Genomic DNA, 57671 nt, shown 5'->3' with positions numbered 1-57671 from the left:
ATGTAGAGTCAAATTTGGAGATTAATAATAGTAATAAAAAGTATTTACCAAATGAAAATCAAGCTATAACAAACTTTACAATTGAACAAAAGATAGAAGTAGTTAGGAAAGCTGAATTTGGAGATTTATATAAATTTAACAAAAAAGCAAAAAATTTTGAAAACTCATTAATTGGAGAATTATACAAAAAACATAATTATTTTGAAGATAAGGAATTGACTGAGGATGCTAAAAAAACGGCTCTAAATATCTTTGAATATATGTTTTACTTAAATAATTCTGTGCTAACAGATATTATAAAAAAAGATATTATTGAAATTTATAATAATTCAGATAATAAAAAAGAAGAAATTGAACTAAGTATTAATAAGGGAATTGGTTTTATTGATAAAAACAATAATTATATATTTTCATTGATTGAACCAAAACTTAATGGTGAAAATGATATTCAAGAGAATAACCTTCTTAAAGAAAGAGCTAGTTTTTACATTAAAAAATTTGACTCAAAAACTTTATTTAAAACCAGTTATAACATTAATGGTTATCAGATTTTAAGTAATAATATTACTCATAGAGACTGATTTATAAATTATTTTAGTTTGTTAGGAAACTTATCAAATTTTAAGGTAAGGTCAACTAATGAGGCAGTAAAATGAGACTCCAGTGGAAAAAAATTTAGGTATATTTCAGCATTTTATAATACTCTTAAAAAAGATAGTGATAGTTATAATGTTCATTTTTATAATGATGATATATTTAATTTATATAAAAAAACTTATAGAGAAGACAGTTTTACATCAAATTCATTTGTAGTTTCCAATGGATATGCAAAATATAATAAAATGGAACTGGGTAAAAGTTATGATATAAATCTTAAAAATAATAAGGGATCATATGTAATGGATGGTATTGGTGTGGATTCATTAAATGTTTATCCAACGATATATGAAGAGGATTTATTAACAGACCAAAAAAATGAAGCAATTTTTTATATAAGTAACTCGGCATTTGAGCAAGAGTTTAATAAAGATGCAGGAGAAACTAGTTATCAAGATGTTAGTCGTACATATTTAACTTATGAAAATTCTGATAAAAAAAACATGGATAATGATATAAAATTGTTTCAAACTTATTTTGCGGATAATGTTTTAAATTTAGGAAAAATTACTGAGAAAATAGAAAATAAAGATTATTCTGAAAATTTATCAAGATCTAATATCGAATCATACAATGATACAACATTAGTAAATATGAGAAGTAGTTTATTTCCAGGTGTTGTTAAAGCATTTTATTCATTAGCAATAGTTTTCTGTATTATTTTTGCAAGTGCTTTGGCTTTTGTTGTATACAATATATTTAAAAGGGTTTTGGCTTCACAAAGAAGTCAAATAGGTAATTTAAAAGCTTTGGGAGTTTCAAACTCAAAAATAATAATTAACTATATTTTATATATGACTTTTCCTATTTTAATACTTGTTCCAATTGGATGATTTATTAGTTTATTCTTACAAGGTTCTTTAATTGGAATTTTTGAGAGATACTTTAATATTCCATCTGTATTCTTAATTGATTGGAAGTTATTACTAGTTGAGCTATTTTCTTTTTTAGGAATTGTAAGTTTAATGGTATTTTTTACAAGTTATTTTACTGTAAAACAATCCCCCCTTATCTTATTAGCACCAAGCAAAAGTCATAAACCCAATATATTTTTATCAAAAAGTTTTTCAAAAATAAAGGGAATTAGTTTTACTTCAAAATTAAGATTGGTAATATTGTCAACTGCTATAAAAGATTTAGTAGTTTTCTTTACAATATTATTATTCTCAAGCTCAGTAATAACTTTAGCTTCTGTGGCACCAAATACTATGAAAAATATGTCAAATGAGTTTTACAAAAGCATTAAATACAATAATGATTTTACTTATTCAAAAATAGTTGTAAATAATCCTATAACAAGATACTCATTCTATCAAATGGATGAAGATAACAAAAGTAAAAGTAATTTAGAGGCATCTTTATTTAATACTTTCATAAAGGTTAAAGAAGAGGATTATAGAACATTATTGGAAGTTGATATTTGAAAGGGGGATAATGGCCTAGCATTTAAGAAAAACTTTGAGGATATATTATTTAATAATTTATTGCCTTTTAAAGGAGCAGTTTTATCAACAGGTGTAATGGATGAACTAGTAAAAATAGAGTCAGAGATTATTAAAAATGATAAAATTGTAGAGAAAAATTTTAATAATATTTCTTGTCAAGTAATTCCTACATTATTTGGTCAAGCTCCTATTAGTGATATTAATGATTATAATGATTGTATAAAAAGTGTTTCTAATAATATTCTTCCTTCTACTATAAAAGAACTTTGAGATAAAGACGATAAAGAGTTTAAAAATTTCTCATTTAATTTTTCTACTATCTCAGTTGATAAAGAATTAGATCAAATGTATACAAGAGTTGAATCAACTATTGATAATAATAATCAAGCAAAATACACAGTTTATGGTTTGGATTTAATAGAGGAAAGCTCAAAAAATTTATTAATAAAAAATGAAAATAAAATTAAATATAATAGCTCTTTAGACTATATTCCAGTTTTAATTAATAAAAAGGGAGAGTTAGAGGGATTAAAAGTTGGTAATGAGTTTAATTTAAAAACTTCACAAAATTTATTAGCAACTGTAGGTGAAAATAGCTCAATAAACGAATTAGACTCTAGTTTATGAAAATTCAAAGATAAAAATCTCTTTGAAATGGATTTAGATAAGTTCACTTATGCTATCAACCATGACTTTTATTTTAAAAATGGTAGTATTTATGAGCCTTATTACAATATGGCAGATATTCAATTGTCACTTCCAAAAAAATTGCTTAATCAGGAATTGTTTGATGAAGTTAATGATGAGTATCAACAATATTCAAATAAGGATTTAAACTCAATTTATAGAGAAGATTCGGATAATTATATTGTTAATCCTTTTGATATCTATAAATATGAAGATGGTGTTCCAACTGAAATAGGGATAGAAACCTTGTTAGGGGGAACAAATAGCTGATTAAATATTGCACTAAAAAAAGGTTTATTAGTAAATAAAATTGTGGACTCTGCACCAAGAAAAGCAAAAGTTGTAGGAGTAGAGGAATTGTATGATGGAAATAAATTGTACATGGATCAATTATATGCCAATGAGCTAATGGGTGTAAAAGAAGGTTTTGATACTAGAAGAGAGTTTGAGAATGGTTCTTCAGTAAATATTTGAAGTAATGCTAAAATGAGTTCAAATATACAAAATGCTGATCAAATGCAAAGAATTTTATTATCACCATTTAATGCAAATAATGCAACTGATGGATTTGCAAAATACATGGACCAATCAATTGGTTATACAGACTATATTCAAATGAAAAAAATGGCTATGAGTAATCTTATTACTTCAGTAATATCTATCTCTGTTATATTTGTTTCATTATCATTAATAACAGCTATTATTATAATTTATCTAATTACTGAAATGTTTATAGGAAGATATAAGCGATTTATGAGCTATATGCGAATTCAAGGATATTCAATGAGAGAAATTAACTCTATTATTATGTGAATATTCTTACCTATAGCTGCAATTGGTGTGGCATTGGGAATAACAATTATTTGACTTTTAATAAGTTATTTAGTCCCTCAAATACTGCTTTCACTTGATATTGCAGTGCCAATGATAATGGGTTGAACAATTATGCCTATTGTCTTTATTGTAGGATTAGCAATATTCTTATTAGGTTATACAGTAATTATGTTATCTATTAGAAGAGTTAAATTAGCTTCTTTAATAGGAAATGAGTAGACATTAAAAATCGACTTTGGTCGATTTTTCTCATTTTAAAAGTTAATAAAATGAAAAATTAATCTAAATTGCTATTATTTAATTAATTTGTAGTGTAACCTTTTTTCGGACACATTTTAAAAATACTTTATATATTGATATAAAATATTTGTGAACGAAGAGAGGTTTTATTTTGACTAAGTATTCAATCGATCAAAAAATTGAATTAGTATTAAATTTTTATAAATCAAATTTGTTATTATCACAATATTCAAAAGCAGTAGGAATTGATAAATCAAGATTAAAAAACTGAATAAAAACCTATGATGAAAATGGAAGAAGTGGCTTCAAAAAGTCCTTTAAAGCAAATAATGAGGAGATTATAAATTTAAAAAAAGGGCTTAAAAAATCAAAAAGAGAAAGTGAAGATTTAAAATTAAGAGATGAAATGTTTAAAGAATTAAGAGAATTGATTGATAGAAAGAAGTAAATAAGTGAGAGTTAAACACATTTAAATCAAAAGTAGTTTATAACTTTACAATTAAAAACCCAAATATTGCAATTAGAAGACTTTGTAGACTAATTGATCTAGCAAAAAGTACTTACTATGATTGAATATCAAAAGGTAAACCAAAAATTAAGGCTATTAATTGAGATTTGGTTTTGAGAATTAATGATGTTTATAAAAATGAAGTTAAAATCTATGGATCTAGAAGATTATTGAAGTATTTAAATTTAAATTGTAGTCATAAAAAAGTTCTGCGAATAATGAAGTTTCTAAAGTTAAAACCTAATAACTATAAAATACAAAAGAATAAATCAGTTACTCCAGAAAAAATTGGTAAGTATCCTAGATTATTTAAATATCAAACAGATTCGAAAAATTATGGAGATATTTTCTCTGTAGATATTACAGAGAAAATAATAGCAGGATGCAAACTATATACTTGCGCTTTTTATCATGTAAACACTAAAAAAGTTTATGGTTTGGTAACTAAAAATATTAAAGGTATGAAATTAGTATTAGAGTCATTTTTTAATATGATTAATGAGTTTGGAACATTTAAACCAAACTCAATTATTCACTCTGATAACGGTTCAGAATTTAAATCTTATCAATATCGTTTAGCTACAATGTGATTTGATTTTGGTTTAAGTATGTCTAGAATAGGCAGATCAACGGACAATGGATATATTGAAGGTTTTTGAAGCACTCTTAAAAGAGAAGCAATCAAGGAAGGTTATAAATACAATGTTGTAAATGAATATATTTATAATTTGAAAATGTATCAATATTTTTATAATACTAATAGAGTTAGTTATAAAATATAGGTGTCCGAAAAAAAGGAACAGTACAATTATTTAATTAATTTAATCTTTTTTAATTTTCTTATTGCTTTTCCATTAATGTTGTGTGATAATTGGAAAGCATGTATATTTTATGTTCATTTAGACAACACACTGGAAAGGGTTGTCAATGTTGAAGGAGGACCTAATGGCTCAACAAAAAATAAAAATAAAATTAAAAGGTTACGACCACGCTATTGTTGATCAATCAATTGCAAAAATTATTGAAGCAGCTGAATCAACTGGAGCTAAAGTTCGTGGACCAATTCCATTACCAACAGAAAAGCAAATTATAACAATATTAAGAGCTACTCATAAATATAAAGATAGTAGAGAGCAGTTCGAAATGAGAACACATAAAAGAATACTTGAGATAGTTGAACCAACACCAAAAACAATGGACTCATTAACAAGAGTTCAATTACCAACTGGTGTTAACATCGAAATTAAATTATAGTAGACGATCAAGATATACATGAACATCATAAAAAAAACAGGAGGAAATATCATGAAAGGAATCTTAGGACGTAAGTTAGAGATGACTCAAATCTTTAGTGAAAATGGTAAATTAATTCCGGTCACTGTTATTGCAGTAGAACAAAACACAGTTTTACAAGTAAAATCAGTAGAAAAAGACGGATACCAAGCATTAAAATTGGGAACAATCGATAAAAGAGCTAACTTATTTAATAAACCAGATATGGGTCAATTTAAAAAAGTTAACTCAGAACCTAAGCGCTTCGTAAAAGAAATCAGAGATATGGAAGGATACGAAACTGGTGCAGTAATTAATGCAGCCGACGTATTCAACGCTGGTGAATTTGTGGACGTTACAGGTATATCAAAAGGTAAAGGATTTGCAGGAGCAATTAAAAGACATAATTATTCAAGAGGACCAATGGGTCACGGGTCAGGATATCACAGAGGTATCGGGTCAATGGGAGCAATTATTAACAGAATCTTCAAATCTAAAAAAATGGCAGGTCACATGGGACATGAACAAGTGACAATCCAAAACTTAGAAGTAGTAAAAATTGATGCTGAAAAAAATTTAGTTTTAGTTAAAGGATCTGTTCCGGGTCCAAGAAAAGGCTTTGTTGTAATTAAACAAAACGTTAAAGGTAGAAAAGCGCAAGAGGCTGTTTCATTGTTATCAAGAAACACTGCTACTAAAGCTGTAGTTGAACCAACTCCAGCTCCTGTAGTTGAAGAAACAGCTCCTGCAGCTGAATAATTAGGGGGAAAGAATTAACATGAAAGCAAAAGTTTTAGATGTTAAGGGAACATCTCTTAAAGAAATTACATTAAACGATAAAGTTTGAGGTGTAGAGCCTCATCAACAAGCTATTTTTGATACAGTTGTTTCACAACAAGCTGCATTAAGACAAGGAACAAGAAAAACAAAAACTAGAGCAGAAGTACGTGGTGGAGGTAGAAAACCTTGAAGACAAAAAGGTACAGGACGTGCCCGTCAAGGATCAATTAGATCTCCACAATGAAGAGGTGGGGGAATTGTATTTGGTCCTACACCAAACATTAACTACAAAAAAGCTGTAAATAAAAAAGTTAGACAATTAGCAATTAGAAGTGCTTTAAGTATTAAAGCTAAAGAATTAAATTTAGTAATTTTAGATAAATTTGCATTCTCAAAACCTTCAACAAAAGAAATGCTAAGTGTTATGAAAAATATTAAAATTGAAGATCAAAAGACATTAATAGTAACTAAAGAACACGAAGAAATAGTTGTTAAATCAGCAGGTAACATTCCAGGAGTTAAAACATTAGACTTCCAAAAAATGAATATATTTGATTTATTAAATGCAACTAAATTGGTTGTTACTGAAGAAACTGTTAATAAAATCGAGGAGGTGTATGCATAATGCATTTAACACAAGTTATTAAAAAACCTTTGTTAACTGAAAAGACTTATTTAGGTCAACAAAATGGTGCGTACACATTCATTGTTGATAAAAAAGCTAACAAAACTCTAATTAAAAAAACATTCGAAGAAATATTTAAAGTCAAAGTTAAAGATGTAAGAACTATGAACTATGACGGAAAAGAAAAAAGAATGGGTAAATATGTTGGAACAAAAGCATCTTTTAAAAAAGCTGTAATAGTATTAAAAGATGGAGAAACATTAGATATCTTATCAGACTTATAAAATTAAGAAATTAATTATTAAGAGATGGAAAAGATTAGGCGAAAACAGGAGGATATATTATGCCAATCAAAAAATATAAGCCTACGACCAACGGTCGTAGAAACATGACTAGCTTAGATTATAGTATCCTTACAACTTCAAAGCCGGAAGGTTCATTAGTTTCAAAACTAAATGAAAAGGCTGGAAGAAATAATCACGGTCAAATAACTACTCGCCATAAAGGTGGAGGACATAAAAGAAAATATCGTATCATCGATTTCAAACGTAATAAATTAGATATTGCTGGAAAAATCGCAACTATTGAATATGATCCAAACAGAAATTCATTTATTTGTTTAGTAAATTATATCGATGGGGAAAAAAGATACATCTTATTTGCAAAAGGAATGCAAGTAGGACAAGAAGTAATTTCTAGTGAAAATGCAGATATCAAAACTGGTAATGCAGCACCACTAAAAAATATTCCTGAAGGAACATTAATTCACAATGTTGAATTAAGACCAGGAAAAGGTGGACAAATCGCACGTAGTGCAGGAAGTTCAGTACAAATTTTAGGTAAAGATGAAGAAGGTAAATACATCACTTTACGTTTAGGTTCAGGAGAAGTTAGAAAAGTACTTGCCGAATGTTATGCAACAATTGGTGAAGTAGGAAATGAAGAATATAATTTAGTAAACTGAGGAAAAGCTGGAAGAAATCGTTGAAGGGGAATTAGACCAACTGTTCGTGGTTCTGTTATGAACCCAATCGATCACCCTCACGGAGGGGGAGAAGGTCGTGCTCCAATTGGACGTAAAGCTCCATTAACACCATGAGGTAAAAAAGCTCTTGGTGTAAAAACACGTGATAAAAAGAAAGCTTCTACTAAATTAATAGTAAGAAGAAGAAATGATAACAAATAGGAGGATTATGAAATGTCAAGATCATTAAAAAAAGGTCCCTTTGCAGATGACTATTTAATTAAAAAAGTTGAAGCAATAGGTGAAAAAAAAGAAATTATTAAAACTTGATCACGTCGTTCAACAATCTTTCCAAGCTTTGTTGGTCACACATTTGGAGTTTACAACGGAAAAGAATTTATCACAGTTTATGTTACAGAAGATATGGTAGGTCACAAATTAGGAGAATTTTCACCAACACGTAAGTTTGGTGGTCATGGTGATGATAAGAAAAAGAAAAAATAATCATTAGGAAATAGGAGTTTCAAAATATGGAAGCAAAAGCAAAATTAACAATGATTAGAATCTCACCAAGAAAAGTTAGACTAGTAGCGGACACTATCAGAAGTAAAAAAATATCAGAAGCTGTAGCAATTCTTCAAAACCAAGACAAAAGATCTTCAGAACCAGTATTAAAATTATTAAACTCAGCTGTAGCAAATGCTGTTAACAATAACGGTATGGAAGCTGATCAATTATTTGTTAAAACAATCTTCGTAAATGAAGGACCAACATTAAAACGTTTTAGACCAAGAGCTCACGGAAGAGCTTATGAAATTTTGAAAAGAACTAGCCATATTACAATAGTGGTTAGCGACGAAAGATAGAAGGGAATTATAGAGTATGGGACAAAAAGTATCTCCAAATGTTTTACGAATAGGTATTATTAGAGGTTGAGATAACCGCTGATATGCTGAAAAAGGTGAATATGTTAAGTGATTGCATCAAGATATCAAAATTAGAAAAGCTGTTGAAAAACAATTAAAAAACGCTGCTGTTTCAAAAATTGAAATCGAAAGAACTAAAAAAGAAATCACTCTAGTAATTCGTTCTGCACGTCCAGCTATTGTTCTTGGACAAGAAGGTAAAAATGTTGAAAATATCGTTTTAACAGTTAGAAAAACAATAAAAGATAGAAAAGCTGATGTAAAGGTTAAAGTAATTGAAATAAAAAATCCAGATGTTGATGCAAAATTGGTTGCACAATTTATTGGAGAACAAATTACAAATCGTGCATCATTTAGAACTGTACAAAAATTAGCTATTAGAAAAGCTTTAAAAGCTGGAGCTAAAGGAATTAAAACTGCAGTTTCTGGAAGACTTGGAGGAGTTGAAATGGCTCGTACTGAAGGTTACCTTGAAGGTTCAGTACCATTATCAACTTTAAGAAGTGATATTGATTATGCTCTATATGAAGCAAGAACTACATATGGACAAATCGGGGTTAAGGTTTGAATTAACCACGGGGAAATTATAGGAAAACAAAACCAAAGCAATTCGAAAGCGATTGAGGACAAAAAACCTCAAAGAACACCAAGGGAGGTTAAATAGTTATGTTAATGCCCAAAAGAGTTAAATTCCGTCGTCCTCACAGAGTGAGTTACGAAGGAAAAGCAAAAGGTGGAAAATTTATCGCATTTGGTGAGTACGGATTGATGTCATTAGATGGTAATTGAATTACTTCAAGACAGATAGAAGCGGCTCGTATTGCTATGACACGTTATATGAAACGTTTTGGTAAAGTTTGAATTAGAATATTCCCTCATATGGCAATAACTAAAAAGCCATTAGAAGTACGTATGGGTTCAGGGAAAGGATCTCCTGAAGAATGAGTAGCAGTTGTTAAAACTGGCCAATTCATGTTTGAAGTTGGTGGAGTTTCAGAAGAAGTTGCTCGTGAAGCCTTACGTTTAGCAATGCATAAATTACCAGTGCGTTGCAAAATCGTTAAGAGAGGTGATGAATAATGTCTAAAGCAGTAGACTTCATGATAGAATTAAGAACAAAATCAGTGGAAGATTTAATCAAACTTGGTGAAGATCGCCGTGCTGAATTATTCGCTCTTAAATTTCAAGCTGCTGTAGGTAGTTTAGAACAAACTCACAGAATCCCTTCACTTAGAAAAGACATTGCAAGAATTGAAATGTTATTAGGTGAAAGAAGATCAGCTGGAGAAGAAATAAATAAAACTATTAAAGCAGATTATTCAAAAGCAGTTGTTGAAGCTGAAAAAGCTGGTAAAGAAGTGCGTAAAAAACATAAGGACATGATTGAAAAACTTCAACAAGAGCAATTTGGAACTGGAGAACAAGTTTCAGAGGATGCAATTATGACAGCAATGCAAAATGCAACTGAGGAACCAAAAGAACCAATTGAAATAGAAGTTAAAGAAGAAAAACCAGCTCCTGCTCCTAAAAAGGAAGTAGTTGTTGAACCTAAACCAGCTCCTACTCCTAAAAAGGAAGTAGTTGTTGAACCTAAACCAGCTCCTGCTCCTAAAAAAGAAGTAGTTGTTGAACCTAAACCAGCTCCTGCTCCTAAAAAAGAAGTAGTTGTTGAACCTAAACCAGCTCCTGCTCCTAAAAAAGAAGTAGTTGTTGAACCTAAACCAGCTCCTGCTCCTAAAAAAGAAGTGGTTGCTAAACCTAAACCAGCTCCTACTCCTAAAAAGGAAGTAGTTGCTAAACCTAAACCAGCTCCTGCTCCTAAAAAAGAAGTAGTTGCTAAACCTAAACCAGCTCCTGCTCCTAAAAAGGAAGTAGTTGCTAAACCTAAACCAGCTCCTGCTCCTAAAAAGGAAGTGGTTGCTAAACCTAAACCAGCTCCTGCTCCTAAAAAAGAAGTAGTTGCTAAACCTAAACCAGCTCCTGCTCCTAAAAAGGAAGTGGTTGCTAAACCTAAACCTAAACCAGCTCCTGCTCCTAAAAAGGAAGTGGTTGCTAAACCTAAACCAGCTAGTACAAAAGTAAGTAGCAAAGTTGTTCCAGCTGGAGAAGCAAAAGCAACTGGAAAAGGAAAAGCATCATTAAAAGATGTGAATATTAAATCAGCTAAGGTTGGGGTAATTAAAGGTGATCGTATTGAAGGTATTGACTTGAAACTTTCAAAAAAACCAGCTAATGCTAAAACATATACATTTGGATCAAATGTAGTAGAAGCAAGAAGACAAATTGAAGAAGCTAATAAAAAATTAGCTGAAAGAAAAGCAGCTAAGCAACAAGCAGCAAGATCATTAATTAAAGGAGCTAAATAACCATGGAAAGAAATTTAAGAAAAACTTATACTGGTAGAGTAGTTTCAGACAAAATGGATAAAACTATTACCGTATTAGTTGAAACATATAAAAACCACCCAATTTACAAGAAGCGTGTTAAGTATTCAAAAAAATACAAAGCGCACGATGAAAATTCGAGTGCTCAAATGGGAGACAGAGTTGAAATTATGGAAACTCGCCCAATGAGTAAAACTAAAAACTTTAGACTTGTTAGAGTTGTTGAAAAAGCAATTATTTAATTTAAGAGGTACGACAGAATGATACAAAATGAATCAAGATTAAAAGTCGCTGATAACTCAGGTGCTAAAGAAATATTAGTTATTCGTAATTTAGGTGGAAGTGTTAGAAAATTCACAAATATTGGTGATATTGTTGTTGCAACTGTTAAATCAGCAGCTCCTGGTGGAACTGTTAAAAAAGGTCAAGTTATTAAAGCTGTTATTGTTAGAACTGTAAGAGGTTTAAGAAGAGCTGATGGTACATACATTAAGTTTTCTGAAAATGCTGCAGTAATCATCAAAGATGATAAAACACCAAGAGGTACTCGTATCTTTGGTCCAATCGCACGTGAAGTAAAGGATGCTGGATTTGCAAAAATTGCCTCTCTAGCTCCCGAAGTGCTATAGAAGGAGAACTTTTATGAATAAATCAAAAATCTTAAGAGGAGATGTTGTAAAAGTTATCGCCGGAAATCACAAAGGAAAAATTGGACCAGTAGTTAAAGTATCAAAGGATAAAAAAAGAGTTTACGTTGAAGGAATTGTTGCAATAAAACATGCTAAACCTTCACAAACAGATCAAGAAGGTGGAATGAAAGAAATACCTGCATCAGTAGATATTTCAAATGTTTCATTGGTTGATCCAAAAAATAAAAATGGCTTTACAAAAATTGGATACAAAATTGCAGATGGAAAAAAAGTTAGAATTGCTAAAAAATCTGGCGTAGAAGTTAAATAGGGAAGGGATAAGTTAATATGGCAAAAGCAAATGTTAATAGATTAGAACAAAAATATAAAGAAAAAATCGTCCCAGAATTATTTAAAGAAAAGCAATACAAATCAATCATGCAAGTTCCAAAAATAGCAAAAGTCGTTATCAACATGGGTATTGGAGATGCTGTACAAGACACTAAGAAATTAGATGATGCAGTAATCGAATTACAACAAATTACAGGACAAAAACCTCTTGTAACTAAGGCTAAAAAATCTTTAGCTGTATTCAAATTGCGTGAAGGTATGCCAATTGGAGCAAAAGTTACTTTAAGAGGAAAAAGAATGTATGAATTTTTAGATAAATTAATTTCAGTTGCGTTACCACGTGTGCGTGACTTTAGAGGGGTACCAAAAACTAGTTTTGATAAACAAGGAAACTACACAATGGGTATCAAAGAACAAATCATCTTTCCCGAAATAGACTATGATAAAGTTAAAAAAGTTCGTGGAATGGATATCACAATAGTTACAACAGCAAACCAAAAGGACGATGCATTCTCATTATTACAAAAAATAGGAATGCCCTTCGTTAAGTAATTGAGGAGAATAGGATAAAATGGCAAAAAAATCATTAAAAGTAAAACAAGCAAAAGTCCAAAAATTCAAAGTTAGAGAATACACACGTTGTGGGAATTGTGGTAGACCACATTCAGTTTTGAAAAAATTTAATCTATGCCGTGTATGCTTCAGAGATTTAGCATACAAAGGTCAAATCCCTGGTATTAAGAAAGCTTCATGATAGTGAAAGGAAAAAGAAATTATGACAACAGATGTAATCGCAGATATGCTTACTAGAATTAGAAATGCAAACCAACGTTTTCACAAAGACGTTCTAATTCCAGGAAGCAAAGTAAAATTAGAAATAGCAAACATTCTTAAAAAAGAAGGTTTCATCGAAGACTTCAAAGTTGCAGATGACTTTAAGAAAGACATTACTATAAGCTTAAAATACAAGGGAAAAATTAGAGTTATTAAAGGATTAAAAAGAATTTCAAAACCAGGATTAAGAGTTTACTCAAATTCTCATGACTTACCTCAAGTATTAAACGGTTTGGGTATTGCAATAGTTTCAACTTCAAACGGAATAATGACAGATAAGGAAGCTCGTCACCAAAACATTGGTGGAGAGGTTCTAGCATTTGTTTGATAAGGAGAGGAATTAATATATGTCACGTATAGGAAACAGAGTATTAAGTATTCCCGCCGGAGTAGAGGTTAAAGTTGAAACAAATAACGTTGTAACTATAAAAGGATCAAAAGGTGAATTAATTCAAACTTTCAGCCCTTTAATTGAAATTAAAGTTGAAGGTAGTGAATTACAAACTCTTAGAAAAAACGAACAAAAACACACAAAACAATTACATGGAACTACAAACTCATTAATTAAAGGAATGTTAACTGGAGTTAGTGAAGGATTTGTAAAAGAGCTTGAAATTGTTGGGGTTGGTTATCGTGCAGCATTAGCTGGCAATAAAATCAACTTATCATTAGGGTTTTCACACCCTGTAGAATACGAAGTTCCAAAAGGAATTTTAGTAGAAATCCCAAAACCAACAGAAATTAAAATATCAGGAATTGATAAACAATTAGTTGGAGAAGTAGCAGCAAATATTAGAGCATATAGAAGACCAGAACCTTATAAAGGTAAGGGTGTTAAATACAAAGATGAAAAAATCATTAGAAAAGAAGGTAAAGCAGCTGGTAAGTAGGCTGTTGCTAAGGAGAAGTAAATATGAAATACACTAAAGCAGAAGCTAGAAAAAGAAGACACTATCGAGTAAGAAATAAAGTGTCTGGAACTAGTGCTAAACCAAGATTAAATGTATTTAAATCAAACTCATACTTCTATGCTCAAATAATTGATGATGCAAGTGGTGTTACATTAGTATCATCATCTTCAATAAAAATGGGATTTAAAAACGGACGTAACGTTGATGCAGCTAAAGCTGTGGGAAAAGATATTGCTGAAAAAGCAAAAAGTAAAAAAATAACTAATGTAGTATTTGATAGAGGTGGATATTTATTCCATGGTAAAGTAAAAGCTTTTGCAGAATCTGCAAAAGAAAATGGTATGAAATTCTAGAAGGAGATTAAGAAAAAATGACAGAAGAAACAAAAGTTGTTAAAACTGAATCAACTCCAAAAGTAGATTCAAGCAACCAAGACAAAAGAGAAACTAGACCAAACAATAACAATAACAATAGACCTAACGGACAAAGAAGAGATCCAAAATTCAACAGAAACAGAGAAGACAACCCTTATGAAGAAAGAGTTGTTACTATCAACCGTGTTACAAAAGTTACAAAAGGTGGACGTAGATTCAGATTTGCAGCAGTTGTAGTTATTGGTGATAAAAAAGGTAGAGTTGGGTTAGGAACAGGAAAAGCTAACGAAGTACCAGATGCAATTAAGAAAGCTATTAAAGAAGCAAGAAAATCTTTAATTAGAATTCCATTAGCAGGTTCTACAGTACCTCATGATGTTATGGGACATTATGGTGCTGGAAAAGTTATGATTAAGCCTGCAAGAAAAGGTACAGGAGTTATTGCTGGTGGTCCAGTTCGTGCTGTTGTTGAATTAGCTGGAATTTCAGATATCTATACAAAATCATTGGGATCAAATACACCTATCAATATGATAAGAGCTACATTAGAAGGTTTACAACAAATGCAAACACCAGAACAAATTGCAAGATTACGTGGAACTCAAGTTGAAGTTAAAAAAGAAACTAAAGAAGCTACAATAGCTTAAGAAGGAGTAATTATTTATGAAATTACATGAATTAAAATCTACACCAGGAAGTAAAAAAGACTCAACACGTGTTGGTCGTGGTATGGCTTCTGGTAAAGGTAAAACATCAACTAGAGGACATAAAGGTCAAAATTCACGTTCTGGTGGAGGGGTAAGACCTGGATTTGAAGGGGGACAAACTCCTTTATTCAGAAGATTACCTAAAATAGGTTTTACAAGCTTAAACAGAAAAGAGTTTGTATTAATTAATTTAGATAAATTAGAAACATTAGGGTTAACTGAAGTAAATCACAAAACTTTAATGGAGAAAAAAATTATTAAAAATGAAAAAACATTAGTAAAAGTACTAGGAAATGGTAAAATTACTAAGTCAATAAAAGTTAAAGTAAATAAAGTATCAAAAAGCGCTGAAGAGTTAATCAAAGCTGCTGGTGGTACTATAGAGGTGATTTAGGTGGCTGCTAAAGTTAATAAAACTAAAAAGGCTAAAAAAACTAAATATAAAAACGAATTCGCTAAAGGTGGCTTCTTTGTTAGAAACAAAGACCTTGTTAAACGAATCGTTTTTACTTTAATAGTATTAATAATAATTAGAATGGGGACTTTATTAACAGTTCCTGGAGTTCAAGTTTCTGCAAACTTTAAAGAATCAGTTGGCAATCAAGACTTTTTCCAATTGCTATCAACTTTAGGGGGGGGAAGTATTGGACAATTCTCAATATTGGCATTAGGTGTTTCACCTTATATTACGGCTTCAATTATTGTTCAATTGCTTTCAACTGATGTTATTCCTGTTTTAACAAGATGAAGTAAATCTGGTGAAAGAGGAAGAAGAAAATTAGATAGGTTAACCAAGTTATTAGCAATTCCATTTGCTTTAATGCAATCTGTAGCTACAATCTTTACATTAACAAGTCAAGGACTAATTGATGCTAAATGAGGTACAAATGCACAAGGAACTGGACCTGCATGATTTTATTACATATTAGTACCAACAGTAATGCTTGGTGGAACATTCTTAATGTTATGAATTTCAGATCAAATAACAATTAAAGGTATTGGTAACGGGGTTTCAATTATTATCTTTACAGGTATTGTTTCACAAATGCCAAATAACTTTACAAACACATTTAAATTCTGAGTTGAAGTAAAAGGAGAATCAACAATTCTATTTGATGGATTATTGAAATTCCTAATATATATTATTTCATTCTTGTTAGTTATTTTTGTTGTTGTATTAATGAATGAAGCTGAAAGAAAAATTCCAATTCAACAAACTGGTGCGGGATTAGTTGATACAAAAGATCACACCCCATATCTGCCATTGAAATTAAATAATGCAGGGGTTATTCCAGTTATTTTTGCCTCAGCTATAATTTCAACGCCAATGACAGTTGCTCAAATTATTGCAGCTACAAACCCAAATAATGGTTTTGTGTTGTTTACACAAAACTACTTATCATTTGGTACTTGGTGAGGAATTGCAATTTATGGAATACTAACAATTCTATTTACTTTCCTTTATGCACAAGTACAAATTAATCCTGAAAAAATTACAGAAAACTTTAAAAAATCTGGGACATTTATTCCAGGAATTAAACCCGGAAAAGAAACTGAAAAATTCTTGTCAGGGGTAATTAATAGATTAAGTATTATTGGAGCATTATTCCTTGCAGGAATTGCAGTTCTTCCTTATGTAATTTCAAAAATTACAGCTTTACCATCTCACTTAGCTATTGGGGGAACCGGTTTAATAATTGTAATATCAGTTGCAATTCAAACTGTTCAGCAATTAAAAGGTAGATTGATTCAACAATCATTCTTGGATAAAAAACAAGATAAATTTAGTGAAAATGAATCTGCCTATAATTCACATATTTGATAATAAGGAGAAATAGCAATTATGAATATAATTTTACTTGGTGCTCCAGGTAGTGGTAAAGGAACTCTTTCAGAGTTTCTTTGTGAGAAAAAGGCTTTTACACAACTTTCAACTGGTGATTTATTTAGAGATAATATTCTAAATAAAACTGAATTAGGTTTAAAAGCTCAAGAGTTTATAAATAAGGGAAAGTTAGTTCCAGATTCAATAACAAACTCAATGGTTGAAAAATATCTTAAAGATAAAAAACAGGATTTAATTTTTGATGGTTTTCCAAGAACAGATGATCAAGCTTTAGCTTTGGACAAAATGTTAGAAAAATTGGATGAAAAAATTGATCAAGTGGTTTACTTAGATATTGATGAAAGCACTTTAATGGGTCGTTTAACAGGAAGAATGATTTGTCAAATTTGCAAAAGAAGTTATCATAGAATAACTAGAAAACCTTTAAAAGAAGGAATTTGTGATTTTGATAATGGAGCTTTAATTGTGCGCCCTGATGATCAAGAAGATAAAATAAAAATAAGATTAGAAGCATATCATAATCAAACAGCACCATTAATAAAATTTTATAAAGATAAAATAATTAAAATTGATGCTGACAATTGTTCACCTGAAGAACTTTATATTAGAGTAGAAAAAGTTTTGGGTTTTTAATAAATGGCTATTACAATTAAAAATGCTGAACAAATTGAAAAAATGAGATATGCTGGAAGAGTTCTTGGAGAAGCCTTACAAGAGCTAAAAAAAATGATTAAACCAGACATTAATTGCTTGGAATTAGATAAATTTTTTATAGATTTTATTACACAAAAAGGTTGTACAAGTAATTTTAAAGGTTATGGTGGATTTCCCGCGCATATATGTATATCAATTAATGAACAATTAATTCATGGAATACCTAGAAATAGAATATTAAAAGATGGAGATATTGTATCAATTGATGCAGGATGTGTTTTTGAAAAATATCATGCAGATGCAGCAATAACTGCAATTTGTGGTAACTCAAAAGATAAAAAGTATGATAAACTAATAGAGTTGACTGAAAAGTCACTATACTTGGCAATTGAGCAGGTAAGAGCTGGTGTACGCATCGGAACTATTTCTTCTACTGTTCAAAAATTTATTGAAGAAAATGGTTATCATTTGCCAACAGATTATTCAGGACATGGTATTGGATTGGAAATGCATGAAGATCCCTTTGTTCCTAATGTAGGAATAGAAAATACTGGAATGAGATTAGTTCCAGGAATGGCTATTTGTATTGAACCCATGGTTCAAATAGGAACAGATAAAACTATTGTGGCTGATGATGATTGAACAGTGTCATCAAAAGATGGTAGCATGACTGCCCACTTTGAACATACTATTTTGATCACTGAAGGAGATCCAGAGGTATTAACTTTATTTAAAACCAAGGAGGAAACAGAATAATGGCAAAAGAAGATTATTTAGAAGTGGATGGTACCGTTTTAGAGGTACTACCGAATGCTACTTTTAAGGTGAAATTAGAAAATGAAATAGTTATAGACGCCCACGTGTCTGGTAAAATCCGAATGAATTACATTCGCATCTTACCAGGAGATAAAGTTACTGTTGCAATTTCACCATATGACCCAACACGTGGAAGAATTACATATCGTTTTAAAAATGGTAAATAAGTAATTTCAATCAACAATGTAAATATAAATTAAGTACACAAAATCAGGAGGTTAGAAAAGATGAAAGTAAGATCATCTGTCAAAAAAATTTGCGACAAGTGTCGTGTAATAAGACGTAAAGGCCGTGTAATGATTATTTGTGAACAACCAAAACATAAACAACGACAAGGTTAATTATTTTATTAATATTTATTAATAAAATGAAAAAAGGTTAATCTTATTAGAAAGGAAATTAATAATGGCTCGTATAAATGGGGTAGAAATACCTAATGAAAAAAGAGTAGTTATTGCTCTAACTTATATTTATGGTATTGGTTTAACAACTTCACAAAAAATCCTTGAGGCTACAAAAGTAAGCGAAGATACAAGAGTTAAAGACTTATCAGAAGAGAATATTAAATCAATCTCTCAAGAAATTTCTAAGGTAAAAACTGAAGGAGATTTAAGAAGAGAAACAGCATTAAACATTAAACGTTTAATGGAAATTGGATGTTACAGAGGAATGAGACACAGAAAAGGACTTACTGTTCGTGGACAGTCAACTAAGACAAATGCACGTACAAGAAAAGGTCCTCGAAAAACTGTAGCTAATAAGAAAAAATAGTTAGAGAGGTATAAACTATGGCAAATAATAAACAAAACAACAAGAAAAAAGTTAAAAAGAATATTGCTAAAGGTATAGCTCACGTTCACTCAACATTCAACAATACAATCGTAACTGTTTCAGATGAAAAAGGTAATGTTATAGCTTGATCAAGTGCTGGAGTAATGGGATTTAGAGGAAGTAAAAAATCAACACCTTATGCTGCTCAGTTAATTGCTGAAGCTGCTGGTAAAGGGGCAATGGACAATGGAGTTAAATCTATTGCTGTTGAAGTAAAAGGTCCAGGCCCAGGAAGAGATGCTGCTGTTAGAAGTTTACAGGGTATCGGATTAGAAATAACTTCAATTAAAGATACAACACCAATTCCCCACAATGGAGTGCGTCCACGTAAACGCCCGAGAGGTTAATAAAAGAATATGAAACAATTTTCAAGACCAGAATTTAAATTATTAAAAGAAGAGAAAAACAGAAACTATGGGGAATTTAAAGTTGAACCTCTTGAAAGAGGATTTGGAACAACTCTTGGTAATGCAATTAGAAGAACATTAATTTCTTCAACACCAGGAGCTGCTGTTTATGCAATTAAAATTGTAGGTGCAGCCCATGAATTTACATCAATAAATGGAATTGTTGAAAATGTAAGTAGAATTATTTTAAATCTAAAAAAATTAGCTTTAAAAATAGATTCAAAAATATTTGAAGATGAAGAGTTTGTTGAATTAAAAGTTAGTTCTACAAGAGTTGGAAAAATAACTGCAGGAGATATTAGTTTACCTACTGGAGTTGAAGTTATGAATCCAGAATTACACATATGTACAATTGCAGATGGTGGAGTTTTAGATTTAACTTTATTTGCAAAAAACTCAAGAGGTTATAGATCATTTAAAGATAATAAAAAAGAAAAATTAGTTGCAGATGCAATTACAATCGATTCAAATTATTCTCCAATTGTTAAAGTTGCATATCATGTAGATGCAACAAAAATTGGAAAATCAGTAGATTTAGAAAAACTTGTTTTAGAAGTTGAAACTGATGGAACTGTTACTGCAAGTGATGCAGTTGCAACAGCTGCAAAAATATTAGTTGAACACTTACAATTCTTTGTAAATCTAAATGACGAAATTAATGAATTAAATGTAATTGGGGCAACAAATGAAGAAGATGAAAAAGAATTAGATCGTTTAATTGAGGATTTAGACTTTACACAAAGAAGTTTAAATTGTTTAAAAAGAGCAAGCATAAATTCATTGCGTGACTTAGTTTCTCGTACTGAAGATGATATTCAAGAAATCAGAAACTTGGGTAGAAAATCATTAAAAGAAATTAAAGATAAAGTTGTTCAATTAGGATTAACTTTTAAACAAGACTAGAAGGAAGGTGTAGTTATATGTCATATATTCAAAAAAGAGGTAAAAACACTGCTTGAAGAGTTGCTTTAATGAGAAACTTAACTACAGAGCTAATAATTTCAGAAAGATTAGAAATTACTGAAACTAGAGCTAAAGAATTAAGACAACACTTTGACAAAATGGTTACACTTGGTAAAAGAGGTGACTTACATGCTCGTAGACAAGCTGCTGCTTGATTAAGACATGTTGATGCTTCTGAAAAGGAAACTGCATTACAAAAATTGTTTTCAACAATTGCAAAAAGGTTTAAAACAAGAGAAGGTGGTTATACAAGAATTCTTAAATTGGATAACCGTCGTGGTGATAATGCACCAATGTGTATCATAGAGTTAGTTTAATTATTTATACTAAAAAAAGCTCCTAAAAGGAGTTTTTTTATTTATTTGTTTTTCTTTGAATACACTATTATAAAAAGATTTATAATATATGAGGAGGCATGCTTATGAACAATGTTTTATTTATTGGTTTAGGTCATATGGGATCATCTTTGTTTAAAGGAGTGCTTAAAAATAAGCAAATTAAGGCAAATTTTTATGGTTATGATACACTTAAGGACTTAGAAGAAAAAGTAATAAAATCTGTAAAAGGTGCTCATTCCTTAAATAATTTAGAAGAAATAGTATCAAAAAATATAAACTATATTATTTTTGCTGTTAGGCCAATTGATTTTGATAAAGTATGTCAAAATTTAAAAAGCTTAGACTTAACAAATAAAACTATTATTTCAATGGTTAATGCTATAGAAATAGAAGAAATTAAGTTAAGATTTGAAAAACAGAAAAATTTAAAAATTATAAGAATAATGCCAAATATGAATGCTTCAATACAAAAATCAGTGACAGCTATTGCCTATAATAAAGCTGCAAAAGACGAATTAGACTTTGTTATTAAAATGTTTGAAAGTTGTGGTATTGTAGAGGTAATTGAAGAAAAAAACTTTGCTACTTTCACAGCAATTTCTGGTTGTCTGCCAGCTTATGTATTTACTTTTTTTAAAGCAATTACAGATTATGGTATTAAGAATGGTATTGAAAAGGAAAAAGTCTTTAGAATTGTTGAACAGTCAATAATTGGAAGTATTAACAATGCTGCCAATTCGCAGATGGAATTAAAAGAAATGATTAAAAGTATTTGCGTTCCTAATGGCTCAACAATTGAAGGTCAAAAAGTTTTACAAGATTATAATTTTGAAGAAATTATAAAAAAATGTCTTCAACAAGCAGACAAATATTCTAAGCCAATTAAGTAAAAATCTGTCTGCTTAAATATTACTAAATTATATTTTTTATAATCTAATAATGTTTAAATATTTATATTTGATATAATAATAAATGTATGAGAGGTAATACTATGTCAAGCAACAATTTAAATGCAACTGAAAAATTAAATGAATTCAGGCTTAAACTAAATGAACATAATGATAAGTTAATTCGAGCAAGTCAAAAAATGATTATTGCAAGAAGTAAGTTTTCTAGACGTGAAGTTGATATGGATTTTGTTAAGGCAACTGAAAATGAGTACAAAATAATAAAAAAAGAATTTAAGGAAGTTTCTGATAATAGCTTCTTTTTTGACAATGTAATAAAAGCAAAGCAAGAATTAAAAAAAGCCTCTAAAAACTCAAAAGAATATTGAAAATTATTTGAAGAGTATAAGTTAGCAGTTTTTTTATATAAAGAATCAAAAATAGCTATTAAAGACAGAGGTCATGGAGGATTACTTTCAAAGTTATCTGATACAGCTTTAAAACTTGAAAAAATTAAGTTTAGATATAGAGAAGGACATCCTTTTGCAGTTAATGGAGTTAGTGTCGAAATTAAACATGGTGATTATGTAGCTATTATTGGGCATAATGGTAGTGGTAAATCTACACTTTCAAAAATTATTATTGGGGTTTTACAACCAACAGTAGGTTCTATTGAAGTATATGGAAATAAAGTTACAAGAAATAATATAAATATGATTCGTAAATTTTTAGGTATTGTCTTTCAAAATCCAGATAATCAATTTATTGGTTCTACTGTAAGAGATGATATTGCATTTGGATTAGAAAATAGAAGAATTGCTCCTTCTAAAATGGCAGATATTATTATGAAATCTGCTAAAAAAGTAAGAATGGAAGAATTCTTAGATCACGAACCTTTAATGCTAAGTGGTGGTCAAAAACAAAGAGTTGCAATCGCTTCTGCTTTAGCTTTATCTCCAGATATATTAATTTTTGATGAAGCAACAAGTATGTTGGACCCAAAAGGAAAAAATGAAGTAAAAGAAATTATGGTAGAATTAAAAAATACAAGAGAAAAAACAATTTTTTCTATTACTCATGATATGGATGAAATTTTAAATGCTGATAAAGTTATGGTTATGAATAAAGGTGAATTAGTTAAATTTGGTTCACCAAAGGAAATACTATCTGAAAAAGAATTCTTGAGATCTATTCATTTAGATATTCCTTTTGTAGCACAAATTGAAGAGGCTTTGCAAAACGAGGGGCTTAAAATCTCTGGAAGTGCAAATTTGGAAGAGTTGGTGAAAAATATATGTCTCAAATAAAAAGAATGTCACCAGAACAAAAAGCAAAAGCTTTAGCAGAGAAAAAAGAACATAAAGTTGAATATAAAATTCATTTAAAAGAATTAAATGAAAAGCAAAAGCATGATAATAAAAGCAGAAAAAAAAGACACAAAGAAGTAAAAAAATTAATTAAAGAAGATAAAAAAAATCAAAGCCAATATCAAAAAGAAATCAAGGCAGATATAAAAAAAGATAAAGAATTAATGCCTCAAAGAATTAAAGAAGTTAAGCAATGATATATAAGTCAACCTAAAAAAGACTCTTTAGTTAAAAAAGAATTTAAAAGAAAACTTAAAATGGTAAGTCAACCAAAATGAGATTTTAATGGAGAAATTAAATTTGAGTCAGTTGCTTATACATATAGCAAAAACTCTCCGTTCGAATTCAGAGCTTTAAATGGAACTGATTTAATTATTGAAGAGAAAAAAATTACAGCAGTAATTGGTATGACAGGTAGTGGTAAATCTACTTTAATACAATTAACTAATGGATTATTAGTAACTGAAACTGGACGAACAAAAATTGGAGACTTTCAAATCCCTGCATCTACTAAAAAAATTAAGCAGGTTAAAGAATTAAGAAGGGAAGTAGGATTAGTATTCCAATTCCCAGAGTATCAGTTATTTCAAGATACAATAGAAAAAGATATTTCTTTTGGACCAATTAATCTAGGAGCAAATAAAAAGGAAAGTTTTGAAAAAGTTCCTGACTTATTAAAGATGGTAGATTTACCAGTAGATTATGCTAAAAGAAGTCCATTTGATTTAAGTGGTGGTCAAAAGCGTAGAGTTGCTATTGCAGGAATTATTGCAATGGATGGAAATACACTTGTTCTTGATGAACCAACAGGTGGTTTAGATCCTCAAGGTGAAGAAGACTTTATGAATTTATTTAATAAATTAAATAAAGAAAAAAATAAGAGAATTATTATTGTAACTCATAATATGGATCATGTTTTACAAATTGCAGATCAAGTAATTGTTATGCATAAAGGTAAAGTTATTTCAAAAGGAACTCCATTTGAAATTTTCTCTAATAATAAATTATTAGAAGAAATTGAAATAGAACCACCAAAATTATATAAACTTGCTCATAAATTAAAAAAAGCAGGTCTTGATGTTACAAAAACTGAATTTAGATCAGTTGAAGAACTTGCAAAAGCAATAAAATTAGCTGTTAAAGCTAAAAGAAAATAGGTAAGGAGAAATTCAATAATGAGAATGGTATTTGGTAGATATATGCCCTATAATTCAATAATTCATAAAATGGATCCAAGATTGAAACTATTTATGATTATTTCATTAATTGTTGTTGTATTTTTGCCTATTGGCTATACAGGTTTTGTATTTACAGCAGCTTTTATTTTTATGATGTATATTATAAGTAAATTAAGTTTCAAGATGTTAATTAAGTTATTCTTTCCAATAATATTTATATTTCTGGTCTTAATTTTAATTAATATATTTATGTTAAAACCGAAAGGTTTTGAAGATCTAGCAAATGGAGTACATGATACGGGTGCTTATGCTTATGGTTACATTTATAAATGAAAAGCAATTTGTTTTTCAGAAAAAGCTTTATATTCAGCTTTATATATGACAATTAGAATATTTCTAATGATTACTTTAACTACAATTTTAACAGGTACAACACAGCCTTTAGAATTAACACTAGCTATTGAAGATTTATTATGACCTTTAAAATTAATTGGGATACCTGTATATATTTTTTCAACAATTATTTCAATTGCTTTAAGAATGATTCCAACTTTAATTGATGAAGCAGGAAGAATTATGAAAGCTCAATCTTCAAGGGGAATTGACTTTAAAAATGGAAAATTGATTGATAAGGCTAAATCAATGACTTCTTTAATTATTCCTTTATTGGTATCGGCTTTTCAAAAAGCTGAGGATTTAGCTTATGCAATGGACTCAAGAGGATATGATCCTCATGCCAAAAGAACAAGATATAGACAAGTAAAATTTAGATTTTTAGATGTTATTATCTTTACTCTTGGAATGGGTGTATTTGCAACTCTTATTTGTTATATAAATATCAGTTCATTTCAAAATATGGTACAAATTCCTAGAATTGATACAATTCTATTTTCTTAATAAGTAACAATGTTTTATTATTTATTAACTATTGAGTACGATGGAACTGATTTTTGTGGTTGAGCTAAACAAAATAGACAATTAACTATTCAAGGTGAAATTGAAAAGTCTATAGCAAAAGTAGCTAAAAACTCTATATTTAGAATAGTTGGAGCTTCAAAGACTGATTCAGGAGTTCATGCAAATGATCAAAAGGCATGAGTAGAATTAAACTTTAAGCCAAATATTGATGGTTTTTTAAAGGCATTAAATAGAAGTTTAGCTTTGGGTATTCAAGTAAAAGATATGATTCCCATAAGCAAGGAATTTAGAGTTAGAAACTGTAAAGAAAAAATTTATGAATACAAAATAAACTTAGGAAAAAATAATGTTTTTGAAAATAGATATTATTTTTTGCCAAAGAATTCATTAAATATTTTAAAATTAAAAGAGGCATTGAATATTTTCGTAGGTAATCATGATTTTTTAAATTTTTCAGGTTTAAAGAACGATGAAATAAATTTAATTAAAACAAAAAGAAAAATTAATTCAATTGAATGTGATTTGAATAATGATCTATTTTTGATCACTTTTAAAGCAAAGGGCTTTATTAGATATCAAATTCGAATGATTGTAGGAGCTTGTATAGCTTACAGTTTAAACAAAATTAGCTTAGAAAAAATTATAAATGTTTTAGAACTAAAAGAAGAAAAAATGCCATATATTGCAAATCCTGAGGGACTTATTTTAAAAAAGATTATTTATTAACTACTTTTTGAGGTATTATTTATTTAGGTCGGTTATTGTGAACTTAAATACACCAAAAAATGAGTAATAGATATTTATTAGTTTATCTTTTTTGAATAAGTTTTCTTAACAAGAAGGAAAAGGTATGTAATAAATTTCTTTTACAGTAAACCGACTAAAATACGTTTTAAACGTATTTTTTTTATTTTCTAATTAGATATATTTTTTAAAAATTAACTATCAAATGATTTATTTTTAAATAGTTTGCAGTAATTGCTCAACACCAAAAGTTTGTTATTTTTATTTAAAATGTTATTATAATGTTAAAGAAAAGATTCTGTAGGGGAGTTTATATGAATAGTTGTAATAAAAAAAATGTAAAAAAACTATACTTGTTATTTGTTTTAACACATCTAATTATTATTTTTGCATCAACTTTTTTTAAATATTCAAATGATAATTTCTACATTGCAATACAAATTACATGAATAATAAATACCGTAATAATTAGTTTAATATGTTTTTGAATAGTTATCGAATCAATGGTTATAATTCATATGCTTAAAAAAAGTTTTATTGGTTTTAAGACGTTTAAATGTTTTAAAAGATTTACTTATTTAAATGAGTTTTTTAATTTAATATTAATTACAGTGCCAATTTTTATTTCAACTGAATATCAAGCTGTAGAATATTTTTGAGATTCAAATCAAACTATAATTAATTTAGAGTTCTTTTTAATAGTTTCATTTACTATAATAGTTTCATTTACTTGTGTAATTATTTCACTAAATATAGTTTATGAAAAAATAATAAATAAAATAAAATTAAAAATGAGTGAGCAAGTATTTTTTAATTTTTCAAAAATAGCTAAAAGAGAATCATTTTTTGCAGAATATTCAAATATCACAAAAGCTTTATTACAAAAAATTGAGTTAGAATTTGAAACAATTTTAGAGAAAAATTATTTTGTAGAAGAAGTTGTTAATTGGAAAGGGAGTTCTCATCTTAAAATTTTTAAAAAAGGAGTTACTCCTCCACTAAACATTTTTTAATAAAAAAATAATTATCAATTAATAGGAGGAAAACTAAATATGAAGGGAATTAGACTTTTACTAAAGAATGCTTTTAAGTCGGCTGGAAGAAATAAATCACAAATTATAGGTTTATCACTTTTAGTTATGTTGGTATCTTTAGTTATATCTGTTTTAGGAGCAACTTCAACTAGAGTAGTTGGAGCTTATAATTATTTAAATACACAATCTAATTTAAGAGATTATGTTTTAGATATTAATTTAGAAGATAAAATATTGGAACCTGATGAGAATGGTAAAGATATAAAGGAATGAGAAATTGATAAAAAACTTGCAAAAGATGATATGCTCTATCAACAATATATTATGAATCAAATTGCACTTAAATATGATTTGGATGTATCTTTTACTGAAGCAAGATTAATATCAGGTTTATATGGTAAAAAAGGTGATATTAGAATTAAAGCAATATCAAAAATTAATTCTGATTTAAATAAGGGTGTAGATAAACTTGTAATTTCAAAAGGAAGATCTTTTAAGGGAAATGCTAAGGAAGTTGTTATTGGTGAATCTTATGCTAAACAAAATGGAATTAAGACTGGTGACATTGTTAGAATAAACTCTGATAAATATGGAAATGATTTATTAGTTAAAAATACACAAGGTAACTCAACTGAGGTAAAACAACTTAACGAAGATTTAAAAAATATGAAAGATGTTCAAACTTTTTTAAATAGTAATAGTTATAAAAACCAGGTTTGATTCGAAGTTGTTGGAATTGGAACATCAGCAGATTTTACAACTCCAATAATGGATGAAACAACAATAATGCCAAACATTAATAATGAGGTTTTAATGTACATGGATCCATCATGAATGGGATATGAAAGTAATGCATATGATTTTACAAAAGTAAAAGAAGAAGAAACAGCAAAAACAGAAGTTGCTCAAAAAAATATGGCCTCATATATTGTTTCAAATGCAAAAGTAGTTGTGACTTCTGAAAATGATAGAGAAGCCTACATTTCTGTAAAATCAAATAATGAAAGTAACAATGAACTTTTAGATAATCTAGAAAAAGAATATAAAACTTGAGCAGATATTAAAATAGATAATAAATATATATTTGTTTCAAATGACCCATTATATAAATTCTCAGCTAGAATAACAACATTTAAATCAATTATGACAGGTTATAATTCAATGGCAACAGGATTAATAGTTGTTATAGTTGCAATTGCTGGTTTTACAACAGTATTAACAACTAAAAAACAAGTAGAATTACAAAGTAGACAAATTGGATGTTTAAAATCATTAGGATATAAAAAGCGAGAAATTGTTAATAACTTTATTGCGCTTCCATTAATAGTTTCAATCCTTGGAGCTCTATTGGGATATATTATTTCAATATTTATTGAAACAATAATTGTAAGTATATTTTCAAATTACTTTAATATTGCTTTCTTCGGATTTCAGTTTAATATTGTTTCGTTTGGTTCAAGTATTATTGGTTTATGAATTGGTTTAACATTATTGGCATTTATAATTGGTTATTGAACAATTAGGCTACCAGCTCTTACTTTATTAAAAGGTGGAGATGATAAAGTAATTAATAAATTTTCAATGTATATTAAGTCTCTATTTTCAAAAAGAAGTTTTAATCCAAGATTAAGAGCAGCTCTGCTAACAACTTCTTTAGGAAAATTGGTAGGGGTTAGTGCAACTATGCTTTTAAGTGCAACTCTTATTACAACAACAATTGTGGCCCCAAAAGTTATGAAAGATAATATGACAGCTACCTTCAATGGAATGAATTATGAAAATATGGTTGAATATACTCAACCAATTGCAAATAACCCATGATCATTTCAAAGAACATATAACCCAAATTGAGATAGTGAAAAAGAGGGCTGAGGGCAATATGACGAAGAACTTTTAATAAGAAATGCTGGATACAAAGATAATAGTATTGTGGGACCATCTGGTTTCACAAATGGTTGAACTGCTTATCCAACAACTAAAACATCTGACAATAAAACTGTAATTGATTGAGAAAAGGTTTATTCATCTTTGTTAAAAGGAGATATTAGTCCATATTATTATACTTATGATATAGCAGCAGATGATAAGTTTTTCTGAACAGAATTTTCTTATTTAAATTGAAAAAATATGTCAACCAAATTACTGCAAAATTTGGATAGAGCAGAAGTAACAAGTTTTTTAGGTGGTGCAGAGGCTTTATCTCAACTGCAAGCACAATGACCAGATTATACTAAATTGGTAAGTTTGGATTTAGCATCTATGTCTAAACCACAATTGACTATTGAAGATTATAAGGATTATAGTAAACTAATGATTAAGTTTTATAGTAAGTATATAAAAGGTCTAAAATTAAATTACAATAATGAAAATAAAAATAAAGGTATGATTATTACTGATGATAAAGGAACTTATATAAATTATAAAAAGGCTAAATCAAAAATGAACTCTGTTTTTAAAAATAAATATAATAGTAAACCATCAAAATCAGGTGTAAATCAATATTGAGATCAAGGTGATAATGCTAACGATTTAGTTAGTTATATGGAAATAAATGAAAAGGAAACTGCAGCATTTAATTTTAAATTGGGGAATAAATTTGTTAATCCTTTAGATATCAATGATAGTGATATTGATGAAATTAAGGATGAAAAAACAATAAAAAATTTAAATACAGCTTTAACTTTATGATTTGGATCAGTTATGGATGGAAGAATGGGTATGGCAATACTTCAAACAACATATACAAGATCACCTTATTTTGTTCAAGAATATTTAAAAGCAGCAATTGAAAATGAATCAAATTATAATATAACATTTAATTTGATTCCTTATGATAATAAACAAGATGAAATTGGAACAATGATTAATACAAAATTCAAAACCAAAAATGGTAAAACAGAGAATGCTAAAATATTTGGTATTGATGCTGATTCAAAAAGGGTGTCATTAATTAATCAAAAAAATAAGAATTTAAAAAATGAATTATTTTTAGAAAATGATAGCAACACAATCCCTTTAATAATTAATGAAAGTTTTTATAAAAAGATAAATAAAGAGGTTGGACAAAAAATATCACTTTCAGTTTTAAGAGAACTGCTTGCAAATGATGAAGACTTTTTAACTTTAGAAAATGATATAAAATATGGTCATAATTTAGTTGATGGAGATAGAGTTAATTTTAAAAATGAATTAAGAACACAATCAACTTATGCTTATTATACTAATGGTGGCTCATATACAAATAGTTCATCAAATAAAATCCCTTTAGCAAATCCAGTAGATTCTTCAACAATTGATGGTATTAAAATTGCTGCAAACTGAGCAGAAGATGCTACAAAGCCAATTGATATTTATGAAAAATATAAAAATGGTAACATTAGAATAAATTCAAAATATGATGATGTTGAATTTGTAATTGCAGGAGTTCAAAATGGTTATGGTCAACCCCAAGGTTGAATTTCAAATGAAAATGCAAATAGAATAATGGAATATGATAAGGTTAAAAAATATAACTTTGAAAATTGATTTGCAAGAGAATATCCTCAGGGTAATCCATTATATAATTTTGTTGAGTTTTCAAATAATGATGAAGAAAAAATACAGGGAACTACATTAGAAGAATTTATTCAAGAAGTTTATAACCATAATAGAACGTATGAAGACTTTATAGCTAATGTACAAAGAAGTAAAAAAGGATCAAGTTGAAGAAATATGAATCAACTTTATGAAAATTTATATCCTGTATTTAATTATAAATATAGTTATGATAGCAATATTGTGGACTTAACTCAGGGATTTTCAGTATCATCAAAAATTGGTGACTTTAGTTCAGTTGGTTTAAATGGTAGTTTTGAAACAATGTCTGTACCTTGTCCAGAAGAAAATTCTACAAGAGATGATGAAAATCAATGTACAGCAGTAAATCCTGAAAAATTTAATCAGGGTTATGGAATTGGAACACTTTCAACAATGTTACCAAAAGAACAAACTAGACAAATATTAGGTCAAGTTACTGACTTAATAAACTTAATTATTATTATGTTTATCACAATAGCAATTATTGTTTCTGCAACAATTATTCTTTTAACAACAAGTTTAATTATTTTTGAAAATAAACAATTTATTGCAACAATGAAAACACTAGGATATTCAAATTCTTATGTTGTAAGACAAATTTTAGGAATGTATATACTACCAATTTTAATTATGTATGTCATTGGTTTTATAGCAGGATGATATATCTTTGTAATAATAGCTGATTTCTTAGCTTTAAATACTGCATGAGTTTTACCAGTAAATTTCTCACTGTGATTGCCATTTACAGTATTTGCAGTTATTGCAACAATTTATATAGTAACTTTTGCAATTGGATGAAAAAATATTCAAAAAATTAATCCATTAGAAGCTTTGAAAGATAAAGATTAAAAACTAATCTTATATATATTTATATATAAGATTTTTTTATTTTTTAGAAGACATAAATTAGAGGTACTTAATCATTAATAAAAACTATTGTGTAAATAAAAAAAGCTTAAATTAATATTATTCTAGGTTAAAATTATTTTGAGGTGCTTTATGAAAAACCATAACAAGGCAGAACGTATTAATATTTACTTAGCAAATCTTAGTGATCAAATAAATCTTAATATGAAATCTTTTATTGAAATAGGACATGATTATAATATTCCCGAGATAACTGTTAGAAGGGATGTTAGATTTCTTGAGAAAATGGGATATATAAAAACCCACATGGGTTTAATTAATTTCTTTAGAAATAAGGACTATGAAATTACTAGAGCTGAAAAATTGCAAACAAATAAAGAAAAGAAACAAAAAATTTCTATTAAAGCAAATGAACTAATTAACTCATCTGAAATATTTGTAGGTCCAGGAACAACTTGCGAAACTTTTGTAAGATCTATTACAAAAACTATTGAAGTTTTATATACCAATGGAATGGAAATAGCAAGAATAGCTAACAACTCACCAAATGTTAAAAATGTTGTTATAATTGGTGGTAGGTTAAGACCCCAATCAACTGCAATGTGTGGTCCAATTGCTAATCGAACATTAGAAAGCTTAAAATTCTCTCAATCCTTTATAACTGTAACTAATCTGGATAAAAATCTATATCTATACAATAATCATGAAGATGAAGCAGAGTTTGTTAATAATTTGATTAACTTAACAAATGAAACTATTTGTTTGATAGATTCAACTAAAATTAACAAAGTTGAAAAGGGAAATTTAATATGTAATATTGAAAGAATTAATACTTTAGTATTAGATGAACCTTTAGAAAAAGACTTACTAAACAGAATTTCCAAAACTACAAAAGTTGTTTAAAATGATAAAAAATGATAATTTTTTATCATTTTTTATTTTCCTGTGTTAATCTTTAAGTGGAAAGGAAAGTATAAATGAACAAAATTATAGTATATATAAATAATAGAATAGATAAAGAGTATGAAAATTTTTTATTAGAAAATATTAAATCAAAAAACTTTGATATTACATTTCAAAAGGAGATCAGTATATTTAATGACTTAAATAAACTAAGTGATAATTTAAGTCAAAAAAAATTAGATAGAGTAATTGTTATTGATGATTTTGGAACTTTACCATTTATGATTATGGCTCAAAAAAAAGGAGTTGTAGTAGCTCAAATATCAGATTATCATTCTGGGAAGATGACAATTCAACATAATAATTCAAACGTCTTATCATTAGGCTTTTCTATAATAGGTAAAGAGAATATGTTAAATGTAATTGAAGCATATTTAAGTGCTACTTTTGAAGCTGGAATACATATGGTAAGAATTAATATGTTAGAAAATATGTTGGAGGGACAATAAAATGAGAATTGCAATAGGATGTGATCACATTGTTACAGATATTAAAGATAAAATAATTGAGATGTTAAAAGCTAATAAAATTGAGGTAATTGATTGTGGAACTAATGATTTTAAAAGAACTCATTATCCAATATATGGTCATCAAGTTGCTGTAAATGTAGTAACAAAAAAAGCTGACTTTGGAATTGTAATTTGTGGAACTGGAGTTGGAATTACAAATAGTGCTCAAAAAGTTAAAGGAGCAAGAGTAGTTCTTGCCAAAGATGTTTTGACAGCTATTGATGCTAGGCAAAAATATGATGCAAATGTAGTTGGTTTTGGAGGTCGAATTATTGGTATTGGTTTAATGTATGAGATTATTGAAAGTTTTATAGAAGCCAAGTATCTAGGTAAAAATGATGCTTTAATTAATCAAATTGATTCAATTGTCGAAAAAGAAAATTACGATAGTAAAATTTTTGATGATGAGAAGCACAAGTGAGATCAGGGATTTTATAATTAACTACTAATTTACAAATACATAACATGAAATCAAGAATTATATTTAGTATAGTAGTAATTATTAAAAAAATATAATCTAATCATAGGATTTGAGTCATGTAGGTAATAAACGATTATGTCCTAAAATAAAAGATTTATCTAATAAAATAGATCTTGTATTCTTTCTTTCTCTATCAAAAAAAATTTATTTATTTGCTCTCCAAGGAAAATCAATTTTGGATATTTTAGTAGGCTGAAAATACTAATTAAATTGAGTTTTTTATTTGCATGTAAATGCTCATCTTCAATTTGAATGAGAATGTAAATATCATTCCCAATTAATGTATAATGTTCTTTATTACTTATCTCCATAATCATTAATTTTAACTTTTTCTTAAAGTAAATTGGAGTAAAACTTTGCTTATAAATCACTGATCTTTTTAAAATTAATACTAGAATCATTATTATTAATTTTTTTCACTTCAATAAAAAAACTTGGTCAAATTTTCTAGTTATTAATTCTAATTGAATTATAAGGGTCTAAAAAATCTTGATTGTATTCTTGAATAATATGGGGCAAATAATTATTTAATCGTTCCATATTTTTAAATCTAAAGTTCTAATTACTTTATTTATATTATTTGCAAAGTCCCAAAAGTTTTTTCAACTAATGCTTTTTTAAGGGCCAGAAGTCGTTTTGCATTTACTCCTAAGGAGTGGAAAAATAAATTGTAATTGATTATTTTAAGACACTATCATTAAAGAGATTGCCATTCTTTTTACTCTAAAAACATTTTGATTATCAGTAAAATTAATTTTTGGTAAATCTTAATGTTGTAGATAATAAGCGATTATGTCCCAAAATACAAGATTTATCTAATAAATAGATCTTGTATTTTTTCTTTTTCTATCAAAAAAATATCAGTTAGTTGCTTTTCAAGGAGAGTCAATTTTGGGTACTTTAGTAGTTTCAAATTCTTCATTAGATATTGTTTTAACATTTCCATGTAAGCGTTCATCTTCAACTTGAATAAGATTGTAAATGTCATTTCCAATTAATGCATAATTTTTTTTATTTATTGTTTCCATAATCATTACTTTTAACTTTGGTTTAAAGTAAATTGGAGTAAAGCCCTTACATATAAATCACTTATCTTTTTTAAAACTAATACTGTGACCATTATCAATAATTCCTTCACTTCGATAAGAGAAAACAATGTCTTCATCTTGATCAAATTTTCTAGTTACTGATTCTAATTGGTCTAAAGGTATTGAAAAATCTTGATTGTATTCTTGAATAAGATGGGGTAAATAATTATTTAATTGTTCAATATTTTTTAAATCTAAGAGTCTAATTATTTGAGGTCATCTTCTTTGCAATGTTCCAAAAGTTCTTTCAACTAATGCTTTTTCTTGGGGGATTGAAGTTGTTTTTGTATTTACTCCAAGAGAGTGAAAAATAAATTGTAATTGTGTATTTGAAACGCTATCACCAAAGTGATCAGGATTATTTTTACTACTAAAAACATTTCTATTATCACTAACATTTAATTTTGGTAAACCGTAATGTTTAAAGACTTTTTTATAGATATTGTAATAACTTTCAGTAGTTTCTTGTTCACTGAAATAACCTGCCAAAATCCTTTTACTAGCTTTATCAATTACAATATGCAAATGACATTTTAAGTTTTTAATCCATTGATGATTTGAAGCATCAGTTTCATAAATTTCTCCAAACTTTACAATTTTCTTTTGCGTAGGATGGGGTTTGCTTGTTATAATTGACTTTGAAAGATACTCGATTGTTAAATTTTCTTGGTTTGCGGCCTTTAAATTTTTACGAATATCTTTTTTTGTTTTTCTGTTAAGAGTCTCAATTAAAATATTTTCTTCTATTAATATGTGCCTAATTGCAGAGTAACTTATTCTCTTTTTTCAATTTAGTTCTCAATAATGTTTAATACTAAAGTCATAATATTTTGCTTGAAATAATTCAATTATTTCATCTTTAAATATTTGTTGAATTTTATTTACAGGTATTTTATTGGTATTTTTATGATGTAGATAATAAGCGATTATGTCCCAAAATACAAGATTTATCTAATAAATAGATCTTGTATTTTTTCTTTTTCTATCAAAAAAATATCAGTTAGTTGCTTTTCAAGGAGAGTCAATTTTGGGTACTTTAGTAGTTTCAAATTCTTCATTAGATAGTGTTTTAGCATTTCCATGTAAACGTTCGTCTTCAACTTGAATAAGATTGTAAATGTCATTTCCAATTAATGCATAATGTTTTTTATTTATTGTTTCCATAATCATTACTTTTAATTTTGGTTTAAAGTAAATTGGAGTAAAGCCTTTACAAATAAATCACTTAGTTTTTTTAAAACTAATACTATGACCATTATCAATAATTCTTTCACTTCGATAAGAGAGAACAATATCTTCATCTTGATCAAATTTTCTAGTTACTGATTCTAATTGGTCTAAAGGGATTGAAAAATCTTGATTGTATTCCTGAATAAGATGGGGTAAATAATTATTTAACTGCTCAATATTTTTTAAATCTAAGAGTCTAATTATTTGAGGTCATCTTCTTTGTAATGTTCCAAAAGTTCTTTCAACTAATGCTTTTTCTTGGGGGATTGAAGTTGTTTTTGTATTTACTCCTAAAGAGTGAAAAATAAATTGTAATTGTGTATTTGAAACACTATCACCAAAGTGATCACGATTATTTTTACTACTAAAAACATTTCGATTATCACTAACATTTAATTTTGGTAAACCATAATGTTTAAAGGCTTTTTTATAGATATTATAATAACTTTCAGTAGTTTCTTGTTCGCTGAAATAGCCTGCCAAAATTCTTTTACTAGCTTTATCAATTACAATATGCAAATGACATTTTAAATTTTTAATTCACTGATGATTTGAAGCATCAGTTTCAAATATCTCTCCAAATTTTACAATTTTCTTTTGCGTAGGATGGGGTTTGCTTGTTATAATTGATTTTGAAAGATACTCGCTTGTTAAATTTTCTTGGTTTCCGGCCTTTAAATTTTTACGAATATCTTTTTTTGTTTTTCTGTTAAGAGTCTCAATTAAAATATTTTCTTCTATTAATATGTGCCTAATTGCAGAGTAACTTATTTTCTTTTTTCAAGTTAGTTCTCAATAATGTTTAATACTAAAGTCATAATACTTTGTTTGAAATAGTTCAATTATTTCATCTTTAAATAACTGTGAAATTTTATTTATAGGTATTTTATTTGTATTTTTATGAATAAAAGCTTTTGCTCCAATTTCTTAATATTCTTTAAGTTTTCTTCTTGTGTGTCTAACACTATAACCTAATTTAAAGGCTGTATCTTTAATAGAGTCTTTTCTTAAAGATAATTGTTTAATTAATCTTAGTTGTTCTTGTTTCATGGTATTTAATAGTAGTCCTTTCATAAAACCTCCATTTATTGATTATAAAGGAGGACAAAGTCGCTTGTTAATATGTAGGGACATAATCGCTTATTACTCATAAATTGAAAATATTAAAAAATTTATTTTTTAATATTTTTTTAGAAAATGTGCTAATATCTAGTTAGAAATAAAAACATTGCAGTTTTTACACATATTCTTGTACATTTGATTTAAATTGGGATCTATTTCCAATATTTAAATAAATCAAATCCCCCAATTAATTTACACGGTCTTATATTAATTAAACTTGCTTTTGACTTTTTATGTTGTTAGAATTAAAAAAAATAGGAGAAATTAAAAATGTTAAAGATAAGAAATCTTAGTAAAACTTTAATAAAAAATACCTTTGTATTATCTTTACTTTTATATTTTTATTTGTCTACAATCTCTGAATTTGAAGTCTTTTTAAATAATAAAGCAAATATAATTTTTAATAGTTTTAACGTTTTTTTAAATACAATATTTATGTTTATTTTACTTCTTGTTCTAACAATTGAATTTAGTAAATTTATGTATTATATTGAGATAAATATAGGTAATACTAAAAATCTAAAATGAGTAATTAAAAGAGATAATTTAGTATCCTTATCTAAATTAGCTGTTTTAACTTTTCCTTTTGCAGTTATTTATTTAGTTAAATTTTTTACAAAACAAACAAGTGTATTAGAGTTTGAAATTATAATTTTATTTTATGCATCAGCTGCAGTTCTTTTAATCATTACTTTAATTACTATGTATATTGCTTATAGTTTTATTGTAAAAAGAAAATGAATTAATACTTATGAAAAAGAGTATAACTTTTTAATGGAATCAATTTATTTTAACTCAATGTTCCTTGATATTTTAAACTTTGATCAAGATAATTACTTTATTGAATTAAAAAAAGAAATTGATATATTTTTAGCAACTAAAAATGAAGAAAATAATATCTTGTTTAATCATCATTTAGCAGTATTTCTAAATAATACAAAAAAGGCAACAACTCCACCTCTAATTTAATATATTTATTTGAAAAGCTATTTATTAGCAAACTATTTAAATAGTAATTTTTATTATACTCAATTTATATTTTTATGATATAAGAGTAATTTTTTAAATACCAAAATATATTAAAGAAGGAGAAAAAAATATATGAAAAAATTATTGACAATATTAGCTGCAACAAGTTTGTTTGCAACTTCATCAATATCAGTTGTAGCATGTGGGGGAAATGTTGGTAAAGGTGGCGAAGATGACACTCTTCCAAATGCAAATTTTGAATTAGATAAAAAGAATATTGATATTTATAGTAATGAAGTTGGTTATATAAATATAACTAACTGAAGTATTTTAAATAGTAAATCAAGACCAAGTGTATTTACTTATAGTGAAGATGGCATAGTTCAGGTTACAAAAAGCTTAAAAGGTGATCAACTTGTAATTACACCATTATCACAAAAAGTTGGCTCAGTAAAAATAACAGTAGCTTCTGAAGTTCATTCAGTTGAAATAACAGTAGAGGTTAAAAAAATAGAGCAAGAGTCTAAATTTAAGTTAGAAAAAAACTCTTTGAGTATGAAAACATCTTCATCAAGTTATATTAAAATTACCAATTGAGATGCTCTAGAAGAAAGTGCAAAACCAGATAAATTTGAGTTTGAAAATGAAGGACTGGCAAGTGCTTCTTTAGATAGTGCAAATAAAAGAATTAAAATGGAAACAAAATCACAAGTGGCTAATAATTTAAAATTAATAGTTACTTCAAAAGATAATAGTCATTTTGAAGAAGTTCTAATTACTATTGAAGCTTCAAAGTTTAATTTAGCTCAAGAAGGTTTAATTTTAAATATAGCTGCAGGAAATATGCATAATGGTTTAATTGATTCAAGTATTGCTGTAGGAAAAGAAGGTTTCACAATAACTGATGAAGCTATTATTAACGGATTTAATACTATGAACAATTCAAATATAGACCAAGAAGAGTTAGAAATTGATAGAGAAGGAGAAGGTACTACAGAGGGTAATAATGGAATTGGAACTTCTGTAATTATAAGAGCAAAAGCAAATAGTGAAGTTGTAGAAGGTGAAACACTTTTATTACTTAATCAAAATATTGATCCAAATGAGTATTTTGCAAATAAAAATTTGGGAGAAATTAGATTATTTGCAGGAGCTTATAATAGACTGCCTGAAGTATTAGAATCAAAAGACGTTATAAGTTTAGGCGCAATTATTTTCGAACAAGTTGGTGCAAAAAACACTCAACTAGAATATGTAAAAGCGAACTTTATACAAAATCTTGGAGAAGCTGGTAAAGCAATTATGCAAAATGCCAAAACTACAGCAACTACTTTCCAAATTACAAATATGCCAACTCTTGGAGGAATATTTAAAGAGGGTATAAATGTAGAATTTACATATAAATTTGTATTAGAAGATAGAATAACATTATTTGAATCTTTACCAGAAAATAAAAAAGTACTTGTGGATGCAGATAAATTGACTGATAAATCTAAATCAGCTCAAAAAGGAGCTAAGGAACAAATTTATAATCAGTTAAGCGAAAAATTTAAAAATAAAATTAGTCTAAATCACTTTATTGAATTTACAAATATAATTTTTGATACCTATGAAGTTATTACTCCTGGATTAATCTCAACTAGTATTCCAGTAGACTTTAAATTTGATGTATTGCCTGGTTCAGATAAATTGTATGCTCATGATGGTGCTGCATGAAATGGTTATATTAATGCCAGCGGATTGGCAGGTACTGCAACTGATGGTGGTAATTTAGAAAAATATGAAGATAATAAAAAGTTTGATGAAAAATATACAGCAGGAATGGGTGGATTTACTATTGGTGGATCTACTAGTGGGAATTTTTATCAAGGGCATAATATTATGGAGTTAAATCAGAAATTAACTACTCCAATTGAATATCAAACAGTTAAGAAAAACGAAACTAATAATTTAAACTTTGGTTTAGAAAATATGAAATCTGAATATAAAGTTACAGTTCAATCAAGTGATTCGAATGTGGCTTCTGTAAACTTAATAAAAAATGAGAATTATCAATATGTTATTGAACTTACAGGGAAGAAAACAACTGGTTGATTAACAAAAGAACCTACTATTAGTATTAAAGTTAATGGATTTACAACACATACATTTAAAGTAAAAGTAAACTAAGAAAATGAAAAATCAAAAACCATTTTTTAAAAACTCTTTTAAAAACTTATTAAGAAATAAAATTCAATTAATTACAATTATTGTTCTAGTCTTTTTAACATCTTTTGTATTTACTTTATCTTATTCTTCTACTAGTAGAGTTGAAAGATCCTATGAGAATTTTATTTCTGAAAAAAATAGTAACATCCATGACTTAGTAATTGATTTATCAAATGCTTCATATATTAATGATTTTGAAAAAGATTTATTTAGTAAAAATATTTCAAATTCTGAAGTTAGAGATAATTTATTAATAACATATTTACAAAATAAATTAAGAGACTCAAATTTGGATTTTGAATTTGATAGAGTTGAGTCGAGAATTACAACTTTATCTTCAAATAAGACATTAAAAGTCTTTGCCCTGAATCCAGATCAAAAAGTTGATAAGCTTGTAGTTAGTAAAGGAATGAGTATTGATACTTGAAAAAAATATATTCAAGCAACTAATATAAATACAAAGAGATGAGTATATATTAATGAGCAATTTGCAACTGCAAATAATATAAAAATAAATGACATAATTAGATTACAAGATGATAACTATGGAACAAGCATTTTAGTAAAAGATAGTGAAAAAAGAGAAGTTGATTTCAATCTTTATGAAAAAATAGATATTAACTCTTGAATCCATAACACTGAATATGCTAATGAAAATTGATTTCAAGTTGTTGGTTTTGGTTCAAGTGCGGATTTCTCAACTCCAATAATTAATGAAGCAAAGCCTTTACCAAACACAAAACAAGAAGGTCTTGTATATATTGATCCATCACATTTAGGTCTTAAAAATATTTATTATCAGAGTGTATACTCTGAAAATGAATTTAATCTTTCAAATTATGAAAGTCAAAAAATTTGATATACAGATAGCGAAATAAAAAATGAAGAGATAATATCAGCTTCTTCAAATTTAGATAAAGAAGTTAGTTTTGTTTTAAAATTTAAAAATAATAAAGATATTAAAAATTCAACTATTTTAATTAATGAGTATCTAACTAAATTAGATAAAGCAAAAGAGATTGAATTATATGCTGGATATGAAAATACTATAAACAGAGATATACCAATAGCAATCCAAAGGGGAGATATTAAATACAAATTTAGTAATAGAACACAAATGCTACTTTTAACAATTAAGTCCTATAAGACTTTTAGTTATATTATTATGTTAGTAACTTTATCTATTGGAATTGTTATGCTAGTAATAATGTTAAATAATCAAATAAAAAAATCGTTTGGTCAGTCTGGAGTTTTATTATCTTTAGGATATAAAAAATCCTCTTTAATTTGAGCAAATGGACTTTACCCCTTAGTTATTTCTATTACTGGAGGATTACTAGGTTATATTCTTGGAATGAGTATGCAAGAATTAGTAATTGGTTTAACAAATAATTTTTTCTCAATAAAAATGGAAGTATTTAGTCTTTCTTGAGAATCAATAGTTATTACTGTATTGGGTATGTTTATATTCTTGGAAATAGTTACTCTAATTACTTATTTCTATATGTTTGATAAATATACACCTTTACAAATGATAAATTTTGAAAGTAGAAGTTCTACAAATAAATTTAAACTAGCTATTAAAAAAACTTTAACAAAGGGTAGAAAATTTGATGGTAGATTTAAAGGAGCAATCTTATCGGGTTCAATTTTAAAATTACTTTCAGTATTCTCTGTAATGTTAGTCTCTTCAAGTTTAATTACAATAGGAGCTATCATGCCAAATGTTTTACATGAGAATAAGGATAAAACATATTTAATTAATGGTTTTGATAATCAGATTGAATATCAAAATCCTATCTATAATTCTCCAACAAGTTTCTATAAGACATATAATCCTTATAGTACAATGAAAGAAGATTTAAATGAGTCTAAAAATATTTTTGATATGTTTTTACAAAATAATGTATCAGAAAAAATATATAACCCATCAATTGATGTTGGATCATTAAATGATATGACATATAAATCAATTGATATTGATTATTTGAAAAATGATAATTTAACAATTGAATTAGAAGATATGCCACAAGATGTAAAAAATAATTTTTATAAAACAGTTATATTTAATCTTTGATCAGATTTAAAAAATTTCAACTTAGATAAATATTGAAGTAAGCAAGCTATAATAGAAATTTTAGCAAGTGATTCAAAGTCAAAAGATAATATAGAAGATTTAGAAAAAATAAGACAATTTTATTTAAAATATAAAAACGCCATGGGTTTAGATAATAAAAGAAAGGGCTATATTATTTCTAATGGAACAAGGTTGGATAACAGAGGAGGCCCTGCAGAAGTAGGAAAACCTATGATTAGCGAAGCTGATTATTACGCTGCTTTTGGAAGAAGTTTTACTTTTACTCAAGTTGATGTTACTTCAACAGGACAAATAAAAAATGATGAACCCTTTGAAAAATCTCTTTATGATTATATTGATAAAGAGAATTGAACTGAAAAAAGATTAGCAACTATTGTTCCAATTTATAATTGAATAATAGCTTACTTTTTTAATAATTTACAACAAGCATTTTTGCAAGGAATTTATAATGATTCCCCAGCTTCAATTAAAAAAACTATTGAAGAAGAGTATAAAAAAGAGGATGGAAATTTTAATGTTGCTTTTGGATTAATCCCTTATAATGACAAAAAAGAATATTTAGGAATATATTTAAATGGTTATTTAAAAAATCAAAGTCTTAAATTGTATGGAATTAAAGAAGATAATAAAACTCAAATTTTACAAGATAGTAACAAAAAAGATTTAAAACAAGAGTTATTTAAAACAAATGATTCAATCTTAATTAATCAATCACTTGCCAAAAGATTGAAATTAAAAGTTGGTGATAAAGTAAACATAAGTCATATAATGACAGCTTTAAGTTATGAACAAAATTTATTAGATATAGAGAGTTGAGATTCATCTTCTATGAGTGCTACTTCAAAAGAAGATGATTATACCTCATCTAAAAATTTATATACCACTTCAATGTTAACTGATGATGGAAGAGGATGAAAGAACTCTTTAATCAGTTCTGAAATTGATAAGCGAGTATATAAATCAAATATTGATTTTAGTAGTCCCAGTTTAGTAGGAGCAAATGCTATGTCAAAAAATATTGCTAGTGGAAAAGTATCAACCAAAAATTTTGAAAAAGATTTTGAATATACAATATCAGGAGTTGTTGATCAATATGGTAATAATAAAGCCTGAATTAATAATGAGAATGCAAAAGTAATTTCAAATTATAATAAGACAGAAGAATTGCTTTTTAGATTGTTTATAAAGGAATGAAGTAATCCTAAAAACCCAGATGCCCAAATTAGTAAATTAGTAAATTGAATTAAAGAAAATGAAAAACAAAGCGATAATTCATTGCTGCTTCAAGACTTTAAAAAATTTACATCTCAACCAGAAAATCAAATATATGCAAAACTATTTGAGTCACAATATCCTTTGTTTAATTATAAAAGTTCTTTTGATAGTAGTTTTACTGATATTTCAAAAGGGGTTTCAACACAACAAAAATATGGTGATTATTCAATGATTGGTTTAAATGGAGGTAGTGACAATATTACTTCTTATACTGGCCAGTCAACTAGCTCTATTGAAAATGCTTTAAAAGTAGACGAAGCTTTAAAAGTTATAGATAGAATTAATAGTACAGTTGATATGATAATTTATTTTGTTGTATTTATCACAATTTTTCTAAGTGCAATTATTATCTTATTAACAATAAATCTAGTAATTTCAGAGAATGCCAAAATAATAGCAGTAATGAAAATATTAGGATATAAAGAGTGATACATTAGTAAATTGTTTATAGGTATTTATATACCAGTTGCAGTTATTAGTTCATTTATTGGTTTTGGAGTTGCTTGGGCAATAATTTTATTAGTAGTTAAAGCTCTTTCAGTTAGTTTAGTTTTACCATTAAGTTTTCATATTTGATATATTATTCCAGGAGTTTTAGGAACTTGACTATTATATTCTATAAGTAATGCTTTAAGTTGAACTTCACTTAAAAAGGTTAGTATGTTGTTAGCTGTTCAAGGAGGATAAAAAAATGAGTAATAAATTTAAAAAAATTCTAGTAGGACTATCTTCAATTGTTTTTATTCAAACTATAACTGCCAATGTAGTCTCATGTACAAATGATAAATATGATGATATTTTTAGACCTGATCCAATTATGCCAATAACTAAAAATGGTTTTGAAAAAGCAAACTTGGATAGTATAAATATTGAGAAAATATATTATACAGATGAGCTACTAAAAGAGATTATTGAAAGTTTAGAACTAGGCGGATATAAGGAGGAAAATTTAAAGATACAAGTTTTTAAAAATAATAGTGAAATAAGTTTAGATGAGGATTTGTATAGAAATGCTTCATATAAATTTATTATTACTAATAAAGAAAACAATAATGATAATATTACAGCAGCAATTAAAATATCAAATTCAGTTCATTTACAAGATGTTTTTAAAGTATCAACTATTGGCAATATTTATGATAATCGACCAAGAACAATTATGATGGCTTTAATGTTTAATAATATGGATATGATCAATCAATTATCAAAAGTTGGTGAGGAGTTAACTGATGTAAATAAATTTGAATATAAAAAAGATAATAAGGGAGCTATAATCAGAATTAATGATGAAGTTCCTAAACAAAGACCAGAGAGTTATTATGGATCTTTGGACTTAAATTACCAAGTAACTCCATTTGCAGAAGAAGAAATTGGAGGACAACCATTTCCAATGACTATTTCAGAAATGGTAAAAATATCAAATAATAAATTACCAACAACTAGTTTTGGTAAATTAGAGGGAAAAGATAAATATACAGTACTAATGCATTTTATTATTGAAAATTTATCAAATCCAACTTATTGAGCATTATTTGTCAATGACCTTGACTTAGATAATTTTGAAGCGCAACCTATTGAAAATAGTTCAAATCAGTATATGATTAGATTTTACTCAAAAGATTATCAAAAGATATCATTGCCAGAAACTCCAGAAGAACAAAATGGAGATTATGATAAAAAGGCTCATTACTTAAATGATAAACAGGGAATTGAATTAACTTTTAGTTACTTTGATTAAGCTATTTTTATATATTATTTTAATTAAAAGAATGATGAAAATAAACCATTTGATAGCGATATTGAATGGTTTATTTATACTTTATTCCATTTTTTATTTGTGAGTTTTAATAATTAATGTATAATATATTTGCTTACTCACTAGCCCCGGAAGGTAAGGAGAACAAGCACATGAAACAAACTACACTTATTAAAACAGCAGATATTGCTAAAAAATGATATGTAGTTGACGCAACTGGAGCAACTTTAGGTAGATTATCTACTCAAATTGCTATGGTTCTAAGAGGAAAAAATAAACCTACATTTACACCCCATATTAACAATGGTGATCATGTAATTGTAATTAATGCTGAAAAAATAGTTTTATCAGGTAAAAAAGAAAATGATAAAAACTATTACCATCACTCAATGCACCCAGGGGGATTAAAATCTAGAAACGTTGCAACACAACGTAAATTATTCCCTGAAAGAATTATTGAGCGCGCAGTAAGATTAATGTTACCTAAAAATGTTCAAGGAGGAAATCAATACCGTGCATTACACGTTTATGCAGGTAATGAACATCCACACCAGGCACAAAATCCAGAAATTTTAGTAGTTCAATCAAAAAAAGGAGATAGTAAATAATGGCAGCAAAAAAAGAAGTTGTTATGTATAGAGGAACTGGAAGAAGAAAATCTTCTGTTGCTCAAGTTATACTAACTCCCGGTCAAGGTGAGATTATAGTTAATGGAAAACCAGCTTTAGAGTTTTTCCCATATCCAACATTAGTTCAAGATATGGAACAACCTTTAGATGCTACAGGTACAAAATCAGATTTTTCAATCAAAATTACTGTTAAAGGTGGAGGATTTACTGGTCAAGCTGGTGCAGCTCGTTTAGGGATTGCAAGAGCTTTATTAGAGGCAAGCAAAGATTACAAACCAGAGTTAAGAGGAAATGGTTTATTAACACGTGATGCTCGTGTGAAAGAACGTAAAAAATACGGACTTTATGGAGCACGTAGAGCACCACAATTCTCAAAACGTTAATTTACAATATCATATGTACATATGAAAATACTCATTTATGAGTATTTTTTTTACTTCTATAAAATTTTTTTTCAATTTTGTATTAGTCAGCCATTTATAAAAATATAAGTGGAGTTTGTATTAATATATAAGTGTAGGAGCGATAAAAATATGATAAAAAATAAAAAAGTAGTATTAGTAGGTTGTGGAGCTGTTGGAACAAGTTTTATTTACTCAGCTGTAAACCAAGGAATTGCGCAAGAATATGTATTAATAGATGTTTTTAAAGATGCAGCAGAAGGAAATGAAATGGATATTGCAGACGCACAGGCAGTTTTACCTATATCATTTAATTCAATAAAAGCAGGAAATTATTCAGATTGTAAAGATGCAGATATTATTGTTATTACTGCTGGTAGACCACAAAAACCTGGTGAAACTAGATTAGAGATGGTTGCAGATAATGCAAAAATTATGAAAGAAATTGCTGAACAAATTAAGAAGTCTGGATTTAATGGAATTACATTAATAGCTTCAAACCCAGTTGATGTTTTAACATATGTATATAAAACAGTTACTGGATATGATAGTTCAAAAGTTATTTCATCAGGAACAACTTTAGATTCAGCAAGATTAAGAAGACTATTAGCAACTAAACTTGATGTAATGCCAAATAGTGTTGAAGCTTATTTATTAGGAGAACATGGGGATTCAAGTGTTGCTGCTTGAAGTAAAGCTACTGTAATGGGAAAAACAGTTCAAGAGTATATAGAAGAAGGTAGCATCACTCAAAAAGATCTTTCAGAGATAAAAGATGAAGCTACACATTTAGCCTATAAAATTATTGAGAAAAAAAGAGCCACATATTATGGTGTAGGAGTTTGTTTGGCTATAATTGTAAAATCAATTCTTAAAAATGAAAAGAAAATGCTATTAGTAGGAGCTCATTTAAATGGCGAATATGAAAATAAGGATATCTATACAAGTGTTCCTTGTATCATTGGAAGAAATGGAATTGAAAAAATTATTAAATGAAAACTTACAAATAATGAACAAGACTTATTTAATAAATCTTGTGAGCAATTAAAGGAAGTATTTAATACAGCAAAACAAGCAATAGCATAGATAAAACCCTTTAAAATAATTTAAAGGGTTTTATTTTTTGTATCATATAATATAAAAAGAAGGATGTGCATTAATGAAAGAAATAGAATTATTGTCTCAAGATGGTAAAAAAATTTATACTTATATTTGAGATAAAGTTAAAGAAGTAAAAGGAGTGTTGCAAGTTGTCCATGGAAGTTGTGAACACTCAAAAAGATATGATGAATTTGCAAACTTTTTAAATAAAAATAATTGAGTTGTAATTTCAAATGATCATAGAGGTCATGGTAAAACAGCAGATTTAAAAAATCAAGAATTAGGTTATTTCTCAGATCATAATGGTTGGAAAATTCTAGTTGATGATTTATACTTAGTGAATAGTTTTATTAAAAAAAATTACTCAGATAAAAAAATAGTTATGTTAGGTCATTCAATGGGAAGTTTTTTAGCAAGAAATTATGCAATTGATTTCGGATTATCAATTGATGGATTAATTCTTAGTGGAACTGCTTGAGAAAGTAAGTTATCTTTAAAGTTTGGTATTAAAGTTGCAAAGTCAAGACAGAAAAAATATGGTCCAAAAAATATTGATAAATTTATATGAAATTTAAGTTACAAAAAATTTAATAAAAAATTTAATAAAGATGGAAATACGGGCAATGAGTGATTATCTATTGACTCAGCCAATGTTAAAAGTTTTAATGAAGATCCATTATGTGGTCAAATATTTACAACGTCTGCTTTTAAAGATCTTTTCATGGGGCTTTTATATATTCAAAATAAAAAGAGTATTTTAAAAATTAGAAAAGACCTGCCAATAATTTTAGTCTCAGGTTCTGATGACCCAGTAGGAAATTATGGAAAAAAAGTTATTAAAACCTATAAAAAATTGAAAAAAGCAAAATTAAATGTAGAGATGAAAATCTATGAAAACTTAAGACACGAGATACTTTTTGATATTGATAAGGAATTAATTTTTGAAGATACTTTAAACTTTTTAAGTAAAATTTAAAAATTGATATAAATATTTATATCAATTTTTATTTATTAAATTTTATAAGTCCCTTAAAAATTAAAGCTTCATCAAAAGTATAACCATCTTTTATGATATCCTCTTTGAATTCTATTGAGTTACCACCTGTGAAAATTGCATAATCCAATTTTAGTTTTTTAATAACTGAAGTTAGCATTAAATAGTGAGCATTAAAAGCACCAACATTTATAGCATCTATTGTATTTGTTCCATAAAGTTTATTTGACTTTTTATAGTTATTATTTTGTAAAAGAACTGCGCTAGAGATTAAACAATTTAATGAGTTTTTTAGTCCTGGACAAATTATTGTTCCCTTAAATTCTTTATTTTCAATTATAGCAATAGTTGAAGTTGTACCCATAGAGATTATCGCTCCATTTTCAATTTCATAATTATCCATAGCTCCATAAAAATTTGATATAAAATCTGCTCCAAGTTTATTAATGTTGTCTACTTTAAATAATTCACTTTCGATATCATAGTCATCTCTTAAATTTGATATTGCTACTCCCATATTATTGGCAAATGCTCTCATAATATCATTTCATTCAGGTACAACAGATACGTAACTAATTTTATCAATTTCTATATTATTGTCTAAGAAATATTTACTTAAAACCTTACTTCTTCTTCATTTAGCGTCTTTTGTTTCTGGTCTAATTATTTTTTTCAATTCATTTGTTTCTTTATTTCACAAACGGAAATCTGCAGTGGTATTTCCAATATCAACTAGTAGTATTTTCATTTATATACTCCTTTCCTTTATTTTATTACATAAAATAAAATAAAGACATTTTTTTCACTAAAATAAATATAAAATTATAAATGTATTAAGGAAGGGTTAATATGAGAAGAGCTATTTATCCAGGAAGTTTTGATCCTTTTCATGAAGGTCACTTAAATATTTTAGTGAAAGCTGCAAAACTATTTGATGAGGTTATAGTTGTTATTACAAAAAATATTTCAAAAAATGAAAATCCTGATCTTAAGCATAGAATTGAAAAAATCAAATCTATGACTAAAGGATTAAAAAATGTAAAAATTGAAATAAATGAAAATGAATTAACTGCTTACTTTGCAAAACAAAGAAAAATAAAATATATTGTAAGGGGAATTAGAGATTCTCAAACTTTAAATTATGAAATAGAGCTTTATGATGGAAATAAAAGTATTTATGATGAATTAGAAACTGTATTATTTTTATCAGATAATAAAAATAGAAAAGTTTCATCAACATTATTAAAAGAAATAGAAAAGTATAAAAGTGAGGAATTTATATGTGATCAATTAAAGAAATAGAGAATAAAATTAAAGCAATCAAGAAAAAACAAAGAATTGTTTTCCCTGAAGGGACACAAGAAAAAATACAACAAACAGCTAACTTTTTAGTAGAAAATGATTTGGCAATACCTGTATTATTATTTAATACAAAAAAAGAGGTACCAAGTAATTTAAACGAAAAAATAGAAGCTATTATTATGGACCAATATGATAAAGATAAAATGATTAAATTATTTTTGGAAGTAAGAAAAGATAAAGCTGATGAACAAACAGCAAAGAAACTAATGGAGCAGAGAACTTACTTTGGTGTAATGATGATGAAATTAGATTTAGCTGATGCAATGATTTGTGGTTTGGAATATACAACAGCAGATACATTAAGACCTGCTTTACAAATTATTAAAACAAGTAAAAAATACTCAATAGCTTCATCTGTTTTCTTAATGTCAAAAGAAGAAGAGATTTATTTATTTACTGACTGTGCTTTAAATGTTGACCCAAATGCAAATCAATTAGCAGATATTGCTTCAATGTCAGCTGATTTTGCTCAACAATTAAATGAAAAAAATGTTCAAGTAGCAATGTTGAGTTACTCAACAAATGGTTCTGGTATGGGAGCAAGTGTAGATAAAGTAAAAGAAGCTGTGAATCTATTAAAGTCAAAAGAGTCAAAAGGGATAACTTTTGATGGAGAAATGCAATTTGATTCTGCTTTTGATAAAAGTGTAAGAATGAAAAAATACCCAAAAACAAAAATTACAAAAGAGCATCCAGATGTTTATGTATTTCCAGATTTAAATTCTGGTAATATTGGATATAAAATTGCTCAAAGATTTGGTAATTTTCAAGCTGCAGGACCATTCATTTTAGGTTTAAATAAACCTGTAAATGATCTTTCAAGAGGTGCAACTTTAGAAGATATTAAACAAACATCAATAGTAACAATATATACATCAATGTTTAATGGAGGAGATAAATAATGATTTTAGTAGTAAATGCTGGAAGTAGTTCAATTAAATTTAAATTATTTAATATAGCAGATAAAAAAAATCCTATTTCAACTGTTGAGGGATTGGCAGAGAGAATTTCAGTAGATGGTAAATTGACAATTGAAATTAATGATAAAAAACATGTATTTGAAAATGAAATGAAAGATCATTTAGACGCAGTTAAATTAATTTTAAATAAGTTTACAGAACTTAAAGTAATTGATAAACCTGATGATATTAAAGGAATTGGTTTTAGAGTAGTTCATGGTGGAGATAAAATTGTTAAAACAGTAGAATTAACAAAAGAAATTAAAAAAACCATTGAAGATAATATAAGGTTGGCTCCGTTACATAATCCAGGGGCATTAACATCAATTAATGCTTTTCAAGAAAGTTTGCCAAAAGCTAAACTTGTAGGTTGTTTTGATACATCATATCATCAAACAATGCCAGAAATTAACTATATGTATACAACACCATATAAATGGTATACAGATTATAAAGTTAGAAAATATGGTTTTCATGGAATTAGTTATGAATATATTGCCTATAAAGCTCAAGAAATATTTAACAAAAAGCAAGAAAAATTAAACCTAATTGTTTGTCATTTGGGAAATGGTGGAAGTATTTGTGCTATTAAAAATGGTAAATCTTATAATACAACTATGGGATTAACTCCATTGGCAGGATTAATGATGGGAACAAGAAGTGGAGATATTGACCCTTCAATTATTCAATATATCTCAAAAGAAACTGGTAAAGATATTTATGAAATTACAGATATTTTAAATAAACAATCTGGTTTACAAGGAGTTAGTGAAGTAAGTAGCGACATGAGAGATGTAATTTCAGCTTCTGAAAAAGGTAATAAAAAAGCTTCATTAGCAGTTGAACTTTATACTCAAATAGTTGCTGATTTTATAGTTAAATTTGCAAATCAAATAAATGATAATATTGATGGAGTTATATTTACTGCAGGAATTGGTGAAAATGCAGGAGTTATTAGAGACAAAATATCTCAAAAATGTAGACTATTAGATTTACATATTGAATCTAAGTTAAATAATGAAAAATATGCTGACTATTTATTAATTTCTTCTAATAAATCAAAAATTCCAGTTTTAAAAGTTAGAACTAATGAAGAGTTAATGATTTGTAATCAAACTCTTAAATTTTTATAAAAATATCTAATACAAATAGTATATCAATTTGGTTTTTTTATTGTATTTAGATATAATTTTTACAATGAGAAGTAAGGTGATATATTATGAAATTTAATAAAGATTTTGAGTTCTCTTTGAAAGTAATGATCTTAATGGTTTTACTTTCTTTTTTGGCTTTCGATTTTGTTTTACAAATTTATGCACCTAAAAAAAATCTTGAAGGTATTCCTACATTAGAAAGATTAAATATATATTATTCATTTTTTACAACTCAATCAAATTATGCGGTAGTTTTTTATTTAGCAATAGCTATATTTATGAAAAAAATATATAATACAAAACCGCCATTCTCAGTAGAATTAGCAATGACAGTATATATAAGTTTAACTATGATTGTTTTTTGATTTGGATTAGTAGCATCTGTTGATGAAATGGGTGCTTATTATCCATCGAGTTGGGTTTCAACAAGTGTCTTGCATGTTTTTATTCCAAGTATTATGATTGGTTATTTTATTTTTTCTTGTGGAGATCAATATTATTCTCCTAGAAGATATTCAAAATTCTCTTTACCAATGAATTGTTTTTACCCAACAGGATATTTAATATTTGCAATGATAAGAGGAGAATTAAGATATAAGTTTTATTCTCCTGAGTTCTATTCAAGAATTTATAGTCCTCCAAGTGATATTCTAAATCCAACTGCTCCTGGTTATAATTATTTTTGAAATAATATCTGAAGTCCAGAAAATGGAGTTATTGATAAATCAAGACATTTTACTGATCAAATGTGATATCCATACTGATTTTTAAATATTCATCAGTATGAATTATCTTATACAGTTGATCGGCAAAAATATATTGCTGGGGAAAGTTTTGGTCCAGAATGATTAGTTATATGTACTTTTTTATTTGCTTGTTTATGCATAACTTCAATAGTTGTAGGATTGCAATTTGTTTATCTAAAATGAAATAATGGTAAGTTCTATAGATGACATGATATTGAGGGTAAACTAATTACAAGAGAAGAACATGCATATCGTATACAAAAAAGAAAATTACAAAAGATTAGATTAAAAAACCAAAATAAGATGGATATGATTCACAAAAAAACAGAATATAAAGTTTTTCTAAAGGGAATTAAATCACTAGAAAAAAATGAAAGAAAAGTTAAAAAAAATGAATATATCAAGTCTAGAATTTTAGAGCACAAATTAGAAATTGCTTATATTAAAAATGAAAAAATAGCTCAAAAAAATAATAAAATTAAAATTAAGGGATGGATATTATCACTTAATTATAAAGATAGATCTTATGTTAAGGAAAACTTGAGAGAAGCTGAACGATACAAAAAACTTGTTAAAAATGGAGTTTTGATATTTAAAACTAAATATGTTAACTAATAAAGGTAGGAATTTGCCTTTATTTTTTATATAATAATAGGTGGTATATAAAACATCAAAGGGGCAATGGGGTTATGGTGCATCTAAGAGCTAGAAATTTAAAGTCAAAAGCAATTTTAAAGAGATGATTATTTTCTGGAGAAGAGGCTATTTTTGGTGAGGACTTTGCCCTTGTTGAATTAGAAGATGGCAGCGAAGTTAAAATAAAGTCTAACTATAATGGCCTTATTGCAAAGAGTATTAAAATAGGTAGTCATATCAAAAATGGTAGTATTTTGGCAAATATTGTTATTGGAGATTTAGAAATTGAAAAGTATAAAAAAGAAAGTCTTAAAAAAACAGAAGTTAAAATAATTAATAGTCAAGAGCTTAATATTAAGAGTGAAAGTTTAAATTCAAATAGAACTGGCATCTTAAACTCAAATAGAACTGAAAGCTTAAATTCAAATAGAACTGAAGAAAAAGAGTATGTAAAGGTTAATACTATTAATAATAATGTGATTTCTAATAAAAATATGGAATCAACAATAGTAAGTGATTTTAATAAAAGAGATGTAGATAATAGTTCAATAAAGTCACAAGAAAATAAAGAGGTAAATGAAATTATGAGCGAATCAAATATGCAGCCAAAAGATAAATTTGCTCAAATGAGATTAAGTATTAAAGAATCAATTAAAAATGCTCCTCAACATAAATATAATGGTGATTTATCAAAAGAAGAACTGCTAAAAATTACTCCAGAAGAGGTAAGAAAATCTGATAGCACTAATTTATTCTCAACAGATAATGTTAGTGGTGTAAGTAAATTTAGACAACTTGTACAAGCAAGGAAAGAAAAGTTACTTGAAGAAAATAATTTTAAAGAAGTTAAAGACAATGCAGGTGAAATCAATGCAATGTCAAAAACAGACGAAAAAGGTCGTCCTTTAATTATGAGAAATATAATTCAAGCAAGAATTGAAAAACTTAATAGTGCTGGGGGAGATACAAGAGTTTTAAAATCTGACATTGTAGCTACCAAAGATAACGCTATATTAGACCACCAGAGAGTTGAAAATAATAGCGAGCAACAAAAACACTTACAAGAGGATAATAATGAATTTAAACAAGGGTCTGACGTAAAAAACCAAAATGTTGAAAATACATCAACTTTTAAAAGGGAAAATAATGTATCAAATGAATCATATTTTAAAGAAAAAAAATCAACATTAGTAGATTCTAATGATGCAATTGATTATAGTGAGGCCACAATGAGTAAAGATAATTCAAATAAATTTGACGAAGAAAATAACTCAAAAAGTAACTGAAATTATGCAGATACAAAAATCTCTAATCTTCATGACACAAGAAAAAGATGAAATGTTATAAAAAATCATGATGATAGAGCAGCTATTAGACAAAGAAGAGAAGCAATCGAACAAGGTTTAACTGAAGATAATTTAAGTTTTAGTAAAAAAATAAAAGAAATAGGAATACCTCAAGAATTTTTGAGAGAAGTTTTATATCAAGATCCAGAAAGTGGAGCTACAAATTATGTTTTATATAATGAGACTCCAAAAGGTAGAATAGAATTTGAAAATTGATTAAGAACTACAAATCTATATTCAGCTTATAAAGCTGAAAAGCGTCTAAATGAAAAGAATCAAGGAATAGAATTTGATGGTCAAATGAATAATAAAGACTTAGTTCAAAATGAGGAACAAGATTCATACAAAAATAGAGAACGTGATTTATATAAAAAAATACATTTAAAAATTTCTGAAAATGAAAACTTAAAAACTATCGATAATGAACTTGACCAAACTATGCAATTTGAAACTGTTAATACAGCTGAATTTGATAGAGATGAGATTCCTGAAAAAACACCAAAAGTTATTCAAAAGGAAATTAAAACTCAAATAAGTAAAAAGGATGATGAATTAGTGAAAGTTTATGATAAAAAAATTGCTGATGAAACATTGGATTTTTTAAAGGCTGAAATTAAAGAATTGCATAGAACTTTAAAAGAACAAAATCAATTACATGCTGCTACTTCAAAATTAAATCAACAGTCAAATTTTAATGCTGGTCCTGATACTTTTGGTCAAATGATGCAATACATGTTAATGCAAAATATGATGCAGAATATGAATCAGAATAAAGTTTCAAATAGAGATATTAGTGCAAGTGATTTAAAATCAGTAATTAAAGAGGAAATTAATTCATTTGCTAATGAACTAAAAGACAAAAAACGTAAAGAAGAAGAAAAAATTCTTTTAGAGCAAGAAGTCATTGCAAAAGTTGAAAGACAGTTTAGAGAAAAATATGAGAGAGAAAGATATCAAGAAGAACAATTGCATCATGAACAAAAAGAAGCAAAAAGAGTACAAAGAAAAGAAGAAAATATTAGAGATATCAACTTTGAAGTTGATAAACCAGATAACTCTGTAGGATATTTACAATTTGAATCTAATGATGAAAATAAAGTTATTGAAAGAGAAAAAGTTAATAAAAATAGAAACTCTGCTGTAAAATCAATGATTTTAAGCCAAAACTTTATTCCTCCATTAACAATATCAACAGAGATTGATATGAGTTCTATCTTAAAACTAAAACATATGTTAAAGCAAACTCAAAACCATATTAAATTTACAACAATTTCATTTATAGCTAAATCTATCTCAATTGCTCTTGAGGAATATCCAAAATTGAACTCAAGTTATGATCCAGAAACAAATGAAGTTATTATTAAAAAATATCATAATATTGGTCTTGCAACTGAAACTAGTGAGGGTTTAATTATTCCAGTTTTAAAATTTGTTGATAGATTATCAATAAAGGAAGTTGCAATTGATATTAAAGAAATGACATCAAGACTTCGTGCTGGAGAGCTTTTAAATTACGAATCAGAGGGAAGTACAATTACAATTTCTAATTATGGTAATATAGGTGCTATTCAGGCAACACCAACAATTTTCTATCCAAATGCAGCAGTTATTGGAGTAGGAAAAGTTGTTAAAAAACCTGTAGTAGTTGATAATGAAAAATTAGCAATTAAAGCAATTATGCATATGAGTTTAACAATAGATCAAAGAATAATTGATGCAGCAGAAGCTGGTAAATTCTTAGCAAGAGTTAAAGCAATTCTTGAAAAGCCTGAAATTTTAACAGTTTCTTAAAATACAACAAAATTGTTGTATTTTTTTTGCTCTTTTTAGTATAATAAGTAAGTGCAATATTTTATGGCGTATATGGCGAAGTGGTTAACGCTCCGGATTGTGGTTCCGGCACTCGAGGGTTCAATTCCCTTTATACGCCCCATTAAAGAATTTAAAATCTCTTTTTATTAAAAAGAGATTTTTTTTATTTAAAATATCGATAACTTAATTGAGGTGATTTTTATTTTAGATATAAATATTAAAGATGAAATTAAATTTACAAGTGAGTTTAAAGATAAAGAGTTTATAAAGGTAAGTGAAGTTGAAAATGACACTTTAAATTTAGATACTATATTTTTTAATGAAAAATATACATTTAATAAAAAAGAATACTATAGACTGTTTATACGTCCAAGTTTATCAAATAAAAATGGTTATGATTATTTTAAAACATTTTTTTCTCATACTATTGCTCTCCATACAATTGTTAATCTTAAGTCAGCAGCAATTAAATTTTATATAAAGACTCCAACAGGAGCTGAGGTTATAAAAGTGGGCAAGGATGATTTAGTTATTTTTCCAAGCTATAGCATAACAGCATGAAGTAATAAAACTTTTCGTGTAAGTAATTTTGATTTTATACAATTGAATATACCCGCTGAGTTAGTGGATGGTCAACAACAGCTATTTATAACCTATAGTGCCAGTTATAATGTTGATGGTTATAGACTAAAGCCTCATTCAAATTATGGCACAATTGAAATTGACCGAAGAAATTTAACTCAGCATAAATATGAAACTAATAATAGTGCTATTACAATCTCTAATCTTGCTTATGGTTATTTGAACTATGATTTTAATTATAAATATAAAAAAAATTACTTTGATTTAATAAAAAATGATTTAAGTATTAAAGTAGAATCAAATTCCTTTAATACTATTGATCCCAAAATGAAAATTAGAAGTAAGTATTCTTTATGAAATGAACTTCAATTATCAGTTCTTGGTACTAAAATGAATACTTTCATTAACATGTTTTTAGAAGGAGTTAATAGAACAAATAAACTGTCTTCAACACCAAAATTAAAAAGCTCAGAAGATTTTTCAAAATATTATAATATCAAAAAACTTAAAGATAAATTTATATATCAAGATAATGAATATGAGATAAATAATGATAATTTTACTACATACAAATTTATAAAAAATATTGTTGAAGAGGACGAAAATGGAAGTTCTGGCATTTTATGAAATCCTTTATACAATAACTCTATTATTTATAATAGAGTTATTGACCTTAACTCAAGAGAATTATCAGTA

The 57671-nt window shown here is 27.4% G+C and carries 57 protein-coding genes, 1 tRNA gene and 3 pseudogenes (2 of these 61 only partly in view); 57 read left to right on the top strand and 4 right to left on the bottom strand.

The window, feature by feature from the left end:
- From AAHM99_RS03380 to AAHM99_RS03175, 42 genes and pseudogenes are all read left to right on the top strand, one after another.
- Positions 1-3842, top strand: the 3' portion of a protein-coding gene (locus AAHM99_RS03380; RefSeq protein ID WP_342275320.1) for an FtsX-like permease family protein. The gene continues 421 nt to the left of window position 1, outside the view; only the last 3842 of its 4263 coding nucleotides appear in the window; its start codon lies off the left edge, out of view; the stop codon is at positions 3840-3842.
- Positions 3843-4014: 172 nt separating this feature from the next.
- Complete coding sequence (locus AAHM99_RS03375; RefSeq protein ID WP_342274827.1) at positions 4015-4311, top strand: transposase; 297 nt, start codon at positions 4015-4017, stop codon at positions 4309-4311.
- A 278-nt stretch (positions 4312-4589) separates the two neighbouring features.
- Complete coding sequence (locus AAHM99_RS03370; RefSeq protein ID WP_342275319.1) at positions 4590-5153, top strand: DDE-type integrase/transposase/recombinase; 564 nt, start codon at positions 4590-4592, stop codon at positions 5151-5153.
- A 163-nt stretch (positions 5154-5316) separates the two neighbouring features.
- Positions 5317-5625, top strand: coding sequence for a 30S ribosomal protein S10 (rpsJ, locus tag AAHM99_RS03365; protein WP_020834754.1), 309 nt, complete (start codon positions 5317-5319; stop codon positions 5623-5625).
- Between the two features lie 51 nt (positions 5626-5676).
- Entirely contained in the window at positions 5677-6402 is a 726-nt protein-coding gene (gene rplC / locus AAHM99_RS03360) for a 50S ribosomal protein L3 (RefSeq protein WP_425288799.1), read from the top strand.
- 19 nt (positions 6403-6421) lie between these two features.
- Entirely contained in the window at positions 6422-7048 is a 627-nt protein-coding gene (gene rplD / locus AAHM99_RS03355; RefSeq protein WP_342258806.1) for a 50S ribosomal protein L4, read from the top strand.
- The gene (gene rplW, locus AAHM99_RS03350; protein WP_339030104.1) at positions 7048-7332 is read left to right on the top strand and encodes a 50S ribosomal protein L23; all 285 of its coding nucleotides are present in this window, start codon (positions 7048-7050) and stop codon (positions 7330-7332) included. The genes rplD and rplW overlap by 1 nt, the downstream gene beginning before the upstream one ends.
- A 59-nt stretch (positions 7333-7391) precedes the next feature.
- Positions 7392-8234, top strand: coding sequence for a 50S ribosomal protein L2 (rplB, locus tag AAHM99_RS03345; RefSeq protein ID WP_342258807.1), 843 nt, complete (start codon positions 7392-7394; stop codon positions 8232-8234).
- A gap of 12 nt (positions 8235-8246) precedes the next feature.
- The gene (rpsS, locus tag AAHM99_RS03340) at positions 8247-8516 is read left to right on the top strand and encodes a 30S ribosomal protein S19 (RefSeq protein WP_339030108.1); all 270 of its coding nucleotides are present in this window, start codon (positions 8247-8249) and stop codon (positions 8514-8516) included.
- 26 nt (positions 8517-8542) lie between these two features.
- Positions 8543-8878, top strand: coding sequence for a 50S ribosomal protein L22 (gene rplV / locus AAHM99_RS03335; protein WP_339030110.1), 336 nt, complete (start codon positions 8543-8545; stop codon positions 8876-8878).
- Positions 8879-8894: 16 nt separating this feature from the next.
- Positions 8895-9602 carry a 30S ribosomal protein S3 gene (gene rpsC, locus AAHM99_RS03330; protein WP_342275318.1) on the top strand — a complete coding sequence of 236 codons (708 nt, stop codon included), beginning with the start codon at positions 8895-8897 and terminating at the stop codon, positions 9600-9602.
- A gap of 2 nt (positions 9603-9604) precedes the next feature.
- Positions 9605-10018, top strand: coding sequence for a 50S ribosomal protein L16 (gene rplP / locus AAHM99_RS03325; protein WP_053946583.1), 414 nt, complete (start codon positions 9605-9607; stop codon positions 10016-10018).
- A 20-nt stretch (positions 10019-10038) separates the two neighbouring features.
- Positions 10039-10422 (top strand): annotated as a pseudogene (rpmC, locus tag AAHM99_RS05655) (50S ribosomal protein L29); the annotation flags it as partial.
- Between the two features lie 884 nt (positions 10423-11306).
- Positions 11307-11564, top strand: coding sequence for a 30S ribosomal protein S17 (rpsQ, locus tag AAHM99_RS03315; protein WP_339030116.1), 258 nt, complete (start codon positions 11307-11309; stop codon positions 11562-11564).
- An 18-nt stretch (positions 11565-11582) separates the two neighbouring features.
- Positions 11583-11951: a 50S ribosomal protein L14 gene (rplN, locus tag AAHM99_RS03310; RefSeq protein ID WP_053946581.1), complete on the top strand. Its 369-nt coding sequence runs from the start codon at positions 11583-11585 to the stop codon at positions 11949-11951.
- A 13-nt stretch (positions 11952-11964) separates the two neighbouring features.
- Entirely contained in the window at positions 11965-12282 is a 318-nt protein-coding gene (gene rplX / locus AAHM99_RS03305) for a 50S ribosomal protein L24 (RefSeq protein WP_339034008.1), read from the top strand.
- Between the two features lie 17 nt (positions 12283-12299).
- Entirely contained in the window at positions 12300-12854 is a 555-nt protein-coding gene (rplE, locus tag AAHM99_RS03300; protein WP_342258811.1) for a 50S ribosomal protein L5, read from the top strand.
- Positions 12855-12873: 19 nt separating this feature from the next.
- A complete protein-coding gene (locus AAHM99_RS03295) occupies positions 12874-13059 on the top strand; it encodes a type Z 30S ribosomal protein S14 (RefSeq protein WP_053946578.1) in 186 nt (61 codons plus the stop codon).
- 18 nt (positions 13060-13077) lie between these two features.
- Positions 13078-13467: a 30S ribosomal protein S8 gene (gene rpsH / locus AAHM99_RS03290; RefSeq protein ID WP_342258812.1), complete on the top strand. Its 390-nt coding sequence runs from the start codon at positions 13078-13080 to the stop codon at positions 13465-13467.
- Positions 13468-13483: 16 nt separating this feature from the next.
- On the top strand, positions 13484-14026 hold the full coding sequence (gene rplF, locus AAHM99_RS03285) for a 50S ribosomal protein L6 (RefSeq protein WP_342275316.1): 543 nt from the start codon (positions 13484-13486) through the stop codon (positions 14024-14026).
- A gap of 23 nt (positions 14027-14049) precedes the next feature.
- A complete protein-coding gene (gene rplR, locus AAHM99_RS03280) occupies positions 14050-14400 on the top strand; it encodes a 50S ribosomal protein L18 (protein ID WP_339030127.1) in 351 nt (116 codons plus the stop codon).
- Between the two features lie 17 nt (positions 14401-14417).
- Complete coding sequence (gene rpsE / locus AAHM99_RS03275; RefSeq protein WP_342258814.1) at positions 14418-15068, top strand: 30S ribosomal protein S5; 651 nt, start codon at positions 14418-14420, stop codon at positions 15066-15068.
- Positions 15069-15084: 16 nt separating this feature from the next.
- Positions 15085-15522 (top strand): 50S ribosomal protein L15, encoded by a 438-nt coding sequence (rplO, locus tag AAHM99_RS03270; RefSeq protein WP_053946574.1) that lies wholly within the window; start codon positions 15085-15087, stop codon positions 15520-15522.
- Complete coding sequence (gene secY, locus AAHM99_RS03265; protein ID WP_342258815.1) at positions 15523-16953, top strand: preprotein translocase subunit SecY; 1431 nt, start codon at positions 15523-15525, stop codon at positions 16951-16953.
- Between the two features lie 18 nt (positions 16954-16971).
- Positions 16972-17607, top strand: a complete 636-nt coding sequence (locus tag AAHM99_RS03260) for an adenylate kinase (RefSeq protein ID WP_342275315.1) — start codon at positions 16972-16974, stop codon at positions 17605-17607.
- A gap of 3 nt (positions 17608-17610) precedes the next feature.
- Positions 17611-18384 (top strand): type I methionyl aminopeptidase, encoded by a 774-nt coding sequence (map, locus tag AAHM99_RS03255; RefSeq protein WP_342275314.1) that lies wholly within the window; start codon positions 17611-17613, stop codon positions 18382-18384.
- Positions 18384-18611, top strand: a complete 228-nt coding sequence (gene infA / locus AAHM99_RS03250; protein ID WP_053946570.1) for a translation initiation factor IF-1 — start codon at positions 18384-18386, stop codon at positions 18609-18611. Before map ends, infA begins: the two co-directional genes overlap by 1 nt.
- A 60-nt stretch (positions 18612-18671) precedes the next feature.
- A complete protein-coding gene (gene rpmJ / locus AAHM99_RS03245; protein WP_020834730.1) occupies positions 18672-18785 on the top strand; it encodes a 50S ribosomal protein L36 in 114 nt (37 codons plus the stop codon).
- A 64-nt stretch (positions 18786-18849) separates the two neighbouring features.
- Positions 18850-19215, top strand: a complete 366-nt coding sequence (gene rpsM / locus AAHM99_RS03240) for a 30S ribosomal protein S13 (RefSeq protein ID WP_339030139.1) — start codon at positions 18850-18852, stop codon at positions 19213-19215.
- A 17-nt stretch (positions 19216-19232) separates the two neighbouring features.
- Positions 19233-19622, top strand: coding sequence for a 30S ribosomal protein S11 (rpsK, locus tag AAHM99_RS03235; RefSeq protein ID WP_339030141.1), 390 nt, complete (start codon positions 19233-19235; stop codon positions 19620-19622).
- A gap of 9 nt (positions 19623-19631) precedes the next feature.
- The gene (locus tag AAHM99_RS03230) at positions 19632-20585 is read left to right on the top strand and encodes a DNA-directed RNA polymerase subunit alpha (protein ID WP_339033991.1); all 954 of its coding nucleotides are present in this window, start codon (positions 19632-19634) and stop codon (positions 20583-20585) included.
- A 17-nt stretch (positions 20586-20602) separates the two neighbouring features.
- Positions 20603-20962: a 50S ribosomal protein L17 gene (rplQ, locus tag AAHM99_RS03225; protein WP_053946566.1), complete on the top strand. Its 360-nt coding sequence runs from the start codon at positions 20603-20605 to the stop codon at positions 20960-20962.
- Positions 20963-21066: 104 nt separating this feature from the next.
- Entirely contained in the window at positions 21067-21873 is an 807-nt protein-coding gene (locus AAHM99_RS03220) for a pyrroline-5-carboxylate reductase family protein (RefSeq protein ID WP_342275313.1), read from the top strand.
- 101 nt (positions 21874-21974) lie between these two features.
- Positions 21975-23177 carry an energy-coupling factor transporter ATPase gene (locus AAHM99_RS03215; RefSeq protein ID WP_342275312.1) on the top strand — a complete coding sequence of 401 codons (1203 nt, stop codon included), beginning with the start codon at positions 21975-21977 and terminating at the stop codon, positions 23175-23177.
- A gap of 317 nt (positions 23178-23494) precedes the next feature.
- Positions 23495-24394: an energy-coupling factor transporter ATPase gene (locus tag AAHM99_RS03210; RefSeq protein WP_425288803.1), complete on the top strand. Its 900-nt coding sequence runs from the start codon at positions 23495-23497 to the stop codon at positions 24392-24394.
- Between the two features lie 18 nt (positions 24395-24412).
- Positions 24413-25312, top strand: coding sequence for an energy-coupling factor transporter transmembrane component T family protein (locus tag AAHM99_RS03205; protein ID WP_342275310.1), 900 nt, complete (start codon positions 24413-24415; stop codon positions 25310-25312).
- 9 nt (positions 25313-25321) lie between these two features.
- Positions 25322-26059 carry a tRNA pseudouridine(38-40) synthase TruA gene (gene truA / locus AAHM99_RS03200; RefSeq protein WP_342275309.1) on the top strand — a complete coding sequence of 246 codons (738 nt, stop codon included), beginning with the start codon at positions 25322-25324 and terminating at the stop codon, positions 26057-26059.
- Positions 26060-26391: 332 nt separating this feature from the next.
- Positions 26392-27090, top strand: coding sequence for a hypothetical protein (locus AAHM99_RS03195; protein WP_342275308.1), 699 nt, complete (start codon positions 26392-26394; stop codon positions 27088-27090).
- 39 nt (positions 27091-27129) lie between these two features.
- Positions 27130-31536 (top strand): ABC transporter permease, encoded by a 4407-nt coding sequence (locus AAHM99_RS03190; RefSeq protein ID WP_342275307.1) that lies wholly within the window; start codon positions 27130-27132, stop codon positions 31534-31536.
- A 150-nt stretch (positions 31537-31686) separates the two neighbouring features.
- Positions 31687-32457, top strand: coding sequence for a DeoR/GlpR family DNA-binding transcription regulator (locus tag AAHM99_RS03185; protein ID WP_342275306.1), 771 nt, complete (start codon positions 31687-31689; stop codon positions 32455-32457).
- Positions 32458-32531: 74 nt separating this feature from the next.
- Entirely contained in the window at positions 32532-32966 is a 435-nt protein-coding gene (locus tag AAHM99_RS03180; protein ID WP_342275305.1) for an RpiB/LacA/LacB family sugar-phosphate isomerase, read from the top strand.
- 1 nt (position 32967) lies between these two features.
- Positions 32968-33468 (top strand): RpiB/LacA/LacB family sugar-phosphate isomerase, encoded by a 501-nt coding sequence (locus tag AAHM99_RS03175; protein WP_342275304.1) that lies wholly within the window; start codon positions 32968-32970, stop codon positions 33466-33468.
- 137 nt (positions 33469-33605) lie between these two features.
- On the opposite strand, the gene AAHM99_RS03170 is transcribed toward AAHM99_RS03175, so the two are convergent.
- The 3 genes and pseudogenes from AAHM99_RS03170 to AAHM99_RS05650 form a co-directional block, all read right to left on the bottom strand.
- A complete protein-coding gene (locus tag AAHM99_RS03170) occupies positions 33606-33908 on the bottom strand; it encodes a hypothetical protein (protein ID WP_342275303.1) in 303 nt (100 codons plus the stop codon).
- Positions 33909-34322: 414 nt separating this feature from the next.
- A pseudogene (locus tag AAHM99_RS03165) lies at positions 34323-35504 on the bottom strand (transposase family protein); the annotation flags it as partial.
- A gap of 42 nt (positions 35505-35546) precedes the next feature.
- Positions 35547-36899: pseudogene (locus AAHM99_RS05650) on the bottom strand (transposase family protein).
- Between the two features lie 318 nt (positions 36900-37217).
- Here AAHM99_RS05650 and AAHM99_RS03150 point away from each other — a divergent pair.
- The 8 genes from AAHM99_RS03150 (at position 37218) to AAHM99_RS03115 (ending at position 48360) form a co-directional block, all read left to right on the top strand.
- Positions 37218-37916 (top strand): hypothetical protein, encoded by a 699-nt coding sequence (locus AAHM99_RS03150; RefSeq protein WP_342275299.1) that lies wholly within the window; start codon positions 37218-37220, stop codon positions 37914-37916.
- Positions 37917-38048: 132 nt separating this feature from the next.
- Entirely contained in the window at positions 38049-40085 is a 2037-nt protein-coding gene (locus AAHM99_RS03145) for a lipoprotein (protein ID WP_342275298.1), read from the top strand.
- A 4-nt stretch (positions 40086-40089) separates the two neighbouring features.
- Positions 40090-44184: an ABC transporter permease gene (locus AAHM99_RS03140; protein WP_342275297.1), complete on the top strand. Its 4095-nt coding sequence runs from the start codon at positions 40090-40092 to the stop codon at positions 44182-44184.
- 4 nt (positions 44185-44188) lie between these two features.
- Positions 44189-45235, top strand: a complete 1047-nt coding sequence (locus AAHM99_RS03135) for a hypothetical protein (RefSeq protein ID WP_342275296.1) — start codon at positions 44189-44191, stop codon at positions 45233-45235.
- 170 nt (positions 45236-45405) lie between these two features.
- The gene (gene rplM / locus AAHM99_RS03130; protein ID WP_053946547.1) at positions 45406-45861 is read left to right on the top strand and encodes a 50S ribosomal protein L13; all 456 of its coding nucleotides are present in this window, start codon (positions 45406-45408) and stop codon (positions 45859-45861) included.
- A complete protein-coding gene (rpsI, locus tag AAHM99_RS03125) occupies positions 45861-46265 on the top strand; it encodes a 30S ribosomal protein S9 (RefSeq protein ID WP_422397903.1) in 405 nt (134 codons plus the stop codon). The genes rplM and rpsI overlap by 1 nt, the downstream gene beginning before the upstream one ends.
- Before the next feature lie 150 nt (positions 46266-46415).
- Positions 46416-47369, top strand: coding sequence for an L-lactate dehydrogenase (locus tag AAHM99_RS03120; RefSeq protein ID WP_342275295.1), 954 nt, complete (start codon positions 46416-46418; stop codon positions 47367-47369).
- A gap of 73 nt (positions 47370-47442) precedes the next feature.
- The gene (locus AAHM99_RS03115; RefSeq protein ID WP_342275294.1) at positions 47443-48360 is read left to right on the top strand and encodes an alpha/beta fold hydrolase; all 918 of its coding nucleotides are present in this window, start codon (positions 47443-47445) and stop codon (positions 48358-48360) included.
- A 28-nt stretch (positions 48361-48388) separates the two neighbouring features.
- On the opposite strand, the gene AAHM99_RS03110 is transcribed toward AAHM99_RS03115, so the two are convergent.
- Entirely contained in the window at positions 48389-49126 is a 738-nt protein-coding gene (locus AAHM99_RS03110; RefSeq protein WP_342275293.1) for a type III pantothenate kinase, read from the bottom strand.
- Between the two features lie 101 nt (positions 49127-49227).
- Here AAHM99_RS03110 and coaD point away from each other — a divergent pair, with 101 nt between their 5' ends.
- From coaD to AAHM99_RS03075, 7 genes are all read left to right on the top strand, one after another.
- Positions 49228-49680, top strand: a complete 453-nt coding sequence (gene coaD, locus AAHM99_RS03105) for a pantetheine-phosphate adenylyltransferase (protein WP_342275292.1) — start codon at positions 49228-49230, stop codon at positions 49678-49680.
- Complete coding sequence (pta, locus tag AAHM99_RS03100; protein ID WP_342275291.1) at positions 49659-50642, top strand: phosphate acetyltransferase; 984 nt, start codon at positions 49659-49661, stop codon at positions 50640-50642. Before coaD ends, pta begins: the two co-directional genes overlap by 22 nt.
- Positions 50642-51832 (top strand): acetate kinase, encoded by a 1191-nt coding sequence (locus AAHM99_RS03095; RefSeq protein WP_342275290.1) that lies wholly within the window; start codon positions 50642-50644, stop codon positions 51830-51832. The genes pta and AAHM99_RS03095 overlap by 1 nt, the downstream gene beginning before the upstream one ends.
- Before the next feature lie 86 nt (positions 51833-51918).
- Positions 51919-53214, top strand: a complete 1296-nt coding sequence (locus AAHM99_RS03090; protein WP_342275289.1) for a Pr6Pr family membrane protein — start codon at positions 51919-51921, stop codon at positions 53212-53214.
- A 74-nt stretch (positions 53215-53288) separates the two neighbouring features.
- The gene (locus AAHM99_RS03085) at positions 53289-56372 is read left to right on the top strand and encodes a 2-oxo acid dehydrogenase subunit E2 (protein WP_342275288.1); all 3084 of its coding nucleotides are present in this window, start codon (positions 53289-53291) and stop codon (positions 56370-56372) included.
- Between the two features lie 66 nt (positions 56373-56438).
- A tRNA-His gene (locus tag AAHM99_RS03080) sits at positions 56439-56514 on the top strand.
- 71 nt (positions 56515-56585) lie between these two features.
- On the top strand, positions 56586-57671 hold the 5' portion of the coding sequence (locus tag AAHM99_RS03075; protein ID WP_342275287.1) for a hypothetical protein. It continues 177 nt past the right edge of the window; only the first 1086 of its 1263 coding nucleotides appear in the window; its start codon is at positions 56586-56588; its stop codon lies beyond the right edge, outside the window.

The sequence above is a fragment of the Spiroplasma endosymbiont of Cantharis lateralis genome (genome assembly GCF_964030855.1).
In the GTDB taxonomy this organism is placed as follows: domain Bacteria; phylum Bacillota_I; class Bacilli_A; order Mycoplasmatales; family Mycoplasmataceae; genus Spiroplasma_A.
The sequence above is the reverse complement of the archived record's forward strand: the minus strand, read 5'-3'. Positions and strand labels throughout refer to the sequence as shown.